Source organism: Telluria sp. GW821-FHT07G12, assembly GCF_059418525.1.
In genome coordinates this window covers 213,551-269,800 of the sequence record NZ_JBWKQA010000006.1, presented here as the reverse complement: position 1 = coordinate 269,800, position 56,250 = coordinate 213,551, and the positions used below count along the sequence as shown (strand labels likewise).

General features: G+C 66.4%; 51 protein-coding genes and 2 tRNA genes (2 of these 53 only partly in view). 32 read left to right on the top strand and 21 right to left on the bottom strand.

Features of this window, described 5'->3' with window-relative positions; translation table 11 throughout:
• The 3 genes from AC07PE_RS22190 to AC07PE_RS22180 all read right to left on the bottom strand — a co-directional run.
• Positions 1–41, bottom strand: the 5' end (the start) of a protein-coding gene (locus AC07PE_RS22190; protein ID WP_498768520.1) for a substrate-binding domain-containing protein. The gene continues 1,153 nt to the left of window position 1, outside the view; 41 of the gene's 1,194 nt are visible here — the first part of the coding sequence; its start codon is at positions 39–41; the stop codon falls past the left edge of the window.
• A gap of 32 nt (positions 42–73) precedes the next feature.
• A complete protein-coding gene (locus AC07PE_RS22185; protein ID WP_498768518.1) occupies positions 74–946 on the bottom strand; it encodes an alpha/beta fold hydrolase in 873 nt (290 codons plus the stop codon).
• Positions 947–1,016: 70 nt separating this feature from the next.
• Positions 1,017–3,395 carry a TonB-dependent receptor gene (locus tag AC07PE_RS22180; RefSeq protein WP_498768516.1) on the bottom strand — a complete coding sequence of 793 codons (2,379 nt, stop codon included), beginning with the start codon at positions 3,393–3,395 and terminating at the stop codon, positions 1,017–1,019.
• 272 nt (positions 3,396–3,667) lie between these two features.
• On the opposite strand from AC07PE_RS22180, the gene AC07PE_RS22175 reads away from it, so the two are divergent.
• Together AC07PE_RS22175 and AC07PE_RS22170 are read left to right on the top strand one after the other, a co-directional pair.
• Positions 3,668–4,588 (top strand): LysR family transcriptional regulator, encoded by a 921-nt coding sequence (locus AC07PE_RS22175; RefSeq protein ID WP_498768514.1) that lies wholly within the window; start codon positions 3,668–3,670, stop codon positions 4,586–4,588.
• A 160-nt stretch (positions 4,589–4,748) separates the two neighbouring features.
• Positions 4,749–6,872 (top strand): putative bifunctional diguanylate cyclase/phosphodiesterase, encoded by a 2,124-nt coding sequence (locus tag AC07PE_RS22170; protein ID WP_498768512.1) that lies wholly within the window; start codon positions 4,749–4,751, stop codon positions 6,870–6,872.
• Here the strand turns inward: AC07PE_RS22170 and fliD are convergent.
• On the bottom strand, positions 6,838–8,166 hold the full coding sequence (gene fliD / locus AC07PE_RS22165; protein WP_498768510.1) for a flagellar filament capping protein FliD: 1,329 nt from the start codon (positions 8,164–8,166) through the stop codon (positions 6,838–6,840). The genes AC07PE_RS22170 and fliD overlap by 35 nt on opposite strands.
• Before the next feature lie 120 nt (positions 8,167–8,286).
• Here fliD and mrdA point away from each other — a divergent pair, with 120 nt between their 5' ends.
• The gene (mrdA, locus tag AC07PE_RS22160; RefSeq protein WP_498768508.1) at positions 8,287–10,155 is read left to right on the top strand and encodes a penicillin-binding protein 2; all 1,869 of its coding nucleotides are present in this window, start codon (positions 8,287–8,289) and stop codon (positions 10,153–10,155) included.
• On the opposite strand, the gene AC07PE_RS22155 is transcribed toward mrdA, so the two are convergent.
• Both AC07PE_RS22155 and AC07PE_RS22150 read right to left on the bottom strand, forming a co-directional pair.
• Entirely contained in the window at positions 10,152–11,936 is a 1,785-nt protein-coding gene (locus tag AC07PE_RS22155; protein WP_498768506.1) for a thiamine pyrophosphate-requiring protein, read from the bottom strand. The two genes, mrdA and AC07PE_RS22155, sit on opposite strands and share 4 nt — an antisense overlap.
• 70 nt (positions 11,937–12,006) lie before the next feature.
• Positions 12,007–13,143, bottom strand: coding sequence for a GNAT family N-acetyltransferase (locus tag AC07PE_RS22150; RefSeq protein ID WP_498768504.1), 1,137 nt, complete (start codon positions 13,141–13,143; stop codon positions 12,007–12,009).
• Positions 13,144–13,172: 29 nt separating this feature from the next.
• On the opposite strand from AC07PE_RS22150, the gene AC07PE_RS22145 reads away from it, so the two are divergent.
• The 3 genes from AC07PE_RS22145 to AC07PE_RS22135 all read left to right on the top strand — a co-directional run bounded on the left by AC07PE_RS22145 (position 13,173) and on the right by AC07PE_RS22135 (position 16,028).
• Entirely contained in the window at positions 13,173–15,236 is a 2,064-nt protein-coding gene (locus tag AC07PE_RS22145; protein ID WP_498768502.1) for an NAD(+) synthase, read from the top strand.
• A gap of 17 nt (positions 15,237–15,253) precedes the next feature.
• On the top strand, positions 15,254–15,592 hold the full coding sequence (locus tag AC07PE_RS22140) for a P-II family nitrogen regulator (protein WP_230027168.1): 339 nt from the start codon (positions 15,254–15,256) through the stop codon (positions 15,590–15,592).
• 109 nt (positions 15,593–15,701) lie between these two features.
• A complete protein-coding gene (locus tag AC07PE_RS22135) occupies positions 15,702–16,028 on the top strand; it encodes a response regulator (protein ID WP_498768499.1) in 327 nt (108 codons plus the stop codon).
• A gap of 14 nt (positions 16,029–16,042) precedes the next feature.
• Here AC07PE_RS22135 and AC07PE_RS22130 read toward each other — a convergent pair whose 3' ends face one another.
• The 4 genes from AC07PE_RS22130 to trxB all read right to left on the bottom strand — a co-directional run bounded on the left by AC07PE_RS22130 (position 16,043) and on the right by trxB (position 20,771).
• On the bottom strand, positions 16,043–16,648 hold the full coding sequence (locus tag AC07PE_RS22130; RefSeq protein ID WP_498768497.1) for a trimeric intracellular cation channel family protein: 606 nt from the start codon (positions 16,646–16,648) through the stop codon (positions 16,043–16,045).
• A 62-nt stretch (positions 16,649–16,710) separates the two neighbouring features.
• On the bottom strand, positions 16,711–18,924 hold the full coding sequence (locus AC07PE_RS22125; RefSeq protein WP_498768495.1) for an ATP-binding protein: 2,214 nt from the start codon (positions 18,922–18,924) through the stop codon (positions 16,711–16,713).
• Positions 18,925–19,075: 151 nt separating this feature from the next.
• On the bottom strand, positions 19,076–19,765 hold the full coding sequence (locus AC07PE_RS22120) for a Smr/MutS family protein (RefSeq protein ID WP_498768493.1): 690 nt from the start codon (positions 19,763–19,765) through the stop codon (positions 19,076–19,078).
• A 52-nt stretch (positions 19,766–19,817) separates the two neighbouring features.
• A complete protein-coding gene (gene trxB, locus AC07PE_RS22115; RefSeq protein ID WP_498768491.1) occupies positions 19,818–20,771 on the bottom strand; it encodes a thioredoxin-disulfide reductase in 954 nt (317 codons plus the stop codon).
• A gap of 186 nt (positions 20,772–20,957) precedes the next feature.
• On the opposite strand from trxB, the gene AC07PE_RS22110 reads away from it, so the two are divergent.
• The 3 genes from AC07PE_RS22110 (at position 20,958) to AC07PE_RS22100 (ending at position 24,996) form a co-directional block, all read left to right on the top strand.
• Positions 20,958–23,606: a DNA translocase FtsK gene (locus tag AC07PE_RS22110; protein WP_498768489.1), complete on the top strand. Its 2,649-nt coding sequence runs from the start codon at positions 20,958–20,960 to the stop codon at positions 23,604–23,606.
• Positions 23,607–23,719: 113 nt separating this feature from the next.
• Complete coding sequence (gene lolA, locus AC07PE_RS22105; protein ID WP_498768487.1) at positions 23,720–24,352, top strand: outer membrane lipoprotein chaperone LolA; 633 nt, start codon at positions 23,720–23,722, stop codon at positions 24,350–24,352.
• Positions 24,349–24,996, top strand: a complete 648-nt coding sequence (locus AC07PE_RS22100; RefSeq protein WP_498768485.1) for an energy transducer TonB — start codon at positions 24,349–24,351, stop codon at positions 24,994–24,996. The genes lolA and AC07PE_RS22100 overlap by 4 nt, the downstream gene beginning before the upstream one ends.
• A 7-nt stretch (positions 24,997–25,003) precedes the next feature.
• Here the strand turns inward: AC07PE_RS22100 and AC07PE_RS22095 are convergent, their stop codons facing one another.
• Positions 25,004–25,546: a hypothetical protein gene (locus tag AC07PE_RS22095; RefSeq protein ID WP_498768483.1), complete on the bottom strand. Its 543-nt coding sequence runs from the start codon at positions 25,544–25,546 to the stop codon at positions 25,004–25,006.
• Between the two features lie 93 nt (positions 25,547–25,639).
• On the opposite strand from AC07PE_RS22095, the gene AC07PE_RS22090 reads away from it, so the two are divergent.
• From AC07PE_RS22090 to AC07PE_RS22065, 6 genes are all read left to right on the top strand, one after another.
• Entirely contained in the window at positions 25,640–26,326 is a 687-nt protein-coding gene (locus tag AC07PE_RS22090) for an energy transducer TonB (RefSeq protein ID WP_498768481.1), read from the top strand.
• 36 nt (positions 26,327–26,362) lie between these two features.
• The gene (locus tag AC07PE_RS22085) at positions 26,363–27,685 is read left to right on the top strand and encodes a replication-associated recombination protein A (RefSeq protein ID WP_498768479.1); all 1,323 of its coding nucleotides are present in this window, start codon (positions 26,363–26,365) and stop codon (positions 27,683–27,685) included.
• A gap of 140 nt (positions 27,686–27,825) precedes the next feature.
• Entirely contained in the window at positions 27,826–28,026 is a 201-nt protein-coding gene (locus tag AC07PE_RS22080) for a hypothetical protein (RefSeq protein WP_498768477.1), read from the top strand.
• A 105-nt stretch (positions 28,027–28,131) separates the two neighbouring features.
• Entirely contained in the window at positions 28,132–29,424 is a 1,293-nt protein-coding gene (gene serS, locus AC07PE_RS22075) for a serine--tRNA ligase (protein ID WP_498768475.1), read from the top strand.
• 80 nt (positions 29,425–29,504) lie between these two features.
• A tRNA-Ser gene (locus tag AC07PE_RS22070) sits at positions 29,505–29,594 on the top strand.
• 284 nt (positions 29,595–29,878) lie between these two features.
• Positions 29,879–29,975 (top strand) — tRNA-Ser (locus AC07PE_RS22065).
• A 65-nt stretch (positions 29,976–30,040) separates the two neighbouring features.
• Here the strand turns inward: AC07PE_RS22065 and AC07PE_RS22060 are convergent.
• Positions 30,041–31,648, bottom strand: a complete 1,608-nt coding sequence (locus tag AC07PE_RS22060) for a methyl-accepting chemotaxis protein (protein WP_498768473.1) — start codon at positions 31,646–31,648, stop codon at positions 30,041–30,043.
• 126 nt (positions 31,649–31,774) lie between these two features.
• Complete coding sequence (locus tag AC07PE_RS22055; protein ID WP_498768471.1) at positions 31,775–32,737, bottom strand: methyltransferase; 963 nt, start codon at positions 32,735–32,737, stop codon at positions 31,775–31,777.
• Positions 32,738–32,878: 141 nt separating this feature from the next.
• Between AC07PE_RS22055 and AC07PE_RS22050 the strand changes: the two genes are divergently transcribed.
• The 6 genes from AC07PE_RS22050 (at position 32,879) to AC07PE_RS22025 (ending at position 39,125) form a co-directional block, all read left to right on the top strand.
• Positions 32,879–33,064, top strand: coding sequence for a hypothetical protein (locus tag AC07PE_RS22050; RefSeq protein ID WP_498768469.1), 186 nt, complete (start codon positions 32,879–32,881; stop codon positions 33,062–33,064).
• 10 nt (positions 33,065–33,074) lie between these two features.
• Positions 33,075–33,941, top strand: a complete 867-nt coding sequence (gene ypfJ / locus AC07PE_RS22045; protein ID WP_498768467.1) for a KPN_02809 family neutral zinc metallopeptidase — start codon at positions 33,075–33,077, stop codon at positions 33,939–33,941.
• Positions 33,942–34,160: 219 nt separating this feature from the next.
• Positions 34,161–35,345, top strand: coding sequence for a zinc-dependent alcohol dehydrogenase (locus AC07PE_RS22040; protein ID WP_498768465.1), 1,185 nt, complete (start codon positions 34,161–34,163; stop codon positions 35,343–35,345).
• A gap of 9 nt (positions 35,346–35,354) precedes the next feature.
• Positions 35,355–35,930 carry a hypothetical protein gene (locus tag AC07PE_RS22035; protein WP_498768463.1) on the top strand — a complete coding sequence of 192 codons (576 nt, stop codon included), beginning with the start codon at positions 35,355–35,357 and terminating at the stop codon, positions 35,928–35,930.
• A 160-nt stretch (positions 35,931–36,090) separates the two neighbouring features.
• Positions 36,091–37,887, top strand: coding sequence for a M4 family metallopeptidase (locus AC07PE_RS22030; protein ID WP_498768461.1), 1,797 nt, complete (start codon positions 36,091–36,093; stop codon positions 37,885–37,887).
• Between the two features lie 104 nt (positions 37,888–37,991).
• On the top strand, positions 37,992–39,125 hold the full coding sequence (locus AC07PE_RS22025; RefSeq protein ID WP_498768459.1) for a hypothetical protein: 1,134 nt from the start codon (positions 37,992–37,994) through the stop codon (positions 39,123–39,125).
• A gap of 14 nt (positions 39,126–39,139) precedes the next feature.
• On the opposite strand, the gene AC07PE_RS22020 is transcribed toward AC07PE_RS22025, so the two are convergent.
• On the bottom strand, positions 39,140–39,844 hold the full coding sequence (locus AC07PE_RS22020) for a M23 family metallopeptidase (RefSeq protein WP_498768457.1): 705 nt from the start codon (positions 39,842–39,844) through the stop codon (positions 39,140–39,142).
• Positions 39,845–39,905: 61 nt separating this feature from the next.
• Complete coding sequence (locus AC07PE_RS22015; protein ID WP_498768455.1) at positions 39,906–41,063, bottom strand: L,D-transpeptidase family protein; 1,158 nt, start codon at positions 41,061–41,063, stop codon at positions 39,906–39,908.
• 125 nt (positions 41,064–41,188) lie between these two features.
• Between AC07PE_RS22015 and AC07PE_RS22010 the strand changes: the two genes are divergently transcribed.
• On the top strand, positions 41,189–41,485 hold the full coding sequence (locus tag AC07PE_RS22010; RefSeq protein WP_498768453.1) for a 2Fe-2S iron-sulfur cluster-binding protein: 297 nt from the start codon (positions 41,189–41,191) through the stop codon (positions 41,483–41,485).
• On the opposite strand, the gene AC07PE_RS22005 is transcribed toward AC07PE_RS22010, so the two are convergent.
• Positions 41,472–42,380 carry an alpha/beta hydrolase gene (locus AC07PE_RS22005; protein WP_498768451.1) on the bottom strand — a complete coding sequence of 303 codons (909 nt, stop codon included), beginning with the start codon at positions 42,378–42,380 and terminating at the stop codon, positions 41,472–41,474. The genes AC07PE_RS22010 and AC07PE_RS22005 overlap by 14 nt on opposite strands.
• A gap of 135 nt (positions 42,381–42,515) precedes the next feature.
• On the opposite strand from AC07PE_RS22005, the gene AC07PE_RS22000 reads away from it, so the two are divergent.
• Both AC07PE_RS22000 and AC07PE_RS21995 read left to right on the top strand, forming a co-directional pair.
• Entirely contained in the window at positions 42,516–42,698 is a 183-nt protein-coding gene (locus AC07PE_RS22000) for a hypothetical protein (RefSeq protein WP_047826474.1), read from the top strand.
• Positions 42,695–42,889, top strand: coding sequence for a hypothetical protein (locus AC07PE_RS21995; protein ID WP_498768449.1), 195 nt, complete (start codon positions 42,695–42,697; stop codon positions 42,887–42,889). The genes AC07PE_RS22000 and AC07PE_RS21995 overlap by 4 nt, the downstream gene beginning before the upstream one ends.
• Positions 42,890–42,900: 11 nt before the next feature.
• Here AC07PE_RS21995 and AC07PE_RS21990 read toward each other — a convergent pair whose 3' ends face one another.
• On the bottom strand, positions 42,901–43,107 hold the full coding sequence (locus AC07PE_RS21990; RefSeq protein ID WP_498768447.1) for a hypothetical protein: 207 nt from the start codon (positions 43,105–43,107) through the stop codon (positions 42,901–42,903).
• Positions 43,108–43,308: 201 nt separating this feature from the next.
• On the opposite strand from AC07PE_RS21990, the gene AC07PE_RS21985 reads away from it, so the two are divergent.
• Both AC07PE_RS21985 and AC07PE_RS21980 read left to right on the top strand, forming a co-directional pair.
• Positions 43,309–43,455: a hypothetical protein gene (locus AC07PE_RS21985; protein WP_498768445.1), complete on the top strand. Its 147-nt coding sequence runs from the start codon at positions 43,309–43,311 to the stop codon at positions 43,453–43,455.
• A gap of 59 nt (positions 43,456–43,514) precedes the next feature.
• Positions 43,515–43,886: a hypothetical protein gene (locus tag AC07PE_RS21980; RefSeq protein ID WP_498768443.1), complete on the top strand. Its 372-nt coding sequence runs from the start codon at positions 43,515–43,517 to the stop codon at positions 43,884–43,886.
• On the opposite strand, the gene AC07PE_RS21975 is transcribed toward AC07PE_RS21980, so the two are convergent.
• The 3 genes from AC07PE_RS21975 to AC07PE_RS21965 form a co-directional block, all read right to left on the bottom strand.
• Positions 43,887–44,102, bottom strand: a complete 216-nt coding sequence (locus AC07PE_RS21975; protein ID WP_498768441.1) for a hypothetical protein — start codon at positions 44,100–44,102, stop codon at positions 43,887–43,889.
• Between the two features lie 138 nt (positions 44,103–44,240).
• Complete coding sequence (locus AC07PE_RS21970; protein WP_498768439.1) at positions 44,241–47,084, bottom strand: bifunctional diguanylate cyclase/phosphodiesterase; 2,844 nt, start codon at positions 47,082–47,084, stop codon at positions 44,241–44,243.
• A gap of 124 nt (positions 47,085–47,208) precedes the next feature.
• On the bottom strand, positions 47,209–47,928 hold the full coding sequence (locus AC07PE_RS21965; protein ID WP_498768437.1) for a fused MFS/spermidine synthase: 720 nt from the start codon (positions 47,926–47,928) through the stop codon (positions 47,209–47,211).
• Positions 47,929–48,025: 97 nt separating this feature from the next.
• On the opposite strand from AC07PE_RS21965, the gene AC07PE_RS21960 reads away from it, so the two are divergent.
• The 6 genes from AC07PE_RS21960 to AC07PE_RS21935 all read left to right on the top strand — a co-directional run bounded on the left by AC07PE_RS21960 (position 48,026) and on the right by AC07PE_RS21935 (position 56,144).
• Positions 48,026–48,301, top strand: a complete 276-nt coding sequence (locus AC07PE_RS21960; RefSeq protein ID WP_498768435.1) for a hypothetical protein — start codon at positions 48,026–48,028, stop codon at positions 48,299–48,301.
• 7 nt (positions 48,302–48,308) lie between these two features.
• The gene (locus AC07PE_RS21955; RefSeq protein ID WP_498768433.1) at positions 48,309–49,493 is read left to right on the top strand and encodes a GGDEF domain-containing protein; all 1,185 of its coding nucleotides are present in this window, start codon (positions 48,309–48,311) and stop codon (positions 49,491–49,493) included.
• Positions 49,494–49,569: 76 nt separating this feature from the next.
• The gene (locus AC07PE_RS21950; RefSeq protein WP_498768431.1) at positions 49,570–50,523 is read left to right on the top strand and encodes a Ppx/GppA phosphatase family protein; all 954 of its coding nucleotides are present in this window, start codon (positions 49,570–49,572) and stop codon (positions 50,521–50,523) included.
• A gap of 134 nt (positions 50,524–50,657) precedes the next feature.
• A complete protein-coding gene (locus tag AC07PE_RS21945) occupies positions 50,658–51,476 on the top strand; it encodes a substrate-binding periplasmic protein (RefSeq protein ID WP_498768429.1) in 819 nt (272 codons plus the stop codon).
• Positions 51,457–55,029 carry a hybrid sensor histidine kinase/response regulator gene (locus AC07PE_RS21940; RefSeq protein ID WP_498768427.1) on the top strand — a complete coding sequence of 1,191 codons (3,573 nt, stop codon included), beginning with the start codon at positions 51,457–51,459 and terminating at the stop codon, positions 55,027–55,029. Before AC07PE_RS21945 ends, AC07PE_RS21940 begins: the two co-directional genes overlap by 20 nt.
• Positions 55,030–55,034: 5 nt before the next feature.
• Positions 55,035–56,144 (top strand): response regulator, encoded by a 1,110-nt coding sequence (locus AC07PE_RS21935; RefSeq protein ID WP_498768425.1) that lies wholly within the window; start codon positions 55,035–55,037, stop codon positions 56,142–56,144.
• Between the two features lie 12 nt (positions 56,145–56,156).
• Here the strand turns inward: AC07PE_RS21935 and AC07PE_RS21930 are convergent, their stop codons facing one another.
• Positions 56,157–56,250, bottom strand: the 3' portion of a protein-coding gene (locus tag AC07PE_RS21930) for a hypothetical protein (protein WP_498768423.1). It continues 263 nt past the right edge of the window; only the last 94 of its 357 coding nucleotides appear in the window; the start codon falls outside the window, past its right edge — the gene reads right to left on this strand; its stop codon occupies positions 56,157–56,159.

The window sequence follows — 56,250 nt, the reverse complement described above, 5'->3', positions numbered from 1 at the left end:
GCTGCCAGCAGGGCGGTGGCAATAGGCTTGATGCGTTTCATGTGGTCTCCTCGTTTCTCTTGCTGTGTTCTGTTCAGGGCACGGTCGCCAGGAAGGCGGCGATCGCCTCGAGTGCCGCCGGCTCGGTCAGCATGGGCGCGTGGCCGACTTTCGGCACCTCGACGTACTGCATGTTCGGCGCCGCGCGGCGCATCCAGTCGGCCTGGCGCGCTTCCACCAGGTCGGACAGTTCGCCGCGCACCATCAGCACGGGACGCTTGCGGGTCAGGCGGCGGAAGGCCATGCGCGCGGCCAGGGACGTCGGACGCAGTTTACCGGTTTGAAGTGCAATGGCAATGTTCGGATCGTAGCGCGGCGCCAGGCGGCCCGCCTCGTCCTGCTCGAAGGCGCGGCGCGCCCACTTGCCCCATTCCTCGTCGGAGTTGTCGGGGAAGGCGCACAGGTTGATGTCCTTGACCAGGCCGGCCGCCTCGGGCCAGCTGCCGGGCGCCGCCGTCTTGCCGGCATAGCTCGCGATGCGCGCCAGGCCCTTCTCGGACAGCACCGGGCCGACGTCGTTGAGGATGGCCGCGGCGACCAGCTCGATGTGCTGCGCGGCCAGCGCCATGGTAATCAGGCCGCCCATCGAGGTGCCGACGAACACCGCACGGGCGATGCCGAGTTCGTGCATCATCTTGGCCACGTCGCCGGCGTAGACGACGGGGGTGTAGTTGTCGTGCCTGGGGTCGCGCTGCGAGTGTCCGCGTCCACGCACGTCGACCGCCAGCACGCGCCGCGACAAGGCCGCGATCAGGGGCGCCAGTTCGTCGAAGTCGGCCGAGTTGCGGGTCAGGCCGTGGATGCAGATCACGGGCAGGCGCGCGGGCCCGCTACTGCCGGCATAGTCGCGTGCGTACAGGCGCAAGCCGTCGTCGCTCGTGAAGCTGATTTCAGTGTAGTTGGACATTGGACCCCGTTATGATCTTAAAAAGAGGGCGTCCCGCAGGACGCCCCTGTGGCCGTCTTACGGGGGCGGATCAGAACTTCACGTTGACGGTGGCGCGCACGGTGCGCGGGTCGCCGTAGAACGCGGTGACGGTGTTGAAGAAGCCGGAGAAGTTATAGCCGGCGGTCTTGTAGCGCTTGTCGGTCAGGTTGCGGCCGTGCAGTCCGACCTGGATCTTGCGGTCGGCGCTGGTCCAGACCAGGCCCGCATCCCACAGCGCATAGCCATCCTGGGCCAGCATCAGGTTGCCGGGGATGGTGGCGTCCAGGCTGGCCACGCCGGTGGGGCGCGCGATCTCGGTCTGGTACACCTTGCCCTTGTAGGACAGGCTGTTCGACAGGCTGACGGAGCCCGAACGGCCCATCACCGCCATCGGCCATTCGTAGTTGACGGCGATGTTGGCCGAGTTCTTCGGCGTGTTCTGGAACTCGGTGCTGCCGGCGATGTTCACCAGGCTGGCGCCGTTCGCCACCATCCACTCGTTGTACTTGGCGTCGATGTAGCTGTACATCGCGTTCACGCTGAGCTGGTTGGTGATATAGGCGACGCCTTCCAGTTCCAGGCCCTTGATCTTGGCCTTGCCGGCGTTGGTCAGGGAACCGGCGAAGCCGTTCACGTTGCCGGCGGCGTCGAAGGTCGGGATCGAGCCCGGGATCTGCACGTTCTTGTAGTCGGTATAGAAGACCGCGGCATTGGTCTGCAGGCGGCCGCCGTTCATCGACGACTTCACGCCCAGCTCGATGCTGCTGACTTCTTCCGGCTCGACGCCCTTGCGCTTGGCAAGGGACACGACCGAGTTCGGACCGCCGGTGGCCGCCAGGTCCATGCGCGGATCGAACATGCCGCCCTTGAAGCCCTTGGACCAGGTGGTGTACAGGTTGTGCTCCGGGGTCAGCTTGTAGCCGAAGCCGAGCTTGGGCGTGAACTTCTTGTCGGTGCGGTGCAGCGCATCCTTGCCGAGGTTGGTGTTCGGGTTGCCGAAGGCGACCGCGGCGGCATTGCCCAGGCGCGGCGAGCTGTTCAGGCCCAGGTAGGTCTGCTTGAAGATTTCGGCGCGGCGCTCGTCCTCGGTATAGCGGCCCCCGACCGTCACGCTGAGGGCGTCGGTCAGGTTGTAGCTGGCGTCGGCGTAGGCGGCCCAGGTCTTGGAATCGATGTCGTCGTGGGTCAGCAGCGACAGGCCGCCGGCGGCGTTGTACAGCACGTCGAAGTCGTTGTACGCATTGGTCTTCATGTAGAACACGCCGGCCACGCCCTGCACCTTCTGGCCGGTGTAGGTCAGCTGGAATTCCTGGCTGGTCTGGTTGTCCTTGTAGAAGGAGGGCGCTTCCCACAGCGGCACTTCGAGCGAATCGAAGTCGATCGGCGCATAGGACTTCGACTTGCGGTAGGCGGTGATCGACTTGACCGACAGGGTCGGGTCGATGGTGTACTCGGCCAGCAGCGAAGTGCCCTCGGTGGTGACCTGCTGCTCGTGGCCCATCACCTTGTACAGGTTGGCGCGGGTGTCGTAGGTGCCGGAGGCCGGCTGGATGTTGCCCGGCGCCGGGCCCAGGGTCAGGCGCTGGCCCTGGCGCGCTTCGGAATCGTCGACGGTCTTGTCGGTGGCCAGGCGGATGAACAGGTCCGGGGTCGGGGTCAGCTCCAGGCTGATGCGGCCGGCCACCACGTCCTTGTTGTAGTTCTGGCGGCCGTTCAGGATGTTGTGGCCGAAGCCGTCGCGGTTGAAGGTGCCGACGGTCGCGCCGATGCGCAGGATGTCCGAGATCGGCATGCTGCCCTTGACCACCAGGTCCTTCTCGCCGTAGTTGCCGAAGGTGACTTTGGCGTCCAGGGTCGGCTTCGGCGCCAGCTTGCGGGTCACGTACTTGACCGCGCCGCCGATGGTGTTGCGGCCGTACAGGGTGCCCTGCGGGCCGCGCAGCACTTCGATGCGCTCGAGGTCGTAGATGTCGGTCAGCGCGCCTTGCGGGCGGGCCAGGTAGACGTCGTCGAGGTAGATGCCGACGCCCTGCTCGTAGCCGGCCACCGGGTCCTGCTGGCCGATGCCGCGGATGAAGGCGGTCAGCGTGGTGTTGGTGCCGCGCGAGGCCTTCAGGGTGGTGTTGGGGACGGTGTCGGTCAGCGCGGTGATGTCGGGGATCGCGCTCTTTTCCAGCTCGGCGCCGGAGATCGCGGTGACGGCGCCCGGCACGTCCTGGATCAGCTCGGCGCGGCGGCGCGCGGTGACGACCACCTGGTTCATGTTGTCGGAGGCGGCGGCCGCAGCGGGAGCGGCGGCGGCGGCGCCGGTGTCCGCGCCTTCCTGGGCATGGGCTACCCCGATGGCCCCCCCGTAGATCGCCAGCAGCACGGCGGTGGAGATGGCGGAACGGTTCAGTAGCATCAGTTTCTTTTCGGTAAGACGCATCGTATGTCTCCTAATAATTTTTGATAGCAGCATGCGTTCAGGTTTTCGCACGGGATGGAGTTTGCCCCGCACAAGACTGGTTGAATAGATAACAACGCGCTCAACTGTTGTGCAAAAATGCACAGGGAGGCTTTGAGACGTGCATACACGAGGGGGGAAAACGCCTGCTTCACTCTGGAGAAGAGCATTTGCGCAGCTGAGTAAAGGAAAACATTGGCATGGAAATGTGCACTGGTGCACAATAACTGTTGCTGATATCAGACAATCATCAAATGCATACCTTGCCCGAGTGGACTGATCTGCGTTTCTTCCTCGAACTGGCGCGCGCCGGCACGCTGTCGGGCGCCTCGCGCCGGCTGGAAGTCGAGCACACGACCGTGGCGCGCCGCATCGACCGCCTCGAAAGCCAGCTCGGCACGACCCTGTTCGACCGCTCGCGCGAAGGCTACGAGCTGACCGAGATGGGCCACGCCCTGCTGCCGCACGCCGAGGCGATGGAAGGCGCGTCGCTGGCCGCGCTCGAGCAGCTGGGCGGCGCCGAGCTGGGCGCCCAGGGCGTGGTGCGCCTCGGCGTGCCGGACGTGTTCGGCATACGGGTGGTGGCGCCGCTGCTGGTCAAGCTGCTCGACACCCACCCGGACCTCTCGATCGAAATGCTGTCGCTGGCGCGCTTCGCCAACCTGGCCAACCGCGAGGCCGACCTCGGCGTGATGCTGGACCCGCCCGCCACCGGGCGCTACGTGGTGACGCGCCTGGCTTCCTTCCGCTTCTACCTGTACGGTTCGCCGGATTACCTGGCGCGCCATCCGCCGATCCGCAGCCAGGCCGACCTCGAACGCCACGACTTCGTCGACTACGTGCAGGACCGCCTGGCCAGCCGCGAGCTGTCCTACCTGAACGAGCTCGGCTTCACGCCGCGCCGGCGCTTCTGCTCGCTCGGCATGGGCGCCCAGGTCGAGGCCGCGGCGCTGGGCATGGGCCTGATGATGGCGCCGCCTTATGCGATTCCGGACGATGGCCGCCTGGTGCCGGTCTTGCCCGGCTTCTACGCCGAGCGCTCCTTCTGGCTGGCCGCGCCGACCGACCTCTACCGCCTGCGCCGCGTGAAGGTGGTGTGGGACCTGCTGCGCGACCTGGCCGACAACAATCCATCGCTGTGGTGGGTGAAGGGCGATATCGGGCGGGCCGCGTGATGCTCGTCCGTCCTTACGTCGCTGCCGACCGCGAGGCCGTGAATGCGGTGGCGCCGATCCGCGGCGTGCCCTACGGTCGCTACGTGCTGGCGGCAGCGGTGAGCGGGGGATAAAGCAGCCCGCGTTATACTCCGGCCTGAATCAATGTGCGTTCACGACCATGCCGGAAAGCCCCCCCGCGCCACTGCCAGAAGACCATCGCGTCCCCCGCGCACTTGCGGTGGCGGGGCTGCTGATCGTCGCCATCACCCTGGCCATCGGCGGCCTGCTGTACTCGAGTTACCACAGCACGGTGGAGCGCGAACAGACCAATTTGCGCAACCTGGCGGCGGCCTATGCCGCGCAGACCTATTACGCGATGCTGGCGCTGGACTCGCAGCTGGCGCGCGGCAGCGATAGCGCCGCCGCCGCGCCGCACGGCCAGCCGCAGGTCGAGCTAGGCGCACCGGCTGCAGACGGCCGGCACGCCACGATCACGCTGACCCGCAAGCTGCCGGGCGCGGACGGCGCCAGGACCGCCGTCATCGAAACCGGCGTCGACTATTTCCAGCGCATCTTCGCCTCGAGCGATCTTGGCAGCGGCGGCTCGGTGACCCTGCTGCGGCGCGACGGCCTCATGCTGGTGCGCAGCCCCACCTTGCCGCATGCCATCGGCCGCAACTTCCTGAACACGCCGCTGTTCCAGATCCACCTCCCGCGCAAGCCGGCCGGCGCCTTCGAGGCCACCAGCCCGACCGACGGCAAGCGCCGCCTGTACGGCTACAGCGCGGTCAGCGATTATCCGCTGGTAATCATCACCGGGCGCGACAAGGCCGACACCCTGGCGGTCTGGCGCGGCTGGCTGTGGGTCGGGGTGCTGGCCTGGCTGCTGCTGTCGTCGACGCTGGCGCTGCTGGCCTGGCGGATCGGACGCGAAGCCGAGCGCCAGTCGGCCCTGATCGGACGCCTGACGACCAGCGAGAACCGGCTGACCTGGCTGGCCGACTTCGACCCGCTGACCGGGCTGCCCAACCAGAACGGGCTGCGCCGCGCGCTCAGCGAGGCGACCACGGCCGCGGCCCGGAACGGCGGCCAGGTGGTGCTGCTCCTGGTGGCGCTCGAACGCCTGCATGAGGTGGGTGACCTGCTGGGCCACGAGGCCGGCGACGAGGCGGTGCGCGTGATCGCCGCGCGCATGCGCCGCCTGGCGCCGGAAGCGATGTGCCCGGCGCGCGTCAGGACCAACGAATTCGGCCTGCTGCTGCACAGCGCGCATCCCGGCCAGGCGGTCGACCACTTCGCCTTCGAGCTGCACGCCGTGCTGTCCGAACCGGTGCGCGTGCGCGAGCGCGAATTCCACCTGGAGCCGGTGATCGGGATCGCCGCGTATCCGCAGGATGCGGGCTCGGTCAACGAACTGATGCGCCTGGCCGACATCGCCAAGCACCGCGCGCGCGGCGACGCCGGCGAGCCGGTGCACTTCCATTCCGACGCCAGCCATTCCCACCTCGACGAACGTCTGCAGATCGAGGAGCAGCTGCGCCGTGCGCTGGAGCGCGGTGAATTCAGCCTGGCGTACCAGCCCAAGGTCGCGCTCGAGAGCGGGTGCATCGCCGGCTTCGAGGTGCTGCTGCGCTGGCACAATCCGCTGCTCGGCCATGTCTCGCCGGCGCGCTTCATCCCGATCGCCGAACAGACCGGCCTGATCGTCACGATCGGCAACTGGGTCTTGCGCAGCGCCTGCGAACAGGCGAGTGCCTGGCGCCGCGCGTACGGCTTCCAGCCCAGGGTGGCGGTCAACCTGTCGATCCGCCAGTTCTACCAGAAGGACTTGCTGCGCACCATCGAGGAGGCGCTGGCCGGCGCCGATTTGCCGCCCGACGCCCTGGAGCTGGAGATCACGGAGAGCATCGCCATGAGCCGCATCGACGTCGTCGAGCGCCTGCTGGCGGGCATCCGCGCGCTCGGGGTCGAGCTGGCCATCGACGATTTCGGCACCGGCTATTCGAGCCTGGCCTACCTGAAGCGCTTCCCGGTGCAGTGCCTGAAAATCGACCGCGCCTTCGTGCACGACCTCGGGCGCGACGCCGACAGCACGGCCATCGTGCGCGCGATCCTGGCGCTGGGCCATGGCCTGAACATGCGGATCGTTGCCGAAGGGGTGGAAACCCAGATGCAGCTGGCAATGCTGCGCGAACTCGGCTGCGACGAGGGCCAGGGTTATCTGTTTGCGCGCCCGCTCGAGGCGGCGGCGGTGCCGGCGCTGCTATTTACGCGAGATAGTCAAACGCCGACATCGGCTTGACCTGGCCGTTGCCGAACAGCGAGCTGCCGCCATAGCCGGCGCCGGCCAGCGCATACTGCTGCGCCATCATGGCCGCCTGGCGGCTGAGGGCATCGGTGATTTTTTCCTTCTTGTCGCTCAGCTTGTCGACTTCCTGCTGTACCGCGACCGCCTGGTTGGCCACCGCACCGCCGCTGGCGATCTGCTGGCCGGCGCGTTTGGCCATCTGCTCGGCCAGGCCGCCGCCGGATTTCACGAACAGGCCCATGACCCGCTCGGGGTCGCCGGCGATGGCCGTCTTCAGCTTGGCTTCATCCAGCACCAGGCTGCCGTTCCTGCGCGTGATGCCCATCGCGGCCAGCGTCTTGCCATCGGCGCCGTCGAGCAGCTGGCCCATTTGCACCGTCACCTGGTTCAAGGCAGTGTCGGCAGCCGCATCGCCGCTGCGCAATGCCGCCAGCTTGCCGCTCATGGTGTTGAAGGCGGAGACGAACTCCTTGACGTTGGCACCGATCGCGGCAGGGTCGCGCGCCACTTTCACCTCACTCTTGCCGATCGCGTTGAGGCTCAGCGAGACGCCGGCGATTGCCGTGTCGAGCTTGTTGGTGGCGGCGCTGACGGCCTTGCCGTCGACCGTCAATTGCGCGTCCTGGGCCGCGGTCTTCTGCGTCATCGCGCTGTTGATGCCAGGGCCGTAGGCAAACAGGCCCTGCAGCACCGGGTCGCCGCTGACGGCGATGCGCATGCCGCTGGCGGCGCCGCTCTTGCCGTTCAGGCTCAGCGCGTAGCCCTTGCCGTCCTGGACCACCTGGGCATCGAGGCCGGCGTCGCGCATGGCCTTGGCGATGCCGTCCAGGGTGTTGTTGCCGGCGTCGATCTTCAGGCTGGTGGAACCCGATCCGCTCTCGACCTTGATCACAGTGGCCGCCCCGGTACCCAGGGCCGCATCCTTGGCCGGCAGGGCCTTGCTGGCCAGCTGCTGGGCCTGGGCCAGTTGCTTGACCTCGACCGTGTGCGTCCCGGCCACGGCGCCGGCGCCGCTCAGCTTCGCATCGACGCCCTTGGCGCTGCTGCTGGCCGCCATGTCGAGCCCGCCCGAGGACAGATTGCCGACCGCAGTGCGGAAGCCATCCAGCGCCAGCGCCATCTTGCCGAGGCTGGACAGGCGCGCGTCATCGCGGCGCAACTGGGCGTCGATGGTCTTGAGACCCGGATTCTGGGCCATCAGGGACTTGGTGGCGCTGGTATAGAGGTCGGACAGGCGCCCGTTCGTGCCGCCCAGGCCCAGCGACGAGGTCGAGGTCGTGGTAGTCATGTCTGAATTATGCTCCAAGAAACAGTTCGCTAATGTAATTAATTGCACCAATCCGCCAGTTCGTCACACAGGGCGATTCTGCGTATTTCCAAATTGCATGTTCTGCTATGCTGGCGCGCCATGACCGAATTGAAAGACAATCAACGTGAACTCCACGGCTTCCGCACGCGCCTGACGCTGCTGGGCCTGTTCGTCTTCCTCTGTTTCTGCCTGCTGGCAGCCCGTTTCGTCTGGCTGCAAGTGGTCAAGCACGGTAAATACATGGCCCAGGCCGAGGACAACCGCATCGCCTTGGTGCCCATCGTCCCGAATCGCGGCCTGATCCTGGACCGCAAGGGCGTGGTCCTGGCCAGTAACTACTCGGCCTACACGCTCGAGATCACGCCCTCCAAGCTGGCGGCCGACCTCGACTCCGTGATCGACCAGCTGGCCAGGCTGGTCACGATCGAAGCCAAGGACAGGAAACGCTTCAAGCGCCTGCTGGAGGAGTCCAGGAATTTCTCCAGCGTCCCGATCCGCACCCGCCTGAGCGACGAGGAAGTCGCCCGCTTCACGGCCGAGCGCTTCCGCTTCCCCGGCGTTGAGGTGCAGGCGCGCCTGTTCCGCCAGTACCCGCTGGGCGAGGTGGCTTCGCACGTGCTGGGCTATATCGGCCGCATCAACCAGAACGAAGCGAAGGCGATCGAGGCCGGGGAGGATGCCGCCAACTACAACGGCACCGATCATATCGGCAAGGAAGGCATCGAGAAAAGCTACGAACGCCAGCTGCACGGGCAGACCGGCTACGAGGAAGTCGAGCGTTCGGCCGGCGGACGCGCGATCCGCACCCTGTCGCGCACACCCCCCAGGCCGGGCGCGAACCTGATCCTGTCGCTCGACATCGAGCTGCAGAAGGTGATCGAGGAGGCCTTCGGCGACAGGCGCGGCGCCCTGGTCGCGATCGAACCGGAAACCGGCGACGTGCTGGCCTATGTGTCGCGCCCCGGCTTCGACCCCAACCTGTTCGTCGACGGCATCGATCCGCAAAGCTGGAACGAGCTGAATACCTCGATCGACCATCCGCTGATGAACCGTCCGCTGTCGGGCACCTATCCGCCCGGCTCGACCTTCAAGCCCTTCATGGCGCTGGCCGCGCTGGAACTCGGCAAGCGGCGTCCCGAGCAGGGCATCCAGGACCCGGCTTTCTTCATGCTGGGCGGGCACCGCTTCAACGACGACGTCCCCGGCGGCCACGGTTACGTCGACATGTACCGCTCCATCGTGGTCTCGTGCGACACTTATTACTACCAGCTCGGCAACGAGATGGGCATCGACGCCATCAGCGGCTTCATGAAGCAGTTCGGTTTCGGCTCGGCCACCGGCATCGACCTCGAACATGAAAAGACCGGCGTGCTGCCTTCGCAGGAATGGAAGCGTGAGCGCTTCAGGAAGACCCGGGAGGCCCAGAAATGGGTGGGCGGCGACACCATCTCGATCAGCATCGGCAACGGCTACAACAACTACACCATGCTGCAGCTGGCGCACGCGGTGGCGACCCTGGCCAACGACGGCACCATCATGAAGCCGCACCTGGTCAAGATGCTGGAGGATGCGGCCAGCCACGCGCGCACGCCGACGGTGCCGCAGGCCTCGGGACGCATCCCGCTGAAGCAGGACAACGTCGACTTCATCAAGCGCGCCATGGTCGGGGTGACCACCGAGCAGGCCGGATCCGGCTACAAGGCCTTCCATGGCGCCAGCTATCTTGCCGGCGGCAAGACCGGCACGGCGCAGGTGGTGGGACTGAAAGGCGCGAAGTACAACCGCGGGATGACGCCGGAGCGCCTGCGCGACAACGGCCTGTTCATCGCCTTCGCGCCGGCCGACAAGCCAAAGATCGCGTTGGCGCTGGTGGTCGAGAACGGCGAGTGGGGCGCGGCATCGGCGGCGCCGATCGCGCGCAAGGCGCTCGATTACTACCTGCTCGGCAAGCGGCCCACGTCCCCTTAAGGCTTGTCTTTCGGGAGGATGCTGCTCAGGACCTGGCGCGCCACCCCGGCCAGCATCGAGCCTTCCTTCGGATCGCCCTTGGCAATGGTGCTCATCAAGGACCTGGCCTGTTCCAGCGTGATGTGCGAGGGCAGCGGCGGCACCTCGGGATCGGTCCGGAATTCCAGCAGCACCGGGCGGTCCGATGCGAAGGCCTCGCGCCAGGCGGTGGCGACTTCCTCCGGGTTGTCGCAATAGATGCCCTTCAGGCCGATCAGCTCCGCAAAGCGGTGGTAGGGCACGTCCGGGATGTTCTGGGTGGCCTCGAACTTGGGATTGCCTTCCATGACGCGCTGCTCCCAGGTCACCTGGTTCAGGTCCCCATTGTTGAAGACGCAGACGATCCACCTTGGATCCTTCCACAAGCGCCAGTACTTCGCCACCGTGATCAGCTCGGCCATGTTATTCATCTGCATGGCGCCGTCGCCGACCAGGGCAATCACGGGCCGGTCCGGATGCGCGAACTTGGCGGCGATCGCGTAGGGCACCGCCGCGCCCATCGAGGCCAGGCCGCCGGACAGCGAATACATCTGGCCGCGCTGCACGCGCAGGTCGCGCGCGAACCAGTTGGCGCAGGAGCCGGAGTCGCTGGTGACGATGGCGTCCGCCGGCAGCTGCGGCGACAGCTCCCAGGCCACGCGCTGCGGATTGAGGGGATGCGCCGGCTGCAGGGCGCGGTTCTCGAGCAGCTGCCAGGAATCCTTGACCTGTTCGACGACGTGGCGGCGCCACTCGCCGTCCTTCTGCTCGAGCAGCGGCAGCAGCAGGCGCAGGGTCTCGGCGCTGTCGCCGTGCAGATTGACCTCGGCCGGGTAGCGGATGCCCAGCATGGTCGGGTCGATGTCGATCTGCACCGCGCGCGCCTTGCCTTCCTCGGGCAGGAATTCCGCGTAGGGGAAGCCGGTGCCGATCATCAGCAAGGTGTCGCAGTGGTTCATCAGGTCCCAGCTGGCCTTGGTGCCGAGGATGCCGATCGAGCCCGTCACCCAGGGCAGGTCGTCGGGCAGGGCGGCCTTGCCCAGCAGGGCTTTCGCCGCGCCGGCCTGCAGGCGATCCGCCACGGCGATGATTTCGTCGGTGGCGTGCAGGGCGCCGGCGCCGACCAGGATCGCCACCTTCTTGCCGGCGTTGAGGACCTCGGCCGCGCGCCGCAGGTCGGCGTCCTGCGGAACGATGCGCGGCCTGCTGTAGCCGACGCCGGAGAACACCGAGCCGTGCTTGCGCGGGGGGTCTTCATAGGGTTTTTCCTGCAGATCGTTGGGCAGCACCAGCACGCCGATGCCGTTGCGGCCCAGGACCGTGCGCATCGCACGGTCGAGCAGGTGCCGCACTTGCGAGGGGACGGCCGCTTCGTGCACGTAGTCGGCCACGTCCTGGAACAGCCGGTCCAGGTTGACTTCCTGCTGGTAGTGGGCGCCGCGGGCGGTCTGCGCGGCCTGGCCGCAGATGGCGAGCACCGGCATGTGGTCCAGCTTGGCGTCATACAGCCCCGTCACCAGGTGGGCCGCGCCGGGGCCGCCGGTCGACAGGCAGACGCCGGGCTGGCCGGTGAACTTGGCGTGGGCCGAGGCCATGAAGGCGGCCATCTCCTCGTGCCGCACCTGGATGAACTCGATCTTGTTCTTCGCGCGCTGAAGGGCGCCAAGGACGCCGTTGATGCCGTCGCCGGGGTAGCCGAAGATGGTGCGCACGCCCCATTCGTACAGGCGTTCGACGAAGAAATCACCGACGGTTTTGCTCATGCTTTTCTCCTCAGTCTGCATTCCAGCGATGAGAAAAGCTTAGCATCGGGCGCCAAACGGCCGCGTTCCGTTACGCGCCCTTGAAGGGATTGCGCTCGTTCAGCTCATCGATATAGTCGTCGATGCCGCCGCTTTCGCGCTCCAGGAAGGTTTCCACCGCGTCCGAGAAGGAAGGATGCTTCAGCCAGTGCGCCGACCAGGTCCGGGTCGGCAGGAAGCCGCGCGCCATCTTGTGCTCGCCCTGGGCGCCGCCCTCGAACACCTGGATCTTCTGCTCGATGCAGAATTCCAGCGGCTGGTAGTAGGCGGTCTCGAAGTGCAGGCAGGGCACGTGTTCGAGGGCGCCCCAGTAGCGGCCATAGAGCGTGGTGTCGTCGTGCACGACCAGCGACGAGGCGATCGGGGACCCATCACGCTCGGCGATGACGAGCAGGAGATTGCCAGGCATCTCGCGCCCGATGCGCCGGAAGAAGTCCAGGTTCAGGTAGGGCTTGGAAAAATGCTCGGCATAGGTGTGGCGGTAGCAGCGCGTGAAGAAGCGCCAGTCCTCGTCCGTGGCATCGATGCCGCGTACCCGCCGCATCGTCACGCCGGCTTCCAGCACCTTGCGCCGCTCGGCGCGGATGTTCTTGCGCTTTTTCTGCTCCAGCGTGGCCAGGAATTCCTCGAAGTCCGCGTAGCCGGCATTCATCCAGTGGAACTGCACGCCGCTGCGCAGCAGATAGCCGGCCTCGCCCAGCTGCTTCGCCTGCTCGTCGGGCGGGAACAGGATGTGGGTCGACGATACGTCCGACGCCTGCTGGGTCGCCTGCAGCACGGCGATCAGGGCGGCGCGCGCGGCGGCATCGACCGCCATCAGGCGCGGCCCGGTCACCGGCGTGAACGGGATGGCGCTCAGCAGCTTGGGGTAGTAATCGAGGCCGTGGCGCTGGTAGGCATCGGCCCAGGCCCAGTCGAACACGTATTCGCCGTAGGAGTGTCCTTTCACGTAGAGGGGCAGGGCGGCGGCGAGCTCGTCGCCGTCGTAGAGGACGATGAACTGCGGTTGCCAGCCGGTATCCGGGGTGGCGCTGCCGGATTCGTGCAGCGCGTGCAGGAAGGCATACGAGAGGAAGGGGTTGGGGCTGGACTGCCGGGCTAGCAGCCCGTCCCAGGCCGCCTGGCCGACTTCAAGCAGGGAAGAAGCGATATGCGTGCGATAATTCAAGATGACTTCCGAATAATGAAAAGCTGAACATGGATAAGCGATTCTTCAACCTGTATTCGCACGACTTTGCGCGCGTTGCAGTGGCCAGCCCGCGCTGCCGCGTCGCCGACCCGGCCTTCAACGTCCAGGAGACCCTGCGCCTGGCGAAGGAAGCGGCCGAGCAGGGCGCCGCCCTGATCGCCTTCCCGGAATTGGGCCTGTCCGCCTACAGCTGCGACGACCTGTTCCACCAGCGCGCGCTGCTCGAAGCCGTGGTCGACGCCCTGGGCCAGGTGGTCGAGGCCTCGAAAACCCTGCCGCTGGCCATGGTCGTCGGCGCGCCGCTGCGCCTGAACCATACGCTGTTCAATTGCGCGGTGGTGGTGGCCGGCGGCCGCATCCTGGGCGTGGTGCCGAAGTGCTACCTGCCCAATTATGGCGAATTTTACGAAAGCCGGCAGTTCAGTGCGGCGGACAACGCGGCCGTGGACCGTATCACGCTGCTGGGCCAGGACGTGCCCTTCGGTCCCGAGCAGATCTTCGAGCTGGAAAATAACCCCCTGTTCCGCGTCCACGTCGAGATCTGCGAAGACGTCTGGGTGCCGGTGCCGCCGTCCTCCTTCGCGGCGCTGGCCGGCGCCACCGTGCTGGTCAACCTGTCGGCCTCCAACGTGGTGGTGGGCAAGAGCGGCTACCGGCACCAGCTCGTGAGCCAGCAGTCGGCGCGCTGCCTGGCGGCCTATCTGTACACCTCGGCCGGCCTGGGCGAATCGACCACCGACATGTCCTGGGACGGGCAGTCGCTGATCTACGAAAAGGGCGATCTGCTGGCCCAGTCCGAGCGCTTCCTGCAGGACTCGCACCTGATCCTGGCCGACGTCGACCTGGAGCGCCTCTCGCTCGACCGCATGCACACGACCACCTTCGCGCAGTCGGTGCGCCGCCATGCCGCCGAAGTCGACAAATTCCGCACGACGCGCTTCGCGCTGGCGCTGCCGACCGACAGGGACCTGCCGCTGAACCGCACCATCGAGCGCTTCCCCTACGTGCCGGCGGACGGCAAACGCCGCGACGAGCGCTGCACCGAGGTCTACAACATCCAGGTCCAGGCCCTGCTGCAGCGCCTGCAGTCCTCCGGCCACAAGAAGGTCGTGATCGGCATCTCGGGCGGCCTGGATTCCACGCATGCGCTGCTGGTCTGCGCCAAGGCCATGGACCGCCTCGGCCTGCCGCGCACCAACATCCTCGCCTACACCATGCCCGGCTTCGCCACCAGCCAGCGGACGCTCGACCAGGCGCGCCAGCTGATGGAAGTGGTGGGCGCGACGGCGCATGAAATCGACATCCGCCCCAGCTGCATCCAGATGCTGAAGGACCTCGGCCATCCCTATGCCGAGGGCAAGGAAGAATACGACGTCACCTTCGAGAACGTGCAGGCGGGCGAACGCACCAGCCACCTGTTCCGGCTGGCGAACCACCACCATGCGATCGTGATCGGCACCGGGGATCTCTCGGAGCTGGCGCTGGGCTGGTGCACCTACGGCGTGGGCGACCACATGTCGCACTACAACGTGAACGCCAGCGTGCCCAAGACCCTGATCTCGCACCTGGTGCGCTGGGTGGCGGATACGAAGCAGATCGGGGAGAGCGGCGCCGACGTCCTGATCAAGGTGCTGGAAACCGAGATCAGCCCGGAACTGGTGCCGGGCAAGACCGGCGACCAGGGCAGCAAGCCATCCCAGGTGACCGAAGACTTCATCGGCCCCTACGAGCTGCAGGACTTCAACCTCTACTACACGCTGCGCTATGGCTTTACGCCGACCAAGGTCGCCTTCCTCTCGTACAGCGCCTGGAGCAAGCGCGACGTCGGGCCCTGGCCGGAAGGCGGCAGCCCGGCGCGCAACGAATACGGCCTCGCGGCGATCAAGAAAAACCTGGGCATCTTCCTGTGGCGCTTCTTCAAGACCAGCCAGTTCAAGCGCTCCTGCGTGCCGAACGGGCCGAAGGTGGGCAACGGCGGGTCGCTCTCGCCACGCGGCGACTGGCGCGCCCCCAGCGATTCCGAAGCCACGGTGTGGATGGAACAGCTGGCCAAGATTCCGGACCAAGAATAACCAACCAGGAGAAAACCATGAAACAGATTACCTGCGTGATCAAACCCTTCAAACTGGACGAAGTGCGTGAGGCGCTGGCCGAAGTGAACGTCACCGGCCTCACCGTGACCGAGGTGAAGGGCTTCGGCCGCCAGAAGGGCCATACCGAGCTGTACCGCGGCGCCGAATACGTGGTCGATTTTTTGCCAAAGGTAAAAATTGAGGTGGTGGTCGACGACAACATGACGGAACAGGTGGTGGACGCCATCATCAAGGCGGCCCGCACCGGCAAGATCGGTGACGGCAAGATTTTCGTGCAGGAAGTGGAGCAGGTGATCCGCATCCGCACCGGAGAAACGGGCCCGGACGCGGTCTGAATCGCTCTTGTCCTCCGCGCCGGCCTCATGTTACATTCCTTGTTTAAATGTTACATGAGGCCAGTGGCCGAACAGATGCGTGGATGAGTTGACGGGAAAACATATACTGGTGGTCGACGACGAAGAGGCCGTCGGCTACGTCTTCGAGCGCTACCTTTCGATCAAGGGCTACCGCGTGTCGGTGGCCGCCAGCGGGGAAGAGGCCCTCGAGGCCTACCAGGCCGACCCGCCCGACCTGGTCATTACCGACTACAAGATGCCGGGCATAAACGGCGACGAACTGCTGCGCCGCCTGCGCGCGCTGCAGCCCGGGCTGCCGGCCGTGATGATCTCGGCCAATCCGATCGACGTCGGCCCGACGCTGGACGAAGTCGTATTCTTCCCGAAGCCGGTCTCGCTCGAGACCCTGGTGGCGCACCTCGAAACGGTGCTCTGATTGCGGGCAGTCGGCTAGCGACCGACCTGCACGTTGAACTTCCAGGTCAGCAGGCGCAGGCCGCTGATGAAGAGGGCGCTCGACCACAGCGCGAAATCGTGGGGGAAGCCGTACATGCCCATCAGCAGGAACAGCCAGTTGCCGACGAAGGCGCAGATCGCGTAAGGTTTGCCGTCGCGGAAGACCATCGGCACCTCGTTGCAGACGATGTCGCGCAGCACACCGCCGAAGATCCCCGTGATCACGCCCATCATCGAGGCGATGAAGAGCGGCATGTGGGCATCCAGCGCCGACGACACGCCGGCCACCGAGAACAGTCCCAAGCCCACCGCGTCGGCAATCACGATCAGGCGCTCGGACACCATGTGGCGCAGGGTCTTCATGAGCGGCGAGGCGACCATGGCCAGCACGAAGATCAGGATCGCGTACTCCTCGTGCTGGACCCAGAACAGCGGGCGCTTGTCGAGCAGGATGTCGCGCAGGGTGCCGCCGCCGAATGCGGCGATGAAGGCGACGGTGAACACGCCGACCAGGTCCATGCGCTTGCGCCGCGCTTCGATGAAGCCGGAGAAGGCGCCCACCAGGATCGCCATGATTTCGATGAATTTTATGAGGGTCATGCAGAGCCGGGCTGGTGGCGATGTTGCTAGCCTAACATGCCCGGCCCGACAGTGTCAGCGCATTACTGCGGCCCGGCCAGCGGCAGCTGCATGGTGAACGTGACCCGTCCGCTGCCGGCCGCCGCGGCCTCGTAGCGGTAGGCGATCTCGCCCTGGTGCTCGCGCACGATCTGCTGGGCGATGTACAGGCCCAGGCCCATGCCGGTGCGGTTGCGCGGATTGTTCAGCGAGCTGCGCTTGAAGGGATTGAACAGCCCGGACTCGATCTCGTGCGGAATCGGCGCGGCGGCATTCGCGACGGAGACCATCGCCTGGCCGTCGTCCTGCCACAGGCGGATCTCGATCGGCTGGTTCGGCTCGCCGTGGTGGCGCGCATTGCTCAGCAGGTTGGACAGCACCTGGCCCAGGCGGCTGCTGTCGGCCATCACGGTGGCCGGGCAGACGACTTGCAGCTCGTAGACGATGGTCGGGTACGCCATGCGCGCTTCTTCCACCATGTCTTCCACCAGCGCCGCAAGGTCTACGGGCTCCAGGGTCACGCCCAGCGCCAGGCCGCGGTCGATGCGGCTCATGTCCAGCACCTGGCCGATCATGCGCTGCATGCGGTTGCTGGACGACTGGATGCGCTTGCCCAGGGTGGTGCTCTTGTCGCCGGTGACGGTCTTTTCCAGCACCATGCCGGCCATGTTGATGGAGTGGAGCGGATCGCGCAGGTCGTGGCCCAGCATCGCCAGCAGCTGGGCGCGTGTGGCTTCGGTTTGCGCGCGGCGCGCGTTCGAGACCCGGGCCAGCTCGGCCAGGGTCATGCGAGCATGGGTCATCACGCCGTCTTCCCATTCGTGGGCGCAGCCACGCACGGTCTCGTGCCAGGCGTCGAAAGAACCGCGCGGGGTCAGGCGCTCGCCCAGCGGACCGAACTGGCGGCTCTTGTCCGGCTTGCCGCCCCAGGCGACTTCCTCGATCTGCTCATGGCGCAGCAGCAGGCACCAGCCGCTGCTGGGCGGGTCGTACGGCAGGCCAAGCAGGCCGACCCACTTTCCCAGGGTGTCACGCGCCTCCTCGGGCCAGTCGCCGACACAGCGGCGCGTCAGGAGTTCATGCGTAGCCTGCGGCAGGGTGGCGACGATGCGTTCGCCACATTCCTGGTCGATGCCGCGGCAGACCACGCGGCCGAACTGGGTGGCGATCATGGCCTGCGCGCGCGCCGCTTCCATCATGCCGTCGGCGTGCTCGATCAAAGCCTCGAGCGGGTCTTCTTCCAGCAGCAGCGATTCGACCAGGCTGGTGCGCACCTTGGCCGCGCGTTCGACCAGCGCCGACTCTTCGCGCGATTCCAGGCTCTGGACGGTGGACGCGATCACCTGGGCCAGCACGTCGGCCGCCATCCGGATCGAGTAGGGCACGCGCTTCGGGCGCATGTGGTGGCAGGCGATCAGGCCCCACAGGCGACCGTTGACGACGATCGACACGCTCATCGAGGCGCTGACGCCCATGTTCTGTAGATATTCGACGTGGATCGGCGAGACGCTGCGCAGCACCGCGAAGCTCAGGTCCAGCGGTGCGCTGCCCGGCGCACCGAGCAGTGGAACCGCATGGTAGGTAACGTCGGCGATCATGCGCAGGGTGTTCAGCACGTACAGGCGGCGCGCCTGGGGCGGAATGTCGCCGGCCGGATAGCGCTGGCCGAGAAAGGGCGTGAGGTCCTCGCGGCGCGCCTCGGCCACCACGTCGCCGCTGTCGTCCGGGCGGAAGCGGTAGGCCATCACGCGGTCGAAGCCGGTGAATTCGCGCACCGAGCGCACGGCGGTCTCGAGCAGCGCGTCGACCGATTTCTGGCGGCGCAGGCGGTCGATCGAGCTGTGCGCCTTGATGGCGAACTGGGCGACGGCATCGATGGCGACTTCGCGCGCTTCGAACTCGGCGATGACGCGGCCTTCATGGGCATGGACCACGCAATCGTAGTCGGCATCTTCGATCACGATGGCGGTGAACATCGGCGCGGTCTCGCCTTCGCTCATATTGTCCAGGCATTCCTGGATCAATTCAGTGACATCGGCTGGCAGGCCCAGCGCACCGAAGAGGCGGCCGGCTTCGAGCGGCAGGGCAAGCATGGCGCGGGCGTTATCGCTCCAGCCTTCGAGCTCGCCTGCGGTGGTGAAGAAAATCAGCGCTCCATGCGGCTGTATCGAACCTGGTACGTGGATCGGTTCATCTGCACAGTTAAGCAGGTCGACACGCGCCGGGGTGCCCATCGGCACTGGAGTACTGGACTTCAATTCGCATTATCCCTTCGCATGCAGGACCGGAGCGGCGCTGCTTAGACTGAATTTTACAACTTCCATACAGAACCCGCCCGGCGTTTTTCAACGAGACACAACAGTTCAACGTAGTCGAAAGGAATTATGCGAAAAATTTGAACAAATGGATTCAGTCTTCTTGCTCCAGCGCGGGGCGAAGCAGGACAACCAGGGCGCCATTGCCGCCGTCGGTGCGGTTCGCCACGCAGAAGGCGACCGTCTCGGCGGTCTGCACCAGCCAGCTGTGGACCATGCCGCGCAGGACCGGTTCGCCGCCCGCCGAGCCGTAGCCGACGCCGTGGATGATGCGCACGCAGCGCACCCCGTTCCTGGCCGAGCGGCGCAGGAAGGCATCCACCATGCGCCGCGCCAGGTCGCGCGTGTAGCCGTGCAGGTCGAGTTCGTCCTCCACCTGCCAGTGGCGCTTGCGCAGCTTCTTGACGACGTCCGGGCCGACGCCGGGCGCCGCCCAGCTGAGGGTCGGGTCTTCGTCGAGCAGGCCGTCGACGTCGAACTGGTCGGACAGCATCGATTCCTTCATCACCGCCGCGATTTCTTCCTCGTCGGTGCGGAATTGCGTGGGGCGCTGACCCGTTGCAGACGCGCGCAGCTCGGCTTCCTGGGCCGGGCGCCAGACGTAGCGGTCCGATTCCGGCATCGGCGTGACATCCTTCACGGCCGCGCGGAACTCCACCGCGCGCTCGCGTTCGATGCGTTCGCGCCGCTCGCGCACGGCCTTTTCGATGGCGCGCTGGCGCTGATCTTCCTTGAGCTGGTCGCGCAAGGATTTGAGATCGGAGAAGTCTTTCAAGCCCGCCATCGTTGCTACCTATACAAACACGTCATCCCCGCGCAGGCGGGGATCCAAGTTGTTATTCCAACGCTTCCAGATAACGTTGTGCATCCAGCGCCGCCATGCAGCCCGTGCCCGACGAGGTGATCGCCTGGCGGTAGATGTGGTCCTGGACGTCGCCGGCCGCGAACACGCCTTCGACGCTGGTCGCGGTGGCCATGCCTTCGGTGCCGCTGCGGGTCTTGATGTAGCCGTTGTGCATTTCCAGCTGGCCGTCGAAGATGCCGGTGTTCGGCTTGTGGCCGATCGCCACGAACAGGCCGTGCACGGTGATGTCCTTGGTGGCGTCGCCGGCGCTCGACTTCAGGCGCAGGCCGGTCACGCCGCTGGCGTCGCCCAGCACCTCGTCCAGGGTCTGGTTCAGCTCCAGCACGATCTTGCCTTCCTCGACCTTGTGCATCAGGCGGTCGACCAGGATCGGCTCGGCGCGGAACTTGTCGCGGCGGTGGATCAGGGTGACTTTGCTTGCAATGTTGGACAGGTACAACGCTTCCTCGACCGCGGTATTGCCGCCGCCGATCACCGCCACTTCCTGGTTGCGGTAGAAGAAACCGTCGCAGGTGGCGCAGGCGGACACGCCTTTACCCATGAATTCCTGCTCGCTCGGCAGACCCAGGTACTGGGCCGAGGCGCCGGTGGCGATGATCAGGGCGTCGCAGGTGAACTCGTGCGAATCGCCGACCAGGCGGATCGGCTTCTCGTTCAGGAAGGTCGTGTGGATGTGGTCGAACACGATCTCCGTATTGAAACGCTCGGCGTGCTGCAGCAGGCGCTGCATCAGTTCCGGGCCCTGGACGCCCAGCGGATCGCCCGGCCAGTTCTCGACATCGGTCGTCGTCATCAGCTGGCCACCCTGTTCGACGCCGGTCACCAGCATCGGATTCAAGTTGGCGCGGGCGGCGTAGACGGCGGCGCTGTAGCCGGCTGGGCCGGAACCGAGGATCAGGACTTTGGCGTGTTTGCGAGTGGTCATTGCAGGAATTCGTCTTATTGGTGAGGAGGGAAACTGGGGCTGAGAAGCCCTTTTATCAAGGGGAGTTGTGGCGCACATTATAGTCGATGATGCAAGCGAGCATGAATCATGGGCCCTCCCGGCAATCTATCGCGTAGAATGGTCGATCTTTGGGGAAACTACCCCGCAGCATCCGTTTCAATCAGCATGAGCAAGAATAGTCAATCGACAACTTCGACCTACACACGCAAGCCTGCGCCGCCGCGGCATCCGATGCCGAACCGGCTGGTGCGCCTGCTGTCGGAAGCGCGCTGGCTGGCCACGGCCGTGGCCCTGCTGTACTTCGTCCTCATATTACTCAGCTATAACAAGGCCGATCCGGGCTGGTCGCACGAAGCCGCGGTGCCGCACGTGGTCAACCTCGGCGGCCGCGCGGGCGCCTGGCTGGCCGACCTGCTGCTGTTCATCTTCGGCTTTTCCGCCTGGTGGCTGTGCGTCTGCTTCGCGCGCGCCGTGTGGAAGGGCTACCGCCGCCTGCACAACCGCTTCGTGATCGAGGCCGCCGAGCCCGAACCCGAGCACCAGGGCGAGGCGGTGGTCCGCTGGATCGGCTTTGCCCTGATGTTCGCGGGCAGCGTCGGCCTCGAATACCTGCGCATGTGGACCCTGAAGGTGGAACTGCCGCGCGCCCCCGGCGGCGTGCTGGGCCAGCTGATCGGCCATGGCGCGCATGCCGCCTTCGGCTTCACCGGCGCTACGCTGCTGCTGTTGCTGCTGTTCGGTCTGGGCTTCTCCTGGTACTTCCAGGTGTCCTGGCTGGCCGTGGCCGAGCGCATCGGCGGCTCGATCGAGGCGAGCTACGAGTGGTTCCGCCTGCGCTACGAAGACCGCGAAGACCGCCGCCACGGCGAAGTCGCCGCCAGCCGCCGCGACGAGGTCGTGGTGAACGAGCGCGCCAAGTACGTCGAGAAGCATGCCGCGCCGGCCCCGGCCCTGGCGTCGAAGGCCGAGCCGCAGCTGGAAGACGGCGACGAGGCGCCGGCGCCGGGCTTCCTGGCCAAGGTCATGTCCAAGGTCTCCGCCAAAGGCGACAAGGCCGGTAAGGAGCCGAAGCTGGATGCGAAGCTCGAGCCGCGCGCCGAGCCGATGCTGGACGAGGATATCGACGAGGATGGTGTGGTGACACCGCGTGCGTCTGCGCCTGCGTACCGCGAGCCTGCGCTCCCGGCCGCGCCGGCCGCTTCGCCCACCGCCGCCGCCCCCGCGCTGGCGCCGATCAAGATCGAACCCCAGGTGGTCAGCGTGCCGCGTTCCGAGCGCGCCGAGAAGGAAAGGCAGAACGTCCTGTTCCAGGGCATGCCGGGCGATTCGCCTCTGCCGCCGATCAGCCTGCTGGACGAAGCGCCGCCGGCCCAGGAAACGGTCGCCATCGAGACCCTGGAATTCACCAGCCGCCTGATCGAGAAGAAGCTGTCCGACTTCGGCGTCGAAGCCAAGGTGGTCGCCGCTTATCCGGGCCCGGTCGTGACCCGCTACGAAATCGAGCCGGCCACCGGCGTGAAGGGCAGCCAGATCGTCAACCTTGCGCGCGACCTGGCGCGTTCGCTGTCGCTGACCTCCATCCGCGTGGTCGAGACGATCCCCGGCAAGAACTACATGGCGCTGGAGCTGCCGAATCCGAAGCGCCAGATCGTGCGCCTGTCGGAGATCGTCGGCTCCAAGGTGTATGGCGACAGCGCCTCGGCGCTGACGGTCGCGCTGGGCAAGGACATCGCCGGCAAGCCGGTTTGCGCCGACCTGGCCAAGATGCCGCACCTGCTGGTGGCCGGTACCACCGGCTCCGGTAAGTCGGTCGGCATCAACGCCACCATTCTGTCGCTGCTGTACAAATCCGACCCGGACGACGTGCGCCTGATCCTGATCGACCCGAAGATGCTGGAGATGTCGGTGTACGAAGGCATTCCGCACCTGCTGGCGCCGGTCGTGACCGACATGCGCCAGGCCGGCCATGCGCTGAACTGGGCGGTGAACGAGATGGAGCGCCGCTACAAGCTGATGTCCAAGCTGGGCGTGCGTAACCTGGCCGGCTACAACGCCAAGATCCTGGAAGCGGCCAAGCGGGAAGAGCACATCCCGAATCCGTTCTCGATCGTGCCGGACAATCCCGAGCCGCTGGAAAAGCTGCCGACCATCGTCATCATCATCGACGAACTGGCCGACCTGATGATGGTGGTCGGTAAGAAGGTCGAGGAACTGATCGCCCGTATCGCGCAGAAGGCGCGCGCGGCCGGTATCCACTTGATTTTGGCTACCCAGCGGCCGTCGGTGGACGTGATCACGGGCCTGATCAAGGCGAACATCCCGACCCGTATCGCCTTCCAGGTGAGCTCGAAGATCGACTCGCGCACGATTCTGGACCAGATGGGCGCCGAGACCCTGCTGGGCATGGGTGACATGCTCTACATGCCGCCGGGGACCGGCCTGCCGATCCGCGTGCACGGCGCCTTCGTCTCCGACGACGAAGTGCATCGAGTTGTAAAACATCTGCAATCGACTGGCGAACCGAATTACATTGAAGGCATCCTCGAAGGCGGCACGCTCGAAGAGGGCGGTGGCGGCGCCGACGGCGCGGCGGCGGGCGAGGGTGGCGGCGAATCCGACGCCCTGTACGACCAGGCCGTGCAGGTCGTGCTGAAGAACCGCAAGGCCTCGATCTCGCTGGTGCAGCGCCACCTGCGCATCGGCTACAACCGCGCGGCCCGTCTGATCGAACAGATGGAGCAGAGCGGGCTGGTATCGCCGATGCAGTCGAACGGCAACCGCGACATCCTGGTGCCGGCGACCAGCGCGGAGTAATGGCGGGGCGATCCGGCGTGATGCGTGGGCACCCTGTGCCCACGTGTTCAACCATCGCCCGAAACGCCGCGCCGCCTTCATGAACATATATTAATAAGGATAAAACGATGACCATGAAGCTGAAACTCACCCTGGGCGGCCTGCTGGCCGCCACCACCTTCGCCCTGAGCGGCGCGGCCAGCGCCGGCGCCCTCGACCAGTTCAAGACCTTCGTCGCCGGCACCAAGGCGGCGCGCGGCGAGTTCACCCAGACCCAGGTCCGCAGCAAGCCGGGCGCCAAGACCCCGCCGCCGTCGACCGGCACCTTCGTGTTCGCCCGCCCCGGCAAGTTCATCTGGACCTACCAGAAGCCTTACGAACAGGTGCTGCAGGCCGACGGCGACATGCTCTACGTCTACGACAAGGACCTGAACCAGGTCACCACCCGCAAGCTCGGCAACGCCCTGGGCAGCTCGCCGGCCGCAATCCTGTTCGGCAGTAACGACCTGGAAAAGAACTTCACCCTGGTCGAAGCCGGCGCCCGCGACGGCATGGAGTGGATGACCGCGACCCCGAAGGCCAAGGACACGACCTTCGAGAGCATCGGCATCGGCATGAAGGACGGCGTGCCGCAGGCGATGGAGCTGAAGGATTCCTTCGGCCAGACCTCGGTGCTGAAGTTCACCAACTTCCAGCGCAACCCGCAACTGGGCGCCCAGCACTTCAAGTTCGACGTCCCGAAAGGGGCCGAGGTGGTCAGCCAGTGAGGCAGGGCCTTGCCGGGCTGACCATCGCATCCGCCCTGGTCGGCTTGCAGGAAGCGTCCGCCGCGGCCCAGATGCCGCCGGCGCCCACGACCCTCACGCCACCCAAGACCTGCGCGGGACCGCAATACCCGCGCGAGGCGATCCGCTACGAACTCGAAGGCATCACCACGCTGCGCTTCCAGCTCGCGCCCGACGGCCATGTCAGCGAGGTGCAGGTCGCCAAATCGAGCGGCTGGGCGCTGCTCGATGATGCCGCGATCCGCACCATCCAGGCCTGCAGCTTCCCGCCCGCGCAGGCCGCAAAGGCCGGCGGCGCCGCGCTGCCGGTCCAGTATGTCTGGAGCCTCGACGGCGAACACAGCATCCGTCCGCACCTGGTGCCGGGCAGCTGTCCGGCCAGCGGCCGCTTCGTCCGTTTCCAGGCCTACGACAAGACGCCCAGCGGCCCGGACGGCGTCAAGGTGCGCCTGCTGGTCGACGCGCAGGGGCAGCCGCGTGGCGTCAAGACCGAGGGTATCGTCCTGCCGCCGCAGACCTTCGATGCGCTCATCAAGTATGTGGAAAGCTGCCGTTTCGGCTTCGACCCGGAGCTCAAGGGGCAGCGTACCGATACCGTCTACGGCCGGGTCGTCCTGAGCCAATAAGGCCGGCTCAGTAGATCTGCGTGCGCAGGTCGATGTGTTTGCGCGGCGTGAGCTCGAGCAGGGCCTTGTCGGTCGGACTATCCAGCAGCGCCACCCACACCGTGTGCTCTTCGAAGAAATAGGAACGGTTCGAGCCGCCTATGGACGCTTGGAAGCGCCCGTTCCAGTCGATGCGCACCGCTTCGCCGACGCTGCCTGTGAACAGGGGAGCGGGCAGGTGGCCCGGCCAGGCTGTCGTCAACATGCTGGGGAAAGGACGGGCCAGGCGCACTTCGAAACCGTCGCCGCGCCTGCGCACCCCCACGTTGTCGGGCCGGATCGGCAAGTCCCGCGCCCAGGCCGGGTCCATGATGGCGCGCATCCGCTGCAGCTGCTCGAAGCCGTTTTCCTCGAAGGCCGCCACCTCGTGCCGCAGCGTGCCCTCGTTGAGCAGCTGGGGCAGCAGGTGTACGCGCGGGACCGCTAGCCTGGGGCCGGCGTCCGCCGCGGCGCGCGTGGCCTTGGTCCAGCGCAGCCAGGTGTCCTGCATGATGAGTACGGGTCCGGGCATGGGTATGGGCATGGGTTTAAAAGGCTGGAAAGATTGATTATATAAGCCCAGGCTCATCGGCTATACTTATGTTTTTGATAATGGGCATTCGCCATGCGACCACGCCATGCAGCCATCCTGACCCTGCTTGCACTGGCAGGCGCGAACGCCGCCGCGCAGGCGCCGACGCAGAAAGATACCGATCCGCTGGCCGGAAGCCTGGAATATCGCCAGCCGGCCGGCAAGCCCAAATACCCGATCGGTGACTGCGGCAAGGTAAGCTGGCCGCGCGAAGCCATGCGTTACGAGCTGGTCGGCGTGGCCACGGTCGGCTACAAGCTGCTGCCGGATGGCAGCGTGAGCGACGCAAGGGTCATCAAATCCAGCGGCTGGGGCATCCTCGACGATGCGACCATAGCGCTCGCCAACGGTTGCAGGTACACGCCCCAGCAGGCGGCCGAGGCCGCGGGGCAGGAGCTGCCGCTGCAATTCGTCTGGACGCTGGATAGCAGGCCGCGCGTGTTTGCCGGCCTGGTCCCCGGAAGCTGCGGAAGCGCCGGACGATTTGCCGGGTTCGCAGCTTTCGATCTCCAGTTCACGGACGAGAAAGGCATGAAGGTGCGCTTCCTGCTCGACCAGGCCGGCGCGCCGCGCGCACTGAAGGTGGAGGGCGCGAGCGTCAGCTCCGAACTGGCTGGCGAGGTCGCCGCTTACCTGGCGAACTGCCGCTTCGCCTTCGATCCGGCTGCCGGGGCGGGCAAGCGCAGCGACGCCATGTGGGGCAGCGTACTGCTGCGCTGAGTACCGGGCGGGTCGCCATCGGCTACACTACGCCCCATGGACAACCGCGACCTATTCAAGAACGAACCCGCAGCGCCGCTGGCCGAGGCCCTGCGCCCCAAGACCATCGCCGAGGTCATCGGCCAGAGCCACCTGCTGGGGCCGGGCAAGCCGCTCAACCTGGTATTCCAGTCGGGCCGCCCGCACTCGATGATCCTGTGGGGCCCGCCGGGCGTCGGCAAGACCACGCTGGCGCGCCTGACCGCGAACGCCTTTGACTGCGAGTTCATCGCGCTGTCGGCCGTGCTGTCGGGCGTGAAGGACATCCGCGCATCGATCGAACAGGCCGAGCACTTCCTGGCCGGCGGCAAGCACACCATCCTCTTCATCGACGAGATCCACCGCTTCAACAAGTCGCAGCAGGACGCCTTGCTGCCCTTCGTGGAATCGGGGCTTGTGACGCTGATCGGCGCCACCACCGAGAACCCGTCCTTCGAAGTCAATTCGGCGCTGCTGTCGCGTTCCCAGGTGTATGTGCTGAAAGCGCTCAACGACGACGAGATGCGCCAGCTGCTCAAGCGCGCGCAGGAGCGCGTGCTGCAGGACCTGCAGTTCGAGGAAGTCGCGGTCGATACCCTGGTCGGCTATGCGGACGGCGACGCCCGCCGCTTCCTGAATCTGCTAGAGCAGACCAAGACCTCGGCCGACACCGCCGGCGTCACGCAGATCACGCGCGAGTTCGTCGAGAATGCGCTGACCCTGAACGCGCGCCGCTTCGACAAGGGCGGCGACAACTTCTACGACCAGATCTCGGCCCTGCACAAATCGGTGCGCGGCTCGCATCCGGACGCGGCCCTGTACTGGCTGTGCCGCATGCTCGACGGCGGCGCCGACCCGAAGTACCTGTCGCGCCGCATCGTGCGCATGGCCTGGGAAGACATCGGCATCGCCGACCCGCGCGCTATCCAGCTCGCCAACGACGCCGCCGAGACCTTCGAGCGCCTCGGTTCGCCCGAAGGCGAGCTGGCGCTGGGCCAGGCCGTGATCTATCTCGCCATCGCCGCCAAGAGCAATGCCGGCTACAACGCCTTCAACGCGGCCATGGCTTTCGTCCGCAAGGACAAGTCGCGCGAGGTGCCGGTCCACCTGCGTAACGCGCCGACCAAGCTGATGAAGGAACTCGGCTACGGCCACGCCTACCGCTACGCCCACGACGAGCCGAACGCCTACGCCGCCGGCGAGACCTATCTGCCGGAAGGGATGCCCGAGCCGGGCTGGTACCAGCCGGTGCCGCGCGGGATCGAGGCGAAGATCGCCGACAAGCTGGCCTGGCTGCGCAGCCTGGACGACGAAGCGCGCGGGGAAAACAAGGGGGAGTAGGGGGCTGGACCCGCTTTTTCGCAGTTCATTCCGTGTTTTGGGCAATCCGTCGCAAGTCGATGGAGGTCCGGGGTTCGAATCGGTAAAGTTCAACCATACCGAATCACTTAACGAATCAACCGAACCCAAAGGAGCACATCATGAAACTGCGTAAAAACCTCGAAGCCGTCTTCCTCGTCGCCGCCGTCGTGACCAATTTCGCCAGCTACGCCGTGGCCTCGGCCCAGGCCCCGGAAGTCGTCCGCGCCGCCCCGGCAGCCGCCGTCATCGACCAGAAGGTGCCGGTGGTCGTGGTCAAGGCGCATCGCCTGAGCGCTGCAGAGAAAGCCGCACTGAACTAAGCTGTACAGCGATTCATCGTAAGGTCGATGAATCTGGCGGACCTGGAGCCTGTCGGCTTGGTACAATTGCGCATTCGATAAAACCAAGCGCAACCATCTCCGACAATGATTGACATCCAACTTCTCCGCAAAGACATCGACACCGTCGCCGCCCGACTGGCGACCCGCAAGTTCCAGCTCGACGTCGCCGGCTTCAACGCCCTCGAGGCAGAGCGCAAGGCGATCCAGACGCGCACCGAGGAACTGCAGGGCAAGCGCAACAGCCTGTCCAAGCAGATCGGCATGCTGAAGGGCAAAGGCGAAGACACCAGCGCCGTGATGGCGGAAGTGGCCGGCATCGGCGACGAGCTGAAGGCCAACGAAGTGGCCCTCGCCGAGGTGCAGGAGAATGTGGCGCGCTTCATGGAAGCGATCCCGAACCTGCCGCACGAGTCCGTGCCTGTTGGCCAGGATGAGTCGGGCAACGTCGAAGTACGCAAGGTCGGCACCCCGCGCAGCTTCGATTTCGAAGTGAAAGACCACGTCGACGTCGGCAGCCCGCTGGGCCTGGACTTCGACACCGCGACCAAGCTGACCGGCTCGCGCTTCTCGGTCATGAAGGGCGGCATCGCCAGACTGCACCGCGCGCTGGCCCAGTTCATGCTGGACACCCATACCGGCCAGCACGGCTACACCGAGTGCTACACCCCCTACATGGTCAACGAGGCCTCGCTGCGCGGCACCGGCCAGCTGCCGAAGTTCGGCGAAGACCTGTTCGCCGTGAAGAAGGGCGGCGTCGAAGGCGAGGGCGAGAATTTCTACCTGATCCCGACCTCGGAAGTCTCGCTGACCAACATGGTGCGCGACGAGATCGTGCCGCTGGACCAGCTGCCGATCAAGGTCACCGCCCACACCCCGTGCTTCCGCTCGGAAGCGGGCAGCTACGGCCGCGACACCCGCGGCATGATCCGCCAGCACCAGTTCGACAAGGTCGAGCTCGTGCAGATCGCGCATCCGGAAAAATCGTACGAAGCGCTGGAAGAGATGGTCGGCCAGGCCGAATTCATCCTGAAGAGCCTGGGCCTGCCCTACCGCGTAATGTCGCTGTGCACCGGCGACATGGGCTTCGGCGCCGCCAAGACCTACGACCTGGAAGTCTGGCTGCCCGCCCAAAACACCTACCGCGAGATCTCCTCGCTGTCGAACACCGAAGCCTTCCAGGCCCGCCGCATGCAGGCCCGCTTCCGCAATGCGCAGAACAAGCCGGAACTCGTCCACACCCTGAACGGCTCCGGCCTGGCGGTCGGCCGCACGCTGGTGGCTGTGCTGGAGAACTTCCAGCAGGCGGACGGCAGCGTGGTGGTGCCGGAAGTGCTGCGCCCGTACATGGGCGGCCTCGAGCGCCTGTCGCCTGCCTGAGCGCGCGTGTAAATAGCTCTTCCGTTTTCGCAAGAGGCTGCTATAATGTGGCCTCTCGCGAATACAGCGACCGGTTACCAGGAGAGGTGGCAGAGTGGTCGAATGTACCTGACTCGAAATCAGGCGTACGGGTGACCGTACCGTGGGTTCGAATCCCACCCTCTCCGCCAAGACAAAGAAAAAGGCTCCCCTCGGGGAGCCTTTTTCTTTTGGCGGAGAGGAGGGGAGCGCCTGCGCGCTCCCCGTGTGGGATTCGAAGGGCTGGGCCTACGAGCCCAGCCCTCTTCGAATCGCCCATCTGCTGCCGCCCGGAGGGACGGCAGCCCCGCGCGCCGAGGGCGCGCGCTCGTCCATCTGACTTTGCAAGGCAAGAAAACCACTGCCAAAGCACCTTGCGAGAATCCCAAGCACCCCCTATAATGCGTGCTCTCGCGAATACAGCGACCGGTTACCAGGAGAGGTGGCAGAGTGGTCGAATGTACCTGACTCGAAATCAGGCGTACGGCGTACGGGTGACCGTACCGTGGGTTCGAATCCCACCCTCTCCGCCAAACATGGACGATGTTGAAATAAACTGTCCAAAACAAAAGGCTCCCTCGGGAGCCTTTTGTTTTTTTCAGCGCATCGCCAGCGCAAGCCGTCCCGCCGGCGCCGCAACCGCCGGCGCAGTAGCCCCAACCTTGAACACACTGACCAGCTTCGCCAGCTCCTCCGCCTGCTGCTGCATCGCCTGCGCCGCCGCAGCAGCTTCCTCGACCAGCGCCGCGTTTTGCTGCGTGACCCCATCCATATCCACGATCGCGCGGTTGGCCTGCTCGATGCCGTGGGTCTGCTCGGCGGTGGCGGCGCTGATGTCGGCCATGATGTCGGCCACCTTGCCGATGCTGCCGACCACTTCGCTCATGGTCAGGCCGGCCTCGTCGACCAGGCGGCTGCCGGTGCCGACCTTGCCGACCGAGTCGTCGATCAGCGCCTTGATTTCCTTGGCCGCCGCGGCCGAGCGCTGGGCCAGGGTACGCACTTCGCCGGCCACGACCGCGAAGCCGCGGCCCTGTTCGCCGGCGCGGGCCGCCTCCACCGCCGCGTTCAGCGCCAGGATGTTGGTCTGGAAGGCGATGCCGTCGATCACCGAGATGATGTCGACGATCTTCTTCGAGGATTCGTTGATCGAGCCCATGGTGTCCACCACCTGGGCCACGACCGCGCCGCCGCGCGCAGCCACGGTGGAGGCGGCGCGCGCCAGTTCGTTGGCGGTGTGGGCGTGGTCGGCGTTCTGCTTCACGGTCGAGGTCAGCTCTTCCATCGTCGACGCGGTCTCTTCCAGCGAGCCCGCTTGCACTTCGGTGCGGGCCGAGAGGTCGGCGTTGCCGGTCGCGATTTCGCTCGAGGCGTGGGCGATGTGGTGGGTGGCTTCGCGCACGTGGCCGACCAGGTCCGCCAGGCGCGCGCGCATGGTGTCCATCGCGAACAGCAGGCTGGCGCGGTCGCCGTCGCGCAGCGCGACATTCACGTCCAGTTCGCCGTTGGCGATGCGGCCGGCGATGTCGGCCGCGTAGCCGGGTTCGCCGCCGAGCTGGCGCAGCAGGCTGCGCGTGATCAGCCAGGAGATGGCGCCGCCGAGCACCAGCGCAACGAGCGTGATCAGCAGCGTGTGGCGGCGCGCCGCCTGGTGCGCTGCGGCTGCTTCAGTTGCGGCGGCATCGACCTGCCGTTCGAGGTGCTGCACCATGTCGCCCATCGCGATGACGGTCTTGGTCTGCAGAGGCTGCAGCTCGTTGAGCAGGACGCGGTTCGATTCTTCGCGCTGGCCGGCCTTCACCAGGGCAGTCATCCTGGTGACGACGTCCACCGAAGCGGCGCGCGCGGCAACGATCTTGTCCAGGTCCGCCTTTTCGGTGTCGCTGGAGATCATGCCGGAGAGCTTGTCGAACAGGACCTTGTACTCGGCGCGGTTGGCGGCCAGGCGCTTGTTCTCGGCATCGATCTCGGCTGCGTCGGTCATCAGCGCGATGTTGCGGCCGTTGATGATCGCATTCATGACCGACTGGCGGAGGCCGGCCACCAGCCTGACCTTGACGTTGTCGCTGTCGACGATCCGGGTCATTTTTTCCTGCATGGTCGCCATATTGGCAACGCCGTTGATGGCCAGGGCCACCATCAGGATGAGAACAATGGAAAAGCCGAGCGCGAGCCGCGCCCACACCTTGAGATTGGTGATCTTCATGGAGAATCGAGTGGTGCCATGGATGGGACACCGATTATAGTCGCGATGAATATTGCCGATCGGGAATCTTGTACAAACGATCACAGCTAAATGATTATTTGTGGTTTTCTTTTGACGTTCCTGATCTCAACCGCGCTTGACCGCGTGCAGCCACACGGCCGCGATGCGCTCGACCTTCTCGTAACCCTCGCACTCCAGCTGCCCGCCGAAGATATCCGGATCCAGCTCTTCGTAGTGCCATTCCTCGCAGGCTTCGTCGAGCAGCGGGCGGATCGCCGCCAGGAAGGGGTCGTCGCCGGCGACGATCGCCACGCCGGTGTACAGCAGCAGGCTGCCGCCAGGGAGCAGGCGCGCCAGCCCGGTTCTGACGATCTGGATCGACAGCCCGGCGCCATGTTCGCCGCCGCCGTGACGGTAGGGCAGCTCGTCGGCGTCGAGAATGTAGGGCGGGTTCGACATCACCACGTCGAAGTGGCCGTCGACGCCGTCCAGCAGGTCGCTGCGGCAGGGGATGAGCCTGGTGGCGCCGTTCAGCTCGGCGTTGACTTCGGTGAGCGCGAGCGCGTCCTCGTTGATGTCGGCGCCGTAGACGGTGGCCTCGGGGCAGCACAGCGCCAGCTCGATCGCGCCCGGTCCGGCGCCGCAGCCGATGTCGACCGCGCGGCGTACCGGGCGGCCCAGCAGCGGCGAAGCCAGCGCGCGCTTGAGCGCGGCCACGTAGCGGTAGGTGTCGGGGCCGAAGAACACGGCGTCGTCGTCGTCGGTCGGGAAGGCGGAGTGGAAGTACAGCTGGCGCCCGATGCTCGAGACGCGGATGCGAGCGCGGTGGCCGGACTCGCCGTCCTGTTCGAGGTCCTCGCGCAGGCCGCTTTCCAGCAGCAGGGCATCGATCTCTGCCGGCAGCACGCCGTCGCGGTAAGGCCGGCTCCAGCCGAGCACGTCGCGCAGGCCGTGCGCCCAGGCGTTCTCGGCGCGCCGGTTGAGGCGCCGGTGGGTGGCCGGGGTGACGGTCATGAAGCGGTAATCCTGGTCGCGCAAGCGGCGGCCGAGGTCGGCGAGGGCGGCTGGGGAGCGGAGATCGAGGGTCATTGTGCCAGCATGAAGTGCCGCACGCGGCGACTCTGTGCGCGAGCGAACATAGCGAAGCTTCCGTTAAAATCGAGCATATGTGAAGGTTCGTACATACCCGGTGTGCCTGCCTGCGCATACTGGCGCAACGGGAGGAATATCATGACCAAGAGAATGTCTGACGCTGTGCTGAATACGCGCCTGGAGCGCGAAGTCGAACGCGAACGCCACGAACGCATGCTGCATGACGAGCAGCGCGCCGGCTTCGCCGTCGACGAGGAATTCCGCATCAAGGATGCGCGTGAACAAAAGGGGGCTGTGAGCCTCAAGCGCCCGATCGGGCGATAAGGAGAAGACGATGCGTTGGCAAGGCGACGAACAAAGTAATAACGTTGAGGACCGCCGCGGTGGCGGTGGCGGCGGCTTCGGTATCGGCGGCGGTACGGTGGGGATCGGCTCGATCGTCATTGCGCTGCTCGGTTCCTGGTTCTTCGGCGTGTCGCCGAGCACCATTCTGAATCTGCTGTCGGGCGGCTCGCCGGCCCAGGTCCAGCAGGCGCCTTCGCATCCGCCGGCGAATGACCAGGAAACCCAGTTCGTGCGCACGGTGCTGCGCTATACCGAAACCACCTGGACCCAGATCTTCAAGGCCAGCGGCGGCACCTACCACCCGGCGCGCCTGGTGCTGTACGACGGCCGCACGCCGACTGAGGGTTGCGGTACCGGCCAGGCAGCCGTCGGTCCGTTCTACTGCCCGGCCGACCGCAAGGTCTACATCGACCTGTCCTTCTTCAACATGATGCAGCAGCGCTTCAAGGTCGGCGGCGAATTCACCCAGGCCTACGTGATCGCGCACGAGGTCGGCCACCACGTGCAGAACCTGCTGGGTATTTCGGGCAAGGTCGACAGCATGCGCAACCGCCTGTCCGAGACCGAGGCGAACGCGCTGTCGGTGCGGGTGGAACTGCAGGCCGACTGCTTCGCCGGCGTCTGGGCCTACCACACCAACGAGGCCAAGCAGATCATCGAGCAGGGCGATGTCGAGTCGGCCCTGGCCGCGGCCAGCGCGATCGGCGACGATGCCCTGCAGCGCCAGTCGCGCGGCGAGGTGGTGCCGGATTCCTTTACCCACGGCACTTCGGCGCAGCGCGTGCGATGGTTCACGAAAGGCCTGCAAACGGGGTCAGTGGAGCAATGCAACACGTTTGAGGCCCGACAGCTTTAATTCGAAGCACCACGCTTCATCGATCAAACGGCCGCTGAAATGCGGCCGTTGTCGTTTCTGATTCATAACAAATTTCCCTTTAAAAACATATAGATAAGAAAATTTCCAGAAACTCTGCACACGTTTCCTTACGCATATCGCCTTTCTTAGCGTTCTGACATAACGTTTAATCAATGGCCCGATGTCGACAGTCGGGCCGCTAACCAACGAGGAGGACATATGCTGGCAATGAATTACCGTGGACCCTATCGCGTCCGCGCCGATCACAAGCCCGATCCGGTCATCGAACACCCGGGCGACGCCATCGTGCGCGTCACGCGTACCTGTATCTGCGGTTCCGACCTGCACCTGTATCACGGCATGGTGCCGGATACGCGTGTCGGCCATACCTTTGGCCACGAGTTCATCGGCGTGGTCGAGGACGTCGGTTCCGACGTGCAGACGCTGAAGGTGGGCGACCGGGTGATGGTGCCGTTCAACCTGTTCTGCGGCTCCTGCTTCTTCTGCCAGCACGAACTGTACGGCAATTGCCACAACACGAATCCGGAAGCGACCGCCGTCGGCGCCATCTACGGCTATTCGCACACGGCGGGCGGCTACGACGGCGGCCAGGCCGAGTACGTGCGCGTGCCGATGGCCGACGTCGGTCCGATGATCATCCCGGACGACATCCACGACGACGACGCCGTGCTGCTGACCGACGTCACGCCGACCGGCTACCAGGCGGCCGAGATGGGCGACATCAAGGAAGGCGACACCGTCGTGATCTTCGGCGCCGGCCCGATCGGCATCATCGCAGCCAAATCGGCCTGGCTGATGGGGGCGGGACGTGTGATCGTGGTCGACGAGGTCGAATACCGGCTGGAATTCGTCAAGCGCTGGGCCCAGTGCGAGGTAGTCAACTTCCGCGAGGTCAATGACATGGCCGAGCACATTAAGAAGATGACGGACTGGATGGGCGCCGACGTCTGCATCGACTGCGTGGGCGGCGACGCCGCCGGCTCGATCGCCCAGACCCTGACCGGCCGCCTGATGAAGGCACAGGCCGGTTCCTCCATCGTGCTGCACTGGTGCATCAACTCGGTACGCAAGGGCGGCAATGTGTCGATCGTCGGCGTGTACGGCCCGACCTTCAACATGGTCCCGATGGGCAACGTGCTGAACAAGGGCCTGACGATCCGCGCCAACCAGGCCAGCGTCAAGCGCCACCTGCCGCGCCTTATCGAGCACATCCGCGAAGGCCGCCTGAACCCGAAGGAAATCATCACCCACCGCGTGCCGCTAGAAGAAATTTCGGATGCCTATCACATCTTCTCCAGCAAACTCGACGGCTGCATCAAGACCGTCCTGATCCCGCCGCGCGCCCACGAGGTCCGCGCCGTCCAGGCCAGCGCACTGCATTAAGGAGACCCCATGCAAACCCACGATCAAGTCGACGAACATTCGCACCAGCACCATCACCACGGCCACGCCGACGAGCACCAGCAGGATTACCCGATGGTGCCGCAGCGGCCATCGCGCGAACAGCTGGCCCACATCAAGGGCTGGGGCGCGGACCTGGACCGCAAGAACCGTCCGGCGGTGCCGATGGAACGCACGCCGCCGCGCTTCATCCATGCGCATGAGGGCAAGCTGCCGCAGCAGCCGGAAACCGTCGAGATCCTGACCTCGACCGAGCGCCCCGGCATCACCCCCATCTTCGGCACGGCCCAGCCGCCGAAGGGTTTTTCCGGCATGATGCGCCGGCTGGCCTTCCGCTGGTCCGAGAACGACATGCGCCACTGGCTGATCCTGCTGGCTGCCGACCGCGTCAACGTGGTCGAGGGCATCGGCGAAGACCTGGCCAAGGGCAAGGTGCCGAACGTGCTGGCCGAGATGGGCATCAAGGCCGAATGGGAGCACAACAAGGCCGGCCTGGTGAAAAAGGCGGCGATCGGCGCGGCGCTGGTCGGGACGGCTGTCTATCTGATGCGCCGCCGCGACCGCTAAGAAGTACCTGCAGTACCGTTTTGCGCTACGCCCCACAGCGGTTCCAGCCGCTGTGGGGCTTTTTGCGTTTGAGCAAATCTTTTAACGGAACCTCGTCCACACTCTGATGGTGCCCAAAGCAGAGCTTGCTTACGGCGGCCCAACCGATTGGAGACGAGCAATGAACCAGCGTTCCCTCACACTTCTTGCGGCGTCGATCGGCGCCATTTCCTCCCTGGTCACGCCTTTCATGAGCCCCGCGCTCGCGGCCGGCCCGCTGCCGAACACCATGATGAGCGCGCCGGTGGCGGCCACGCCGGCTTCGCGCGCCGGCGTCGTCGCCCAGCTGGAGGCGCGCCGCGCCCAGCGTGGGCTGGATGCGCGCCATGGTTTCACGGTCCTGGTCCAGCACCCCGGCATGCAGGGCACCCAGGTGATGCGGGTGGCGCATACCTGGAAGGGCGTGCCCATCTTCGGTTCCGAATCGGTGGTGGTGCTCGATGCGAATGGCCTCATCCAGTCCGAGTCGAGCTCGGAGCGCCGCGCCGGCCTGGGTAAAAGCGGCGGAACCAGCGCATCCGCCGCCGACGGTCCGGGTAACGACTTCAGCGTCATCCCTGCCATTTCTCCCAAGCAGGCGATCGACAAGGCGCTCGGTTCCCTCGGAACGGATGCCCGTCACGTGGCCCCGCCCAGCGCCGAGCTGATCATCTATCCGGTGCTGCGCACCGAGCGCACCGCGGCTGCGCGCGACAAGCAGGAATATGAGCTGAACGCGCTCGACGTCCAGGAAGTGGTCGACCATTACGAGCTGGCCTACCTGGTCCACACCCGCATGCACGTGGGCGAGAAGCCGGTCTACCACGACACCGTGGTCAGCGCGCGCGACGGCAGCATCCTCGACCAGTGGAGCATGCTGCAGACCGTGATCGGCGTCGGCAAGAGCCAGTACAACGGCGAGGTGCCGATCAACACCACGCTGGTCGACGGCAAGTACAAGATGATCGACGATACGCGCGGCACCGGCGGCATGTTCGGCGCGATGGCGATCACGAATGCCAACCACGGCACCACCGCCGGCAACGTCTACGTCAACGACACCAACACCTGGGGCGACGGCAAGAACTACGTCGCGCGCGGCTCGACCACCGATGCCAACGGCCAGACCGCGGCGGTGAACGCGATGTGGGGCCTGATGAACACCTACGACGCGCTGAAGAACATCTTCGGCTGGCAGTCGCTGGACGGCCACAATACCGCCACGTATATTGCCGCCCACGTCAACACCGCCTACGACAACGCCTACTACAGCGATACCTGCCGCTGCATGTTCATCGGCGACGGCTCCAGCTTCTACAGCCTCGGTTCGATCGACGTGATCGGCCATGAGATGGGCCACGGCGTCACCGCCGCCACTTCGAACCTGACCTATTCGGGCGAGTCGGGCGGCCTGAACGAATCCGCCTCCGACATCAATGGCGAAGTCGTCGAAGCATATGCGCGCGCCGGCGGCAAGGGCGAGACCATTCCGGCCGAGGGCAACGACTGGGTGCTGGGCAAGGAGATCAGCAAGAGCGGCACGCCGCTGCGCTGGATGTACAAGCCCAGCAAGGACGGCAGCAGCCCGGATGCCTGGAGCAGCTCGCTCAAGCGCCTCGACGTGCACTACAGCAGCGGCCCGAACAACCGCATGTTCTACTTCCTCTCGCAGGGCTCGAACGCGGACAAGGCCAGCGATTACTACAGCAAATACCTGGTCAAGGCGCCGGCGGCGATGAGCGGCGTCGGCCTCGACAAGGCCTACCGGATCTGGTTCAAGGCCAACACCACCAAGTTCACTTCGAGCACCAACTATGCCGATGCGCGCGCCAAGATGATCGAAGCGGCTGAAGAGCTGTACGGCAAGGGCGGCAAGGAATCCATCGCCGTGCAGCGGGCTTACGCGGCGATCAACGTCGGCGCGGACGTCGACGAGTAGGGCCGCCACCTGTTCACATTGATAGGTGACGCCTTAATTTGTTGCAATAAATACATTTATATCGGTAGCATGGCCTTCGTCCTCACTAACCCTGGAAGAACGCCATGCCACGCCTGTCCTGTCTCCTGCTTGCCCTTTTTGCCGCCCCGCTAGCCGCCCAGGCGGCGCCGATCTACACCGTGACGCCGGTCGGCAACTTCGGCAATCTGACCAGCCTGCCGAACGGCCTCAACAACGCCGGCACCGTGGTCGGCTACGCCTACACCTCGGGCGGCCATATCAACGCCTATTCGAGCAGCAACGGCACCGCCACCAGCCTGCACCAGGGTGCGCCGAACACCGGCAACAGCAAGGCCTGGGCCATCAACGAGAGCGGGGCGGTGGTGGGCGAAAGCAGCGTCGGCAACGCGACGCGGGCCACCGTGTTCTCGAATGGCTCGGCGCAGACGCTGGGCACCCTGGGTGGACAGAACAGCTATGGCTACGGCATCAATGCCGCCGGCCAGGTGGTCGGGGTGTCCGACACCGCCACGCCCAACGTCCAGCACGGTTTCGTCACCGGCCCCGGCGGCGCCCTGATCGACATCGGTGCCGTCAATGGCGGCAGCTACAGCGCGGCCAATGCCATCAACGACCTCGGCGTCGTCACCGGCTATGCCGAGATCAGCGCGGCCGGCGACTATCGCGCCTACACCTACACGGGCGGTGTCATGCACCTCCTGGATACCCTCGGCGGCAGCTTCGCCCAGGGCTATGCGATCAACAATGCGGGCATGGTGGCGGGATATTCCGGGATAGCCAACGATGCGGAATCGCACGCCTTCCTGTATGCGAACGGCCTGGTGGTCGACATCGGCGACCTCGGCGGCGACGACAGCTATGCCACCGGCATCAACGCAGCCGGCGACGTGGTCGGCGCCTCGAACTTCATGGCGGGCGGTGTTGGCGGCTACCACGCCTTCCTGTACAGCGGCGGCGTACTGAAGGACTTGAACGACCTGATCGATCCGACCCTCGGCTTGAACCTGGTCTATGCGGGCGACATCAACGACAAGGGCCAGATCGCCGCGCGTGGCTGCACGGCGAATGGCCAGTGCTCGGACGTGCTGCTGAGCCTGATCGCCACGCCCGATCCGGACCCGGATCCGAACAATGTGCCGGAACCGGAAGCGTTCACGGCCGGCGTCGCAGGCCTGGCGCTGATGGGGCTGCTGCGCCGCCGTCGCGCCAAGCGCTGATCATCGAGCGCCGATCACTGCGCCAGCAAGGGATAGGGATTGACCGGCGTCCCTTTCCACCACTGCTTTTCGGGCGTCAGCTCGAACACGGCGAAGTGCAGGTGGGGCGCGTTCGGGTCGGCATTGCCGGTCGCGCCCACGTAGCCGATCAGGTCGCCGCGCTTGATGTCCATGCCTTCCTTGATGCCGTCGGCGTAGTGGTCGAGGTGGGCGTAGTAGTAGGCGTACTTTTCGGTCGGATCGAACTGGTAGATGGTCAGGCCGCCGGGCTTGCTGGTGAAGAGCTTGGCGACCTTGCCGTCGGCCACGGCCAGCACCTTGGTGCCTTTCGGCGCCATGATGTCGAGCGCCTCGTGGTGGCGTTCGGCGCCGCGCGGCTGGTCGAAATTGTCCTTGATGCTGGCCAGCGCCATGCCCTCGACCGGCACCATCAGCTTGCCGGCGGGCAGGGCAGGGGCGGTGGCGGAGGCGCCGTTGTCCGCGGGTAATGCCGTGGTCGACGGGCGCAGCGGCAGGTCGAGTTCGGTCAGGTCCGGCGTGACCTTGGGAGCGGGCGGAAGCGTGCTTTCGATGTCTGGCCCGGCCGGCGCGGGCAGCGAGCCCGTGTTCGCCGCGACGGCGGGCGCCGCAGCCGGTTCGTGGGGCATCTGGCGCAGCCAGGCAAACAGGCCGCCGGCGCCGACCGCGACGCCGAGCAGGAAGGTCAACAGCCATCTCATCACGCTCTCCTTGTTGTTAGTATTGAGTATTACCCGCCGTGATACTTCTTCAGCTTACTATTTACTCTTGTAATACGACTTCCGTTCCCTTCTGCACCAGTCCGGCAAGCTCGGCCGCGCTCCAGTTGGTCAGGCGGATGCAGCCGTGCGACTCCGTCTTGCCGACAAGGCCGGGCACCGGCGTGCCGTGGATGCCGTAGTGCGGAATCGACAGGTCGATCCAGGCCACGCCCACCGGGTTGTTGGGGCCGGCTGCAATCTTGGTTTTCGCATCGCCCGGCTTGGCGTCCCAGAACAGCTTGGGGTTGTAGTTGTAGGTCGGGTTGCGCGCCACGGCTTCGATCTTCCATTGGCCGATCGGGAGCGGGTCGTGCTCGCTGCCGGTCGAAGCCGGATACTGGGCCAGCGGCCGGCCGGTGGCGTCTTCGAGCGTCAGGACACGGCCCTCGCGCGATACCACGACGCGGGCAGCAGGCGGCAGCGGCGCCGTGCCCACCACGTTCGGCACCATGATCTGCTCGCCGGCGCGGCTCAGGTCCTTGCCTTTGTTGAGCTTGTCGATCAGGCCCGGGCTGGCGTGGAATTTTTCGCCCAGGCCTTCCTGCACGGTGGCATAGCCGAGGGTCGGCAGCTTGGCCTTTTCCATCATGTCATCCGGGACCGGACGGAAGGGGCCGGCGATGTCGCTGTCGGCCAGCGTGTAGGCGACGACCGTCGGCGCGTTGTCGGCGTTCAGGGCGTTCCAGGTGGCTTCGTCGAGCTTGCCGGTAACCGGCAGGTTGCGCGCCTTCTGGAAGCCGGACAACGCCTGCTTCATGTTGGAGCCGAAGGCGCCGTCGATCTCGCCCGGCGAAAAGTGGGCGCGGTCCAGGAGGACCTGGGCGCGCAGCATGCGGTCGGATTCGCTGGCTTCGACCGGTGCGTTGACGGGGGCGGTGGCGGCGGTTTGCGGGACCGGGGTTTGCGCGGCTGTCGGCTGCCCGGCCGGCGCTGGCGCTTGAACCGGAGCCGCTGCCGGCGCGGCCTGCACGGCGCTGCTTTGCGCGCGTGCGGCTGCGGCGGTCTGGGCATTGGCATTCGAGGCCGCAGCGACGCGTGCCTGTACGGTCGGCTGTGCGGGTTGCTTGTTCTTGACCGGATAGGCCTGCTGGGCGGCGCCGGCGGCGGCGCAAGCGCTGCCGAGGACGAGGGCCAGGGTGGGGGCGGCGATGTATTTCATTGGCTTCCTGCATTACTTACATATGGAAACCTCAGCGTAGTGCTGCGCCGCGCCAGGGTCTGTGCGCGAACGAACCCATCTTCCGGCGGGCGTAAACACGATGCTCTGACGGTACAATCGCCACTATGAGCGAAGCCACGATCACTTTCCAGCCGTCTGGATGGCGTGTCCCCGCGCCCGCGGACACCACCATCCTGCACGCCGCCGAGCAGGCCGGCATCGACCTGCCCAGCTCCTGCCGCAACGGCACCTGCCGCACCTGCATCTGCCGCCTGGCGAGCGGCAGCGTGCGCTACCTGGTCGAGTGGCCGGGCCTGTCCTTCGACGAGAAGCGCGAAGGCTATGTGCTGCCTTGCGTCGCCGTGCCGGTGGGCGACGTGGTGGTCGACCAGCGGCTGGCGAAGCGCATCAGTTGGGATTGACGGGCGTCTTCAGCGCCGCTTCGATCGCCCGCGCCACCAGCGGCCAGGAATGCGAGCTGGCCGCCACCTCGTCGTAGTGGCTGGCGCCCGGCAGGATCACGACCTCGGCCATGTCGCCGGCGGCGCGGGCGCGCGCAGCGTAATCGTGGGCCACGCGCGGCGGCGAGATCTTGTCCAGTTCCCCTGTCACGAGGATGGTGCGGCTGCCGTTCGGCAGCAGGTCGCCGGCATTGGTGTCGGCAAAGACGTCCGGCCGCTTGTCGCTGGGCGCGCCGGCCAGCTGGCCGATCTCGCGGTCGCAGCTCGACTTGATGAGGGCCTGTTCGCGGCGCAGGTCGGCCAGGCCGCCCAGGCTCACCACGTTCTTCACCGGCAGCGGGTCGGGCTGGTACAGCGGGCTGCTTGCCGGGATGCGCGGCCGGCCCGCCATCCATTGCACCAGCTGGCCGCCGGCCGAGTGACCGACCGCGACCAGGCGGTTCAGGTCGAGCGGGTAGCGGCGCGCCTGCTGGGCCAGCATGTTGAGCGCCGCGTTGATGTCCTGGTAGGTGCCGGGATAGCCGCCGCCCGGCTCGTCGACCCGCCGGTACTCGACGTTCCAGGAAGCGATGCCGCGCTCGGCGAGCGCGCCCGCCAGGTTGCGCAACTGGGTGATGCCGCCGAATTCCTTGGTCCAGCAGCCGCCGTGCACCAGCACCGCCACCGGGAAGGGGCCGGGGCCGCCGGGGATGAACAGTTCCGCGAACTGGGACGGCGCGCTGCCGTAGGCGAAGGTGGCGTTCGGAACGGGACCCTTCAGGGCCAGGTAGTCGGCCAGCTTCATGGGCGCCGGTGCGGCGGCGTTGGCGCCGGCGCAGGCGACGGCGAGAGCGAGGGAAATCAGGCTACGCAGCATCGGACATCCAGTATGAAAACGGCAAGAACATCATCATACCAAGCTCGCGCACGATTGAAAGCCGGTCCGGGTCTTCCATGCTAGGCTGCGCAAAAACGTGATCCGTTTGTCAGCTTTTCACCAGAGGAGAATGCTATGACCCAATCGAAATCCAGCGGCAACCAGAACAAGCAATCGGCCAACGACTCGGAAGAGGATCTGGCCAAGCGCCGTGCCGGTGTGAACCCGGACAAGAGCAGCCATAACGAGAAGACGACCGTCAAGGCCGGCAAAGGGAAGGGGGCCGGCGGCGGAGCGAAGCAAAAGGAGGGGCGATGACTGGAGCCCCTCCGGTCGATGATCGGGCCGCACTAGCGGACCCGGTTCTTCGCGCCCACACCACGCCCGATCCGACCGACCCGAATCAGCCGCCTCCGCAGCCGGGTCCGGATCCGGACGACGTGCCGGCGCCCGCGCGTGCGCCGGTTGAAGAACCGCGCGCGCCCCAGCCGCCCATCAAGGCGGGCTAGGGCGCTTCGAATCAGGGCTTCTCCGAGCCGCCCTGCTGATTGCCGGCCTTGCCGGCATCCTGCTGACTGCCGCCACTGCGCGGCAGCGGCGGAATCTCCTTGATCATCTCATTCGTTTCGTGCTGGCCAGGCGTGATCTCGCCGCTGCCGATATCGCCTTCGTGCATCATCGGCGGGGCTTTTGCGCCGGGGTCCGGCTTGGGCGTCGACGTGTTCATGGTGTGTGCTCCTTACAGGTTGTTGGGGTTCAGGTGTTGACCTGATCCTAACAGCCAGCCCACGCTCCCGGCGCTCGATAGGCACTGCATGAATGTGTTGCTTTATGGCTACAATCATTGCCTAATGTATGACAGCGCACATAGCCTTCCGAGAAAGTTTTTATAATGGTCCATCGGCCAACCACTCTCAGGGAGGACAGCATGGGCACCACATTGCACAACAAGATTTATCTCGGACGACACTCCATGCTGGCTTCCCGACGCCTGCAAATGGCCTTGGCGCTGGGTGCGCTGGGTGCGCTGGCGGGGGCCGGCATCGTGTGGGCGGCGCTGCGCACACTGAAGTAAGTTGCGGGAGAGCCCGGGCCGCCTTACCATGGCGACCTTTGCTCTCAACGAAAGCTTGAATGAAGAATGAAAAACTGACGGGCGACGAATACGACGCCCTCGAACTCATCCGGCGCGGCGCCCGCACCGACCGTGTGAACGCCTGCGTGGGCCGGAATGCCAAGCGCCTGTCGGGGCTGAAGCTGGTGCAGTATGCGAAGAATGGTGCGCTGTCGCTGATGGACAAGGGGCAGGAAGTGCTGTTCCTGCGGCGCTGTATCGAAGCGCTGCGTGCGCTCGAGCGGGATCCCGCGAGCGCGATCGATGAGGATGTCGTGCAGTTCCTGAGCCGCAAGTCGCACATCGCCGCTTTGGCGAGCGGCGGTTACGAACTGACGGAGCGCGGCCGCGAATCGCTGGCCGACATCAGCTCGCAGGAACCGAAGCGGTAATCAGTTTGCCCGGCGGCGGTGCGGATACACCAGTGTGCGCACCGCGATCTCGGCCGGCACGTTCATCGCCGCCAGGAATTCGGCGGCGCGCTGCAGGCCCAGGGTGGGGATCGACGCGACCGCCTGGTTGACGAGGTCGCGGGTCCGCATGTCGGTGCGCTGCTTACGGTCTGCTGCACTGTGGGCCGCGCTGAGGCTGGCCGTCTCGAAGTTCATATCATCCCTCTTTATTATCTGAAAAGCATTGTTGCTATATTTTTAGTCTATTGTAGGGGAATGATTTTTTTTGTGCCACAAAAAATTGCAGATAAAACAAAGAATACAAGGCCTTAGCGGCATTTATTCAAGCAAATGCTAGGCAACGGCTACTTGCGGCTCGTCTTCGATGCCCGCCAGGCCGCGGCGCTGGCGCAGTAGCTGTTCAAATTCGTGCGCCGGCAGCGGGCGCGAGAAGTAATAACCCTGCATTTCGTCGCAGCCCTGGTGGCGCAGGTAGTCGAGCTGCTCGGCCGTTTCCACGCCCTCGGCGATCACCGACAGGCGCAGGTTGTGGGCCAGCGCGATGATGGACGCCACGATCGCGGCGTCGTTGGCGTCGATCGTGATGTCGTTCACGAAGGAGCGGTCGATCTTCAGCACGTCGATCGGGAAGCGCGAGAGGTAGGAGAAGCTCGAGTAGCCGGTGCCGAAGTCGTCGATGGACAGCTTCACCCCGAGCGACTTCATGCGGTGCAGCAGGTCGACCGCCGGCGTGACATCGCTCATGAACAGGCTCTCGGTCAGCTCCAGCTCCAGGCAGGAGGGATCGAGGCGGGTCTCTGCCAGCACCTGTTCGATCCCCGGCAGCAGTTCGGTGGCGCTGAACTGGCGCGCCGACAGGTTCACCGCCACCCGCAAATGGCCCAGTCCCGCATCCTGCCAGGCCTTGTTCTGGGCGCAGGCGGTGCGCATCACCCAGGCGCCGATCGGCACGATCAGGCCGGTGTCCTCGGCCACGCTGATGAAACGGGTCGGCGGCACCATGCCCAGTTCCGGATGCTTCCAGCGGATCAGCGCTTCCATGCCGACGATCTGGCCGGTCTTGAGGTCGACCTGGGGCTGGTAGTGCAGCACGAATTCGTTGCGTTCGAGGGCGTTGCGCAGCGCGCTTTCGATGCGCACGCGCTCTAGCGATTCCTCGTTCATTGCCGGGGTGTAGAACTGGAAGTTATTGCGGCCCAGCTTCTTGGCGCGGTACATGGCGATGTCCGCATGCTCGATCAGGCTCTCGGCCGGCGTGCCGTCGCTCGGGTAAGCGGCCACCCCGATACTGCAGGTGACGAAGAATTCCTTCGGTCCCAGCATCACCGGCTGGGCCACCGAATCCATCACGCGCTGCACGATGTCGTGGGTGAGCGGCTGGTCTTCGTGCTGCGACAGGATCACCACGAATTCGTCGCCCGACAGGCGCGCCACGGTGTCGGTATCGCGCAGCGAGCCGCGCAGGCGCGCCGCCACCGTCATCAGCAGCACGTCGCCGGCCTTGTGGCCCATGCTGTCGTTGACGAACTTGAAGCGGTCCAGGTCGATCAGCATCACCCACACCGGATGGCCGCTGCGGGTCGCATAGGCCACGGCCTGGCCGAGGCGGTCCTGCAGCAGCGAGCGGTTGGGCAGGCCTGTCAGCACGTCGTGCTGGGCCACGTGGTGCACGCGCTGCTCGGTGATCTTGCGCGCCGTGATGTCGCTGCCGGTGCCGCGGTAGCCGGTAAAGCGGCCGCTGTCGTCGAACATCGGCTGGCCGCTGACGCAGAACCAGCGCTCCTCGCCGAAGTCGTCGACCGCGCGGTATTCCAGGTTCTTGAAGGGCTCGCGCGCCTCGATGGCGGCGATGTGCTCGCGGCCCGATTCGCTGTCGGCCAGGCCGGCCACGAATTCGGCGCGGGTCTTGCCCAGGATGCGCTCGACGGCGATGCCGGATTTTTCCGTGAAGTGGCCGGTCACGGCGACGAAGCGCAGGCGCTCGTCCTGTTCCCAGTACCAGTCCGAGGACATCGCCACCAGCTGGCGGAAGCGCTGCTCGCTTTCCTGCAGCGCCTTTTCGGTGCGTTTGCGGGCCAGGACGTCGTCGATCAGGCGCTGGTTGGTGAGCTTTAAATCGGCGGTGCGCTCGCGCACCAGTTCCTGGACCTTGCGCGCGCGCTGGCCGGCGGCCTGCACGAAGGCGGCCAGCAGCAGGGTCGACAAGGCGCCGCCGGCCAGCAGCAGGGTCGAGGCCAGGTGGTCGGTCAGATAAGGTTTGGGCGCGGCCGAGGCTTCCACAGTCCAGGTCTGGCCGGCCGCCACGAAGCGGTCGAGCGAGCGTGCGCGCGGACGCGCCAGCCAGTGCGGCAGCGGCAGTTCCGGCGAAGCCGACTCCGCGGCGTCGTGGTTGGCGTAGACCATCGCGCCCGGCTTGGTCTGGGCGCCGATATACAGTTTGAGCAGGATGCTGCCGTCTTCCAGCAGGCCGGCGCGCGCCAGCGTCGAGCGGGCCAGGGTCTGGACGTCGATGACGGCGGCGGTGTCGCCGAGCAGGCGGCCGGCCGGGCCGTAGACCGGCATCACCACCTCGAAGCTGGGCTTGCCCGATGGGTCCTGGGCCAGGCGCAGCAGGCCGGTGGCGGACGCGCGTCCGCTGGCGTGGGCGCGCGCCAGGGCCCGCGCCACTTCGCCGTTTTCGCCGACGTTCAGGCCGAAGGCCGGCTCGTTGCCCTGCATCGGCTCGAGATAGTCGACCACGTTGTAGTGCGGACGCCGCGGCGCCGGCACCAGCTGGCCACCGATCAGCTCGCGCAGGATGGTGCCGGGACGGACCCGCTGGAGCTCGGCTTCGAAGGCGGTGCGCTCGCTGTCGTCCACCGCGCGGTGGAAATTGAAGGCCTTGATATAGGGATTGCGCAGCAGCAGCGGGGTGGTGAAATCGTGGAACTGCGAGCGCGTCACCGGCTGCACGGTGGTGAACAGCTGGTTAGTGACGTTCAGGACTTCGACCGCTTCGTCCATGCCCTGGCGCAGGGCGGCCACGCGCACGTTCGTGCCCTGTTCGAAAGCCAGCGACTTGTTGTCGATTTCGAGCCGGTTGACCGCGATCGTCAGCACGGCGGTCGTGGCCAGGCCACCCCCAAGCGTAAGGGCTGCTGCAAGCGTGAGCGAAAGCTGCAGTCGGCGACGCGGCATCCGTTTTCCTATAAAAAATACTTGCCAGAAGGCATGAAGTGCGCGCCAGTTTGTCACAGAAGCGCTTATTTCCGCAAACAAATTGTCACGCCGCAGAGCTGTATGGACGCAGGTGTGGCGATCCTCAAACAGTGCGCCATGCAATCCAGCCAAGTATGAGGCGTACGCATAGACGGTTCAATAATGCGAAGGGCAGGCGCCGCAGCAGGCGCGCGGCACGGCCCTGAGTGGCGGCGCCGGCGAACAGGATGTGGTTGTTGCCGGCCACCTTGTCGAGCCGGCAACTGCGGCCGTCGAAGGCGGCATCCAGCGCCGCGATCACCTCGCCGCGCCGCTTGTCATAGCTGAATACATTCGCAACCAGCACCCCGTCCGGCAACAGCAGGCGCCGGCACACCTCGTAGAAGAAGCGGCTGGACAGGGCAGGGGGCAGGCCGGCCTCGTCGAAGCCGTCGACCACGATGGCGTCGAAGCTGGCCGCCGGCGCCCCGACCATCCACTCGGCGGCGTCGGCGTGGATGACCCGGAAGCGGCCGTCGTCGGGCGGCACCAGGAAGGCCTCGCGCAGGGCGATCACGTCGGCGCGCAGTTCCAGCACGGTGATGCGGGCGTTCGGAAAATGGCGATGGCAGAACTTGGCCATCGAGCCGCCGCCCAGGCCCACCAGCAGGATGTGCGTGGGGCGCGGCACGAACAGCCCGAAGCACATCATGGCGCGGGTGTAGGCCAGCACCAGCTTGTGCGGGCGCGACAGCCGCATCGCGCTCTGGATGTCGCCGGGCGTGAACTCCAGCGTGCGGCGGTCGCCCTCGGTGCGCACCAGCGGCTTCGGTAGATTCTGCATGGGGCGAGTATACGATGCGCCGTGCGGCATGGCGGTCTAGCTTGTTGCAAAGGATAAGTTTCTGATAAGCTGGCCGCCGCAGCCTCACGGAGACCCCATGTTCCTGGACCATCCCACCATCACCGCCACCAACAGCCAGACGGAGCCCGACCGCATCGAGCGGCTCGATCGCGTCTATGGTTATGCAATGGGGCTGGCCGACGTGGATGGCGACGCGGTCTTCGTCGAGAAGCTGACCCAGCTCCACGACCACAAGGGCACCCTGATCGTGTTCTGGCACGAGCCTCCCAGCGAGGCGCAGATGAATTACCTGGCGCGCGCCTGGGCCAGCAAGGTCGGCGACGGCACCACCACCGTGGTCCACGAGTACTGAGGCGGCCATGGATTCCACCACCATCGTTCTTGCACTGGCGCTCGGCAACCTGGCGATCTGCGCCGCCCTGTTCTTCTTCGAACAGCCGAGTGAAAACGGCGGCGGCCGCCCGGCCGCGCTGACGACCTGGGGCTGGTCGCGCCAGATGCAGGCGGCCGGCTGGCTGCTGCTGGCGATCGGCGCCTCGGGCGTGGTGCCCGATCGGCTGGCGCTGCCGGTCGCCTATGGGCTGGTGATCGCCGGCGTAGCCTGGGAGGCCGGGGCCCTGTGGGAGCGCGCGGGCGGGCGTCGCTGGCGCAGCATCGCCACCCCGGCGCTGGTGCTGGCGGTGTGCGCCTTCCTGTTGTGCTACTGGGTCGACGAGATCGGCCTGCGCGCGCTGGCGGCCTCGCTGATCCTCTCCGCCTTTTATTTGTCGGCCGCCGCCGCCCTGGCGCGCGGCTGGGCCCAGGCCTCGATGCTGCGCCGCTTCCTGGCGCTGGCCATTGCGCTGCTGGCCCTGGTGGTGGGCGCTCGCGGTGCGCTGGTGCTGCTGGCGCCTTCGGGCTGGGGCTGGATGAGCAACGAGCTGCTGCGCCAGTTGTACTCGAGCGCACTCTATCTGTTGATGCTGCTGGGCGGCTTCGGCTGGCTGCTGCTGGGTAAGGAAGACGTCCAGGAACAGCTGGCGCGCCTGGAAGTGGTGGACCCGCTGGTTGACTGCGCCAACCGGCGCGGCTTCTTCCAGATGCTGGCGCCGTGGATGGCGCTGGCGCGCCGTCCCGGCCCGCCTACCGCGCTGGTGCTGTTCGACCTCGACCAGTTCAAGCGCGTCAACGACAGCTACGGCCACCCGGCCGGCGACGTGGTGCTGCGCACCCTGGTCGAGGTCTGCAAGCGCCAGCTGCGCGACAGCGACCAGCTGGGCCGCCTGGTCGGCGTCGAGTTCGCGATCCTGTTGCCGCGCACCAGCGAGCAGGACGCGGCGATGGTCGCCGAGCGCATGCGCGCAGCGATCGCCGCCACCAAGGTCAAGACCGAGCGTGCCATGATCTCCCTCACCGCGAGCTTCGGCGTGACGACGATCCGCGCCGACGACAGCAGCGTGACCCTGCTGTCGCGCGCCGACGAAGCCCTGCGCGCCGCCAAGGAGGGCGGGCGCGACCGCGTTGCGCTGGCGCCGCCGGCGCAGGCCATTCCCGCCGAGGCCTGAACATGCTGGCCGGCGCTGTCATCGAAGCGTCATACCGGCCCGCTATCGTGGCGCCGTTCTCAATGCCGGAGCTTCCATGAATATCCCCGATGTCGACTCGTCCGCACCCGTCTACGCCGCCCTGGTGCTGGGTTCGGACAGCTTCCGCCTGCTGGTGGCCAGCTACCGTAACGGCGTGCCGCTGGCGCTGGACGGCGAGCACGTGCCGCTGCGCCTGGCCGCCAGCCTCGATGCGAGCGGCTGCCTGAGCCAGGACGCGATGCGCGACGCGCTGGATTGCGTGGCGAGCCTGCGCGAGCGGCTGCGGGCGCGCCCGCTGGCGGCCGTGCGCGCGGTGGCGACCTCCACGCTGCGCATGGCGCGCAACGCCCACCTGTTCCTGCCCGCGGCCCAACAGACCCTCGGCCACGAGGTGCGGGTGCTGTCCGGCGAAGAAGAAGCCCTGCTGACCTGGCTGGGCGTGGCCGGCGCCGCGCCCGCCAACGCCCGTCCGCTGGTGGTCGGCATCGGCGGCGGCTCGACCCAGTTCGCGCTGGGGCAGGGCATGCGCGTCACGCGCGCCGGCTCGGTGGCGCTGGGCACGGTGCGCCAGGCCCTGACCTTCTTCGGCAATGGCCGCATCGACGCGGTGTCCTTCGCCGCCGCGGTGTCCTCGGCGCGCGTGCGCCTGGCCGACCATGCGGCCGACTACGGCCGCGAGGTGCGCGACTGCGCGTACGGCGCCTCCGGCACGGTGCGCACGCTGGCGCGGCTGGCGCGCGAAAACGGCGGCGACAGTACCGGCGATCCGATGGCCATCAGCCGCTCCGACCTGGAAGTTCTCGGCGCCAGGGTGCTGGAGCACGCCGGCGGCGGCCGCCCGCTGGCCGGACTCGGACGCCTGCTGCCGCGCGACGTCGCCGCGGCGCTGGCGATCCTGATCGCGCTGATGGAGGAGCTGGAGATCGACATGCTGCAGGAGACCGATGCGGGGCTGCGGCATGGCTTGCTGCACGACTTGCACAGGCAACGCCAATCGGTGCCCGCCTGACACGGGCATGCAACGGGCGTGGCAGGGCGGCGACGCTGCCCAAATGGCGGGAGCCAGAAATTTCCTAAATTTCAACGGCCTCTGGCATACTTGGTGTTCTGTTTTCAACTAACATCAATGCCGGCCACACCGACATGCAGCGTTTTTTCACTACCGGAATCCTCGCTTTCTGCCTGCTCGGCCTCGCCGCCAGCCCGGCCATGGCCGCCGGCAAGCCCACTATCCCCCTCTGTTTCGAACGCGAAGAAGTGCAGCCCTGGCGCACCCTCGACGGCGGCGGCCTGAACTTCGAGCTGCTGAACGAGGTGGCGCGCCGCCTCGGCGTCCAGTTCGACTACCAGAGCATGCCCTGGAAGCGCTGCCTGGCCCAGCTCAAGGCCAACCAGATGGACGGCGCCTTTGCCGTCAGCTTCTCGCAGGAGCGGCTGGAGCTGGGCGCCTATCCGGGCGGTCTGAAACCGGACCCGGAACGCCGCCTGCACGTCGACCGCTACCTGCTGGTGCGGCGCAAGGGCAGCCGGGTCGACTGGGACGGCAAGGCCTTCCGGAACCTCGACGGGCGCGTCGGCTTCCAGCTCGGTTACTCGGTGGGCGACTTCCTGCGCCGCCAGGGCGTGCTGGTGGACGAGGGCAGCCAGCGCTCCGACGAACTGCTGCAAAAGCTGCTGTCCGGGCGCGTGGAGGCGGCGGCGCTGGGCGGCGGCGACACCCTGCGCCTGGTGCGCGGGCGGCTGGCCGAGCAGCTCGAGGTGGTGCCGGCGCCGCTGCTCGAGAAGCCGTATTTCCTGATGCTTTCCCACGACTTCGTCAGGCGCGAGCCGCAGCTCGCCGAGCGCATCTGGAATACCATCGCCGAAGTCCGCAACAGCCCGGCCTACCGCAAGCGCGAGCGCGAGCTGAGCGTTGTCCCGCAACCTGGAAGTGGAAGCACGCATGCCGGACCCCAGCATTGAACGCAGCAACAACGCCGTGAATGGGCGCCGGGGCGGCGGGCTCGCCGCGCTGGCGCGCCGCGTGGTCGAGAGCTGGCGCCAGAACGTCGTGTTCCGCCTCGGCGCCGGCATCGTGCTGGCGGTCGCGCTGTCGACCGGCGTCTACACCACCTACGTGATGCAGACCCTGCGCGAGGAAGCCAGCGCGCGCCTGCAGGAGCGCGTCGAGCGCCAGGCCTCGGTGCTCTCGCATGCGCTGGCGCGGCCGCTGTTCGACATCAACAGCGCGGCCGTGTCCTCGGTGGTCGATTCGCTCGGCGCCACGCCGGAAGTCCTGATGCTGCACGTGCTGGCGCCGAACGGCGCCGTGCTGGCCGCGCTCGGCGGCGCCGACGACGAGCCGAACGCGATCCGCGTCAACCGCAAGATCAGCTTCCACGACGGCAGCCGCACTTTCCACGTCGGCAGCATCGAGCTGGCCTTCTCGCGCCGTCAGATCGACGAAGCCCTGCGCCGCCAGATCGTGCAGACCGTGATGGCCAACCTTATCCTGACCCTGGCCATCGTCGGCTGCGTGCTGCTGGTCGGCCGCCGCATGACCCAGCCCTTTGCCGACATCCAGGAAGCGCTCGAGAAGCTGGCGCGCGGCGAGACCGACATCTACCTGTCCGGCATCGGCCGGCGCGACCAGATCGGGCGCCTGTCCTCGGCGGTGCGCAGCTTCCGCGACACCCTGAACCGCCTGCGCAAGGCGGAGCAGGTGACGAATGGCCTGCTGCGCGAAAAGAGCGGCATCGAGCAGCAGCTGCGCGAACTGAACGAAGACCTCGAACAGAAGATCGCGGCGCGCACGCGCGAGCTGCTGGACTCGATCCGGGTGGCGCGCGACAGCCAGGAAAAGCTGCAGACGATCGTCGACACCGCCCTCGACGCCGTGGTGCGGATGGACCGCCAGGGCCGCATCGTCGGCTGGAACACGCAGGCCGAACGGATCTTCGGCTGGTCGCGCGACGAGGTGCTGGGGCTGGACCTCGACCAGTGCATCGTGCCGGAACGCCACCGCGCCGCCCACCGCAACGGCCTGGCGCGCTTCGAGCGCAGCGGTGTCGGCGCGGTCCTGGACACCCGCATCGAGACCTATGCCTTGCGCCGCGACGGCACCGAATTCCCGATCGAGCTGGCGATCACACGGGTGCAGCTGGCCGACAGCGAAGACTACGAATTCTGCTCCTTCCTGCGCGACATCTCGGAACGCCGCGAGCGCGAGCAGTCGCTGGTGGCGGCCAACGTGCGCGCCGAGGCGGCCAACGTGGCCAAGTCCGAATTCCTGGCCAACATGAGCCACGAGATCCGCACGCCGATGAGCGCCATCATCGGCATGGCCTACCTGGCGCTGCGCACCGAGCTCTCGCCCAAGCAGCAGGACTACGTCGGCAAGATCCACCGCGCCGCGCTGTCGCTGCTGGGGATCATCAACGACATCCTGGACTTCTCGAAGATCGAGGCCGGCAAGCTGGACGTCGAGCAGATCCCGTTCTGCCTCGACGACGTGCTGGCCAACGTCGCCAGCGTGACCAGCCAGAAGGCCGCCGACAAGCATCTCGAATACCTGTTCCACGTGCCGCACTCGATCCCGCGCATGCTGGTCGGCGATCCGCTGCGCGTGGGACAGGTGCTGATCAACCTGGTCAACAACGCGGTCAAGTTCACGCCGGCCGGCGAGCTGGAACTGTCCTGCATGCGGGTCGACACCGGCGCCATGCAGCCGAACGCGGCCCGGCCCGACCGCGTGACCCTGCGCTTCGCGGTGCGCGACACCGGCATCGGCATGAGCGAGCAGCAGCAGGGCAAGCTGTTCCGCGCCTTCCACCAGGCCAACGGCTCGACCACCCGCGAATACGGCGGCACCGGCCTCGGGCTGTCGATCTCGCAGCAGCTGGTCGGCCTGATGGGCGGCCAGATCCTGGTCAAGAGCAGCCCGGGCAAAGGCTCGACCTTCCACTTCGACCTCGAATTCCCGCTGTCCGGCGAGCCGGAACGTGTGGCGGTGGCGCCGCCCGAACTGGACGGCGCGCGCCTGCTGCTGGTGGACGACAGCGAAGTCGCGCGCGAGATCATGTGCGAGGCGCTGCAGGCGCTGCCGCTGCGGGTCGACACCGCCGCCAGCGGCCTCGAAGCCGAAGCCGCGCTGCTGGCGGCCGACGCCGGCGGCGATCCCTACCGCGTGGTGCTGACCGACTGGCAGATGCCGGGCATGGACGGCATCACCCTGGCGCGCCGCATCGGCGGCAACCCGGCGCTGCGGCATCCGCCTTCGGTGGTGCTGGTGACCGCCTTCGGCCGCGAAGAGGTGCAGCAGGAAGCGGAAGCCGCCGGGATCTGCGGCTTCCTGACCAAGCCGATCGGGCAGTCGGCCTTGGTCGATACCCTGGTCACGCTGTTCGCGCCGGCCAGCAGCACCAACGCGCGCGGGCGCTGCGAGGAGCTGGGGGATTGCGTGGCGCGCGTCCTGCTGGTCGAGGACAACCAGGTCAACCAGCAGATCGCGCTGGAACTGCTGCAGGCCCAGAACATCGCGGTCGACGTCGCCGCCACCGGCAGGGAGGCGCTCGACCTCCTGCACGATGGCGGCCCGGACGCCTACGACCTGGTGCTGATGGACCTCGAGATGCCGCAGCTGGACGGCCACGCCGCCACGGTGGAGCTGCGCAAGGATGCGCGCTTCGACAAGCTGCCCATCATCGCCATGACGGCGCACGCGCTGGCCGAGATCCGCGAGCGCTGCCTGCGCGAAGGCATGCAGGACTACGTCAGCAAGCCGGTCGAGCCCGAGAAACTGTACGCGACGCTGGCGCGCTGGGTCGGCTCGCAGCTGCCGCCGCCGCTACCGCGCACTCTCGCGCCGGAAGTCACGGAAGGGCCCTCACTGCCGGGCCTTTCCAGCCTGTCCGGCATCGATTCGGTCTTCGGCCTGCGCCACGTCGCCGGTAACGAAGCCCTGTACGTGCAGCTGCTGGACCGCTTCCGCGCGACCCAGCGCGACGCCGGCAGCCAGATCCGCGAGGACTACCAGGCGCGCCGTCTGGCGCAGGCGGCGGCGCGCGCCCATACGCTGCGCGGGGTGGCCGGCAACATCGGCGCCCGCGAGCTGCAGACCCTGGCCCAGGCGGTGGAAGAGGGCCTGGCGCTGGCGGAGCCGGACCGCGGCCGGCTTGCGGCGGGCGTGCGCGCGCTGGATGCGGCGGTCGACGCCACCATGCAGTCGCTCGACAACTACTTTGCCAGCCGCGCCGCGCAGGCGGCCAGCCAGCCGGCGCCCGCCCCGCAGGACGTCGTCACGGCCGCGCCGGCCGACGTGCTGCAGGCCATCGCCCAGCTCGAACAGCTGCTGGCCGAGTTCTCGGGCGACGCCACCGACTACTTCGAGACGGTGCGCGGCCAGCTCGCCGGCGTGCTCGAGACCTCGGTGCTGGCGCGCCTGGAGCAGCACCTGTCGCGATACGAATTCGAAGAGGCTCGCCAGCTGCTGCCGCAGGCAGCGGATGCGCGTCCCGATACAGCGGAAACCCCATGACCTTCATGAACAATCCTCACAAGCAGGAGCTGCGCCCGACCATCCTGATCGTCGACGACACGCCCGACAACATCATGTTGCTGTCGCGCCTGTTGAAAGACAGGTACAACACCAAGGTCGCCAACAACGGCAGCACCGCGCTGCAGATCGCCGCCTCGACCCCGAGCCTGGACCTGATCCTGCTGGACGTGATGATGCCTGGCCTGGACGGCTACGAGACCTGCCGCCAGCTGAAGGCCAATCCGGTCACCGCCGACATCCCGGTGATCTTCCTGACCGCCAAGAACCAGGTCGAGGACGAGGCTATGGGCCTGTCGCTGGGCGCGGTCGACTACATCGCCAAGCCGATCAGCCCGCCGATCCTGTTCGCCCGCGTGGCGACCCAGCTGAACCTGCGCGCAGCGCGCCGCCAGCTGCAGGACCACAACCAGAACCTGGAAAAGCTGGTGCAGGAACGCACCGCCCAGCTCTACCTGATGCAGGAAGCGATCATCGTGGCGATGGCCTCGATGGCCGAGACCCGCGACCAGGAGACCGGCAACCATATCCGCCGCACCCAGAACTACGTGCGCGCGCTGGCGCGTCACCTGCAGACCCACCCGCGCTTTGCCGCGGAGCTGAGCGACGAGGCCATCGAGCTGCTGTACCGCTCGGCGCCGCTGCACGACATCGGCAAGGTCGGCATCCCGGACCGCATCCTGCTCAAGCCGGGCAATCTGGATCGCGAAGAATTCGAGATCATGAAGATGCATGCGGTGTACGGGCGCGACACCATCATGCTGGTCGAGCGCCACATCGGCGGCAGCAACAGCTTCCTGATGTTCGCGCGCGAGATCGCCCATTCGCACCAGGAGAAGTGGGACGGCTCGGGCTACCCGCAGAACCTGCAGGGCGAGCAGATCCCGCTGTCGGCGCGCCTGATGGCGGTGGCCGACGTCTACGACGCCCTGATCAGCAAGCGGGTCTACAAGCCGGCCTTCACCCATGAGCAGGCGCTGGACGTGATGCGCAAGGGCCGCGGCAGCCATTTCGATCCGGACGTGCTGGACGCCTTCTTCGAAATCGAGCCGGAATTCGCCCGGATCGCCATCGCCTTCGCCGACGACGGCGATTGATCCAGGCCAGCCTTAGGCGTGCCGTCCTTTCGGCAAAGCGTCAAATCGACTATATTGTTTGGTTTGTTTGACGATGGAGTACGGAATGGCGAAGACGACAGCCGCC

Coding starts and splice junctions, on each gene's coding strand:
- AC07PE_RS22185 (WP_498768518.1), bottom strand. CDS start 946: ATGTCCAACTACACTGAAATCAGCTTCACGAGCGACGACGGCTTGCGC.
- AC07PE_RS22180 (WP_498768516.1), bottom strand. CDS start 3,395: ATGCGTCTTACCGAAAAGAAACTGATGCTACTGAACCGTTCCGCCATC.
- AC07PE_RS22175 (WP_498768514.1), top strand. CDS start 3,668: ATGCATACCTTGCCCGAGTGGACTGATCTGCGTTTCTTCCTCGAACTG.
- AC07PE_RS22170 (WP_498768512.1), top strand. CDS start 4,749: ATGCCGGAAAGCCCCCCCGCGCCACTGCCAGAAGACCATCGCGTCCCC.
- fliD (WP_498768510.1), bottom strand. CDS start 8,166: ATGACTACCACGACCTCGACCTCGTCGCTGGGCCTGGGCGGCACGAAC.
- mrdA (WP_498768508.1), top strand. CDS start 8,287: ATGACCGAATTGAAAGACAATCAACGTGAACTCCACGGCTTCCGCACG.
- AC07PE_RS22155 (WP_498768506.1), bottom strand. CDS start 11,936: ATGAGCAAAACCGTCGGTGATTTCTTCGTCGAACGCCTGTACGAATGG.
- AC07PE_RS22145 (WP_498768502.1), top strand. CDS start 13,173: ATGGATAAGCGATTCTTCAACCTGTATTCGCACGACTTTGCGCGCGTT.
- AC07PE_RS22140 (WP_230027168.1), top strand. CDS start 15,254: ATGAAACAGATTACCTGCGTGATCAAACCCTTCAAACTGGACGAAGTG.
- AC07PE_RS22130 (WP_498768497.1), bottom strand. CDS start 16,648: ATGACCCTCATAAAATTCATCGAAATCATGGCGATCCTGGTGGGCGCC.
- AC07PE_RS22120 (WP_498768493.1), bottom strand. CDS start 19,765: ATGGCGGGCTTGAAAGACTTCTCCGATCTCAAATCCTTGCGCGACCAG.
- trxB (WP_498768491.1), bottom strand. CDS start 20,771: ATGACCACTCGCAAACACGCCAAAGTCCTGATCCTCGGTTCCGGCCCA.
- AC07PE_RS22110 (WP_498768489.1), top strand. CDS start 20,958: ATGAGCAAGAATAGTCAATCGACAACTTCGACCTACACACGCAAGCCT.
- lolA (WP_498768487.1), top strand. CDS start 23,720: ATGAAGCTGAAACTCACCCTGGGCGGCCTGCTGGCCGCCACCACCTTC.
- AC07PE_RS22095 (WP_498768483.1), bottom strand. CDS start 25,546: ATGCCCGGACCCGTACTCATCATGCAGGACACCTGGCTGCGCTGGACC.
- AC07PE_RS22090 (WP_498768481.1), top strand. CDS start 25,640: ATGCGACCACGCCATGCAGCCATCCTGACCCTGCTTGCACTGGCAGGC.
- AC07PE_RS22085 (WP_498768479.1), top strand. CDS start 26,363: ATGGACAACCGCGACCTATTCAAGAACGAACCCGCAGCGCCGCTGGCC.
- AC07PE_RS22080 (WP_498768477.1), top strand. CDS start 27,826: ATGAAACTGCGTAAAAACCTCGAAGCCGTCTTCCTCGTCGCCGCCGTC.
- serS (WP_498768475.1), top strand. CDS start 28,132: ATGATTGACATCCAACTTCTCCGCAAAGACATCGACACCGTCGCCGCC.
- AC07PE_RS22060 (WP_498768473.1), bottom strand. CDS start 31,648: ATGAAGATCACCAATCTCAAGGTGTGGGCGCGGCTCGCGCTCGGCTTT.
- AC07PE_RS22055 (WP_498768471.1), bottom strand. CDS start 32,737: ATGACCCTCGATCTCCGCTCCCCAGCCGCCCTCGCCGACCTCGGCCGC.
- AC07PE_RS22050 (WP_498768469.1), top strand. CDS start 32,879: ATGACCAAGAGAATGTCTGACGCTGTGCTGAATACGCGCCTGGAGCGC.
- ypfJ (WP_498768467.1), top strand. CDS start 33,075: ATGCGTTGGCAAGGCGACGAACAAAGTAATAACGTTGAGGACCGCCGC.
- AC07PE_RS22040 (WP_498768465.1), top strand. CDS start 34,161: ATGCTGGCAATGAATTACCGTGGACCCTATCGCGTCCGCGCCGATCAC.
- AC07PE_RS22035 (WP_498768463.1), top strand. CDS start 35,355: ATGCAAACCCACGATCAAGTCGACGAACATTCGCACCAGCACCATCAC.
- AC07PE_RS22030 (WP_498768461.1), top strand. CDS start 36,091: ATGAACCAGCGTTCCCTCACACTTCTTGCGGCGTCGATCGGCGCCATT.
- AC07PE_RS22025 (WP_498768459.1), top strand. CDS start 37,992: ATGCCACGCCTGTCCTGTCTCCTGCTTGCCCTTTTTGCCGCCCCGCTA.
- AC07PE_RS22020 (WP_498768457.1), bottom strand. CDS start 39,844: ATGAGATGGCTGTTGACCTTCCTGCTCGGCGTCGCGGTCGGCGCCGGC.
- AC07PE_RS22015 (WP_498768455.1), bottom strand. CDS start 41,063: ATGAAATACATCGCCGCCCCCACCCTGGCCCTCGTCCTCGGCAGCGCT.
- AC07PE_RS22010 (WP_498768453.1), top strand. CDS start 41,189: ATGAGCGAAGCCACGATCACTTTCCAGCCGTCTGGATGGCGTGTCCCC.
- AC07PE_RS22005 (WP_498768451.1), bottom strand. CDS start 42,380: ATGCTGCGTAGCCTGATTTCCCTCGCTCTCGCCGTCGCCTGCGCCGGC.
- AC07PE_RS22000 (WP_047826474.1), top strand. CDS start 42,516: ATGACCCAATCGAAATCCAGCGGCAACCAGAACAAGCAATCGGCCAAC.
- AC07PE_RS21995 (WP_498768449.1), top strand. CDS start 42,695: ATGACTGGAGCCCCTCCGGTCGATGATCGGGCCGCACTAGCGGACCCG.
- AC07PE_RS21990 (WP_498768447.1), bottom strand. CDS start 43,107: ATGAACACGTCGACGCCCAAGCCGGACCCCGGCGCAAAAGCCCCGCCG.
- AC07PE_RS21985 (WP_498768445.1), top strand. CDS start 43,309: ATGGGCACCACATTGCACAACAAGATTTATCTCGGACGACACTCCATG.
- AC07PE_RS21980 (WP_498768443.1), top strand. CDS start 43,515: ATGAAGAATGAAAAACTGACGGGCGACGAATACGACGCCCTCGAACTC.
- AC07PE_RS21975 (WP_498768441.1), bottom strand. CDS start 44,102: ATGAACTTCGAGACGGCCAGCCTCAGCGCGGCCCACAGTGCAGCAGAC.
- AC07PE_RS21970 (WP_498768439.1), bottom strand. CDS start 47,084: ATGCCGCGTCGCCGACTGCAGCTTTCGCTCACGCTTGCAGCAGCCCTT.
- AC07PE_RS21965 (WP_498768437.1), bottom strand. CDS start 47,928: ATGCAGAATCTACCGAAGCCGCTGGTGCGCACCGAGGGCGACCGCCGC.
- AC07PE_RS21960 (WP_498768435.1), top strand. CDS start 48,026: ATGTTCCTGGACCATCCCACCATCACCGCCACCAACAGCCAGACGGAG.
- AC07PE_RS21955 (WP_498768433.1), top strand. CDS start 48,309: ATGGATTCCACCACCATCGTTCTTGCACTGGCGCTCGGCAACCTGGCG.
- AC07PE_RS21950 (WP_498768431.1), top strand. CDS start 49,570: ATGAATATCCCCGATGTCGACTCGTCCGCACCCGTCTACGCCGCCCTG.
- AC07PE_RS21945 (WP_498768429.1), top strand. CDS start 50,658: ATGCAGCGTTTTTTCACTACCGGAATCCTCGCTTTCTGCCTGCTCGGC.
- AC07PE_RS21940 (WP_498768427.1), top strand. CDS start 51,457: ATGCCGGACCCCAGCATTGAACGCAGCAACAACGCCGTGAATGGGCGC.
- AC07PE_RS21935 (WP_498768425.1), top strand. CDS start 55,035: ATGAACAATCCTCACAAGCAGGAGCTGCGCCCGACCATCCTGATCGTC.